57 protein-coding genes and 1 riboswitch (1 of these 58 cut by a window edge) are annotated in these 57,671 nt (G+C 44.5%); of the genes, 50 read left to right on the top strand and 7 right to left on the bottom strand.

Annotation, left to right across the window (positions count from 1 at the left end; translation table 11 throughout):
* Positions 1–149 precede the first annotated feature (149 nt).
* The 9 genes from QF049_RS09485 (at position 150) to QF049_RS09445 (ending at position 9,715) form a co-directional block, all read left to right on the top strand.
* Positions 150–716 (top strand): TetR/AcrR family transcriptional regulator, encoded by a 567-nt coding sequence (locus QF049_RS09485; protein ID WP_091016541.1) that lies wholly within the window; start codon positions 150–152, stop codon positions 714–716.
* Positions 717–962: 246 nt separating this feature from the next.
* A complete protein-coding gene (locus QF049_RS09480) occupies positions 963–1,481 on the top strand; it encodes an RNA polymerase sigma factor (RefSeq protein ID WP_307536870.1) in 519 nt (172 codons plus the stop codon).
* Positions 1,465–3,078, top strand: a complete 1,614-nt coding sequence (locus tag QF049_RS09475; RefSeq protein WP_307536869.1) for a DUF4179 domain-containing protein — start codon at positions 1,465–1,467, stop codon at positions 3,076–3,078. Before QF049_RS09480 ends, QF049_RS09475 begins: the two co-directional genes overlap by 17 nt.
* 368 nt (positions 3,079–3,446) lie before the next feature.
* The gene (locus QF049_RS09470; protein ID WP_150367354.1) at positions 3,447–4,601 is read left to right on the top strand and encodes a glycosyltransferase family 2 protein; all 1,155 of its coding nucleotides are present in this window, start codon (positions 3,447–3,449) and stop codon (positions 4,599–4,601) included.
* 37 nt (positions 4,602–4,638) lie between these two features.
* Positions 4,639–5,946, top strand: a complete 1,308-nt coding sequence (locus tag QF049_RS09465; protein WP_307536863.1) for an aminotransferase class III-fold pyridoxal phosphate-dependent enzyme — start codon at positions 4,639–4,641, stop codon at positions 5,944–5,946.
* Between the two features lie 42 nt (positions 5,947–5,988).
* Entirely contained in the window at positions 5,989–7,020 is a 1,032-nt protein-coding gene (locus QF049_RS09460) for a zinc-dependent alcohol dehydrogenase (protein WP_307536860.1), read from the top strand.
* Positions 7,021–7,100: 80 nt separating this feature from the next.
* Positions 7,101–8,345, top strand: a complete 1,245-nt coding sequence (locus QF049_RS09455; RefSeq protein ID WP_091030860.1) for an MFS transporter — start codon at positions 7,101–7,103, stop codon at positions 8,343–8,345.
* A gap of 95 nt (positions 8,346–8,440) precedes the next feature.
* Complete coding sequence (locus tag QF049_RS09450; protein ID WP_150367352.1) at positions 8,441–9,034, top strand: DUF1349 domain-containing protein; 594 nt, start codon at positions 8,441–8,443, stop codon at positions 9,032–9,034.
* A 39-nt stretch (positions 9,035–9,073) separates the two neighbouring features.
* Entirely contained in the window at positions 9,074–9,715 is a 642-nt protein-coding gene (locus tag QF049_RS09445) for an HAD family hydrolase (protein WP_127548321.1), read from the top strand.
* Here QF049_RS09445 and QF049_RS09440 read toward each other — a convergent pair.
* Positions 9,712–10,527 carry an AraC family transcriptional regulator gene (locus tag QF049_RS09440; protein ID WP_307536854.1) on the bottom strand — a complete coding sequence of 272 codons (816 nt, stop codon included), beginning with the start codon at positions 10,525–10,527 and terminating at the stop codon, positions 9,712–9,714. The genes QF049_RS09445 and QF049_RS09440 overlap by 4 nt on opposite strands.
* Positions 10,528–10,821: 294 nt before the next feature.
* Between QF049_RS09440 and QF049_RS09435 the strand changes: the two genes are divergently transcribed.
* From QF049_RS09435 to QF049_RS09425, 3 genes are all read left to right on the top strand, one after another.
* Positions 10,822–11,964 carry an NAD(P)/FAD-dependent oxidoreductase gene (locus tag QF049_RS09435; RefSeq protein ID WP_307536851.1) on the top strand — a complete coding sequence of 381 codons (1,143 nt, stop codon included), beginning with the start codon at positions 10,822–10,824 and terminating at the stop codon, positions 11,962–11,964.
* Complete coding sequence (locus tag QF049_RS09430) at positions 11,961–12,248, top strand: hypothetical protein (RefSeq protein WP_307536849.1); 288 nt, start codon at positions 11,961–11,963, stop codon at positions 12,246–12,248. The genes QF049_RS09435 and QF049_RS09430 overlap by 4 nt, the downstream gene beginning before the upstream one ends.
* 215 nt (positions 12,249–12,463) lie before the next feature.
* Positions 12,464–13,699: a cytochrome P450 gene (locus QF049_RS09425; protein WP_307536847.1), complete on the top strand. Its 1,236-nt coding sequence runs from the start codon at positions 12,464–12,466 to the stop codon at positions 13,697–13,699.
* A gap of 97 nt (positions 13,700–13,796) precedes the next feature.
* Here QF049_RS09425 and QF049_RS09420 read toward each other — a convergent pair whose 3' ends face one another.
* Positions 13,797–15,236 (bottom strand): DHA2 family efflux MFS transporter permease subunit, encoded by a 1,440-nt coding sequence (locus tag QF049_RS09420; RefSeq protein ID WP_307543154.1) that lies wholly within the window; start codon positions 15,234–15,236, stop codon positions 13,797–13,799.
* 282 nt (positions 15,237–15,518) lie between these two features.
* On the opposite strand from QF049_RS09420, the gene QF049_RS09415 reads away from it, so the two are divergent.
* From QF049_RS09415 to QF049_RS09360, 12 genes are all read left to right on the top strand, one after another.
* Positions 15,519–16,124 (top strand): TetR/AcrR family transcriptional regulator, encoded by a 606-nt coding sequence (locus QF049_RS09415; RefSeq protein WP_062834267.1) that lies wholly within the window; start codon positions 15,519–15,521, stop codon positions 16,122–16,124.
* A gap of 38 nt (positions 16,125–16,162) precedes the next feature.
* Positions 16,163–16,696, top strand: coding sequence for a GNAT family N-acetyltransferase (locus tag QF049_RS09410; RefSeq protein WP_307536844.1), 534 nt, complete (start codon positions 16,163–16,165; stop codon positions 16,694–16,696).
* Between the two features lie 70 nt (positions 16,697–16,766).
* Entirely contained in the window at positions 16,767–17,441 is a 675-nt protein-coding gene (locus QF049_RS09405) for a response regulator transcription factor (protein ID WP_124114570.1), read from the top strand.
* Positions 17,438–18,808, top strand: coding sequence for a sensor histidine kinase (locus tag QF049_RS09400; RefSeq protein WP_307536841.1), 1,371 nt, complete (start codon positions 17,438–17,440; stop codon positions 18,806–18,808). Before QF049_RS09405 ends, QF049_RS09400 begins: the two co-directional genes overlap by 4 nt.
* 217 nt (positions 18,809–19,025) lie before the next feature.
* Positions 19,026–20,030, top strand: a complete 1,005-nt coding sequence (locus QF049_RS09395) for an alpha/beta hydrolase (protein WP_373428226.1) — start codon at positions 19,026–19,028, stop codon at positions 20,028–20,030.
* Positions 20,031–20,223: 193 nt separating this feature from the next.
* Complete coding sequence (locus QF049_RS09390; protein ID WP_307536837.1) at positions 20,224–21,144, top strand: alpha/beta hydrolase; 921 nt, start codon at positions 20,224–20,226, stop codon at positions 21,142–21,144.
* Positions 21,145–21,272: 128 nt separating this feature from the next.
* Positions 21,273–22,727 (top strand): alpha/beta hydrolase family protein, encoded by a 1,455-nt coding sequence (locus tag QF049_RS09385; protein WP_307536835.1) that lies wholly within the window; start codon positions 21,273–21,275, stop codon positions 22,725–22,727.
* Positions 22,728–22,762: 35 nt separating this feature from the next.
* Entirely contained in the window at positions 22,763–24,853 is a 2,091-nt protein-coding gene (locus tag QF049_RS09380; protein WP_307536833.1) for a serine hydrolase domain-containing protein, read from the top strand.
* Between the two features lie 226 nt (positions 24,854–25,079).
* Positions 25,080–25,460, top strand: a complete 381-nt coding sequence (locus tag QF049_RS09375) for a hypothetical protein (RefSeq protein WP_307536831.1) — start codon at positions 25,080–25,082, stop codon at positions 25,458–25,460.
* Positions 25,457–27,175: an ABC transporter ATP-binding protein gene (locus QF049_RS09370; RefSeq protein ID WP_307536829.1), complete on the top strand. Its 1,719-nt coding sequence runs from the start codon at positions 25,457–25,459 to the stop codon at positions 27,173–27,175. The genes QF049_RS09375 and QF049_RS09370 overlap by 4 nt, the downstream gene beginning before the upstream one ends.
* 307 nt (positions 27,176–27,482) lie before the next feature.
* Positions 27,483–27,905 carry a MarR family winged helix-turn-helix transcriptional regulator gene (locus QF049_RS09365; RefSeq protein ID WP_124114576.1) on the top strand — a complete coding sequence of 141 codons (423 nt, stop codon included), beginning with the start codon at positions 27,483–27,485 and terminating at the stop codon, positions 27,903–27,905.
* Positions 27,902–28,981: a threonine aldolase family protein gene (locus QF049_RS09360; protein ID WP_307536827.1), complete on the top strand. Its 1,080-nt coding sequence runs from the start codon at positions 27,902–27,904 to the stop codon at positions 28,979–28,981. Before QF049_RS09365 ends, QF049_RS09360 begins: the two co-directional genes overlap by 4 nt.
* Before the next feature lie 167 nt (positions 28,982–29,148).
* On the opposite strand, the gene QF049_RS09355 is transcribed toward QF049_RS09360, so the two are convergent.
* Positions 29,149–30,066 carry an AraC family transcriptional regulator gene (locus tag QF049_RS09355; protein ID WP_307536825.1) on the bottom strand — a complete coding sequence of 306 codons (918 nt, stop codon included), beginning with the start codon at positions 30,064–30,066 and terminating at the stop codon, positions 29,149–29,151.
* Between the two features lie 371 nt (positions 30,067–30,437).
* Here QF049_RS09355 and QF049_RS09350 point away from each other — a divergent pair, with 371 nt between their 5' ends.
* The 13 genes from QF049_RS09350 to QF049_RS09290 all read left to right on the top strand — a co-directional run bounded on the left by QF049_RS09350 (position 30,438) and on the right by QF049_RS09290 (position 42,337).
* Complete coding sequence (locus tag QF049_RS09350; RefSeq protein ID WP_307536823.1) at positions 30,438–31,424, top strand: aldo/keto reductase; 987 nt, start codon at positions 30,438–30,440, stop codon at positions 31,422–31,424.
* Positions 31,425–31,557: 133 nt separating this feature from the next.
* The gene (locus QF049_RS09345; protein ID WP_307536821.1) at positions 31,558–32,337 is read left to right on the top strand and encodes a class I SAM-dependent methyltransferase; all 780 of its coding nucleotides are present in this window, start codon (positions 31,558–31,560) and stop codon (positions 32,335–32,337) included.
* Positions 32,334–32,963, top strand: a complete 630-nt coding sequence (locus QF049_RS09340; RefSeq protein ID WP_307536819.1) for a pentapeptide repeat-containing protein — start codon at positions 32,334–32,336, stop codon at positions 32,961–32,963. The genes QF049_RS09345 and QF049_RS09340 overlap by 4 nt, the downstream gene beginning before the upstream one ends.
* 70 nt (positions 32,964–33,033) lie before the next feature.
* Positions 33,034–33,134: riboswitch (guanidine-I (ykkC/yxkD leader) on the top strand.
* A gap of 102 nt (positions 33,135–33,236) precedes the next feature.
* The gene (locus QF049_RS09335; RefSeq protein ID WP_150367338.1) at positions 33,237–33,575 is read left to right on the top strand and encodes a DMT family transporter; all 339 of its coding nucleotides are present in this window, start codon (positions 33,237–33,239) and stop codon (positions 33,573–33,575) included.
* Positions 33,575–33,889, top strand: coding sequence for a DMT family transporter (locus tag QF049_RS09330; protein WP_307536816.1), 315 nt, complete (start codon positions 33,575–33,577; stop codon positions 33,887–33,889). Before QF049_RS09335 ends, QF049_RS09330 begins: the two co-directional genes overlap by 1 nt.
* A gap of 117 nt (positions 33,890–34,006) precedes the next feature.
* Positions 34,007–35,413, top strand: a complete 1,407-nt coding sequence (locus QF049_RS09325) for a DEAD/DEAH box helicase (RefSeq protein ID WP_307536814.1) — start codon at positions 34,007–34,009, stop codon at positions 35,411–35,413.
* A 142-nt stretch (positions 35,414–35,555) separates the two neighbouring features.
* Positions 35,556–35,915, top strand: coding sequence for an MmcQ/YjbR family DNA-binding protein (locus QF049_RS09320; protein ID WP_307536811.1), 360 nt, complete (start codon positions 35,556–35,558; stop codon positions 35,913–35,915).
* Between the two features lie 62 nt (positions 35,916–35,977).
* Positions 35,978–36,670: a hypothetical protein gene (locus tag QF049_RS09315; protein WP_307536809.1), complete on the top strand. Its 693-nt coding sequence runs from the start codon at positions 35,978–35,980 to the stop codon at positions 36,668–36,670.
* Between the two features lie 164 nt (positions 36,671–36,834).
* Positions 36,835–37,719, top strand: coding sequence for an alpha/beta hydrolase (locus tag QF049_RS09310; protein WP_307536807.1), 885 nt, complete (start codon positions 36,835–36,837; stop codon positions 37,717–37,719).
* Between the two features lie 229 nt (positions 37,720–37,948).
* Positions 37,949–39,106: a type III polyketide synthase gene (locus QF049_RS09305; RefSeq protein ID WP_307536805.1), complete on the top strand. Its 1,158-nt coding sequence runs from the start codon at positions 37,949–37,951 to the stop codon at positions 39,104–39,106.
* A complete protein-coding gene (locus tag QF049_RS09300) occupies positions 39,093–39,812 on the top strand; it encodes a methyltransferase domain-containing protein (RefSeq protein ID WP_307536802.1) in 720 nt (239 codons plus the stop codon). The genes QF049_RS09305 and QF049_RS09300 overlap by 14 nt, the downstream gene beginning before the upstream one ends.
* A gap of 6 nt (positions 39,813–39,818) precedes the next feature.
* Positions 39,819–40,967 (top strand): NAD(P)/FAD-dependent oxidoreductase, encoded by a 1,149-nt coding sequence (locus tag QF049_RS09295; protein ID WP_307536800.1) that lies wholly within the window; start codon positions 39,819–39,821, stop codon positions 40,965–40,967.
* Positions 40,968–41,146: 179 nt separating this feature from the next.
* A complete protein-coding gene (locus QF049_RS09290) occupies positions 41,147–42,337 on the top strand; it encodes an aminotransferase-like domain-containing protein (RefSeq protein ID WP_307536798.1) in 1,191 nt (396 codons plus the stop codon).
* Between the two features lie 67 nt (positions 42,338–42,404).
* Here QF049_RS09290 and QF049_RS09285 read toward each other — a convergent pair whose 3' ends face one another.
* On the bottom strand, positions 42,405–42,830 hold the full coding sequence (locus QF049_RS09285; protein WP_124114590.1) for a MaoC family dehydratase: 426 nt from the start codon (positions 42,828–42,830) through the stop codon (positions 42,405–42,407).
* Positions 42,831–42,994: 164 nt separating this feature from the next.
* On the opposite strand from QF049_RS09285, the gene QF049_RS09280 reads away from it, so the two are divergent.
* From QF049_RS09280 to QF049_RS09235, 10 genes are all read left to right on the top strand, one after another.
* The gene (locus QF049_RS09280; protein WP_307536795.1) at positions 42,995–43,990 is read left to right on the top strand and encodes a LacI family DNA-binding transcriptional regulator; all 996 of its coding nucleotides are present in this window, start codon (positions 42,995–42,997) and stop codon (positions 43,988–43,990) included.
* A gap of 116 nt (positions 43,991–44,106) precedes the next feature.
* Positions 44,107–44,991 (top strand): AraC family transcriptional regulator, encoded by an 885-nt coding sequence (locus tag QF049_RS09275; protein ID WP_190945632.1) that lies wholly within the window; start codon positions 44,107–44,109, stop codon positions 44,989–44,991.
* Between the two features lie 85 nt (positions 44,992–45,076).
* On the top strand, positions 45,077–46,342 hold the full coding sequence (locus tag QF049_RS09270; RefSeq protein ID WP_307536792.1) for an ABC transporter substrate-binding protein: 1,266 nt from the start codon (positions 45,077–45,079) through the stop codon (positions 46,340–46,342).
* A gap of 54 nt (positions 46,343–46,396) precedes the next feature.
* Complete coding sequence (locus QF049_RS09265; RefSeq protein ID WP_091016465.1) at positions 46,397–47,287, top strand: carbohydrate ABC transporter permease; 891 nt, start codon at positions 46,397–46,399, stop codon at positions 47,285–47,287.
* Between the two features lie 14 nt (positions 47,288–47,301).
* The gene (locus QF049_RS09260) at positions 47,302–48,183 is read left to right on the top strand and encodes a carbohydrate ABC transporter permease (protein ID WP_124114594.1); all 882 of its coding nucleotides are present in this window, start codon (positions 47,302–47,304) and stop codon (positions 48,181–48,183) included.
* 199 nt (positions 48,184–48,382) lie between these two features.
* Complete coding sequence (locus QF049_RS09255) at positions 48,383–49,405, top strand: spore germination protein (RefSeq protein WP_307536789.1); 1,023 nt, start codon at positions 48,383–48,385, stop codon at positions 49,403–49,405.
* The gene (locus tag QF049_RS09250; protein ID WP_307536788.1) at positions 49,389–49,793 is read left to right on the top strand and encodes a spore germination protein; all 405 of its coding nucleotides are present in this window, start codon (positions 49,389–49,391) and stop codon (positions 49,791–49,793) included. Before QF049_RS09255 ends, QF049_RS09250 begins: the two co-directional genes overlap by 17 nt.
* Before the next feature lie 41 nt (positions 49,794–49,834).
* Positions 49,835–50,950, top strand: coding sequence for a GerAB/ArcD/ProY family transporter (locus QF049_RS09245; RefSeq protein WP_167483557.1), 1,116 nt, complete (start codon positions 49,835–49,837; stop codon positions 50,948–50,950).
* Between the two features lie 18 nt (positions 50,951–50,968).
* On the top strand, positions 50,969–52,144 hold the full coding sequence (locus tag QF049_RS09240; RefSeq protein ID WP_307536784.1) for a Ger(x)C family spore germination protein: 1,176 nt from the start codon (positions 50,969–50,971) through the stop codon (positions 52,142–52,144).
* Positions 52,128–52,406 carry a hypothetical protein gene (locus QF049_RS09235; RefSeq protein ID WP_124114598.1) on the top strand — a complete coding sequence of 93 codons (279 nt, stop codon included), beginning with the start codon at positions 52,128–52,130 and terminating at the stop codon, positions 52,404–52,406. The genes QF049_RS09240 and QF049_RS09235 overlap by 17 nt, the downstream gene beginning before the upstream one ends.
* Before the next feature lie 87 nt (positions 52,407–52,493).
* On the opposite strand, the gene QF049_RS09230 is transcribed toward QF049_RS09235, so the two are convergent.
* Positions 52,494–53,768: a stalk domain-containing protein gene (locus QF049_RS09230; RefSeq protein ID WP_307536781.1), complete on the bottom strand. Its 1,275-nt coding sequence runs from the start codon at positions 53,766–53,768 to the stop codon at positions 52,494–52,496.
* Between the two features lie 181 nt (positions 53,769–53,949).
* On the opposite strand from QF049_RS09230, the gene QF049_RS09225 reads away from it, so the two are divergent.
* On the top strand, positions 53,950–54,318 hold the full coding sequence (locus QF049_RS09225; protein WP_307536779.1) for a hypothetical protein: 369 nt from the start codon (positions 53,950–53,952) through the stop codon (positions 54,316–54,318).
* Positions 54,319–54,336: 18 nt separating this feature from the next.
* The gene (locus tag QF049_RS09220; protein WP_307536776.1) at positions 54,337–55,569 is read left to right on the top strand and encodes a sialidase family protein; all 1,233 of its coding nucleotides are present in this window, start codon (positions 54,337–54,339) and stop codon (positions 55,567–55,569) included.
* Positions 55,570–55,647: 78 nt separating this feature from the next.
* Here the strand turns inward: QF049_RS09220 and QF049_RS09215 are convergent, their stop codons facing one another.
* Positions 55,648–56,073: a hypothetical protein gene (locus QF049_RS09215; RefSeq protein ID WP_124114602.1), complete on the bottom strand. Its 426-nt coding sequence runs from the start codon at positions 56,071–56,073 to the stop codon at positions 55,648–55,650.
* A gap of 42 nt (positions 56,074–56,115) precedes the next feature.
* A complete protein-coding gene (locus QF049_RS09210; protein ID WP_307536771.1) occupies positions 56,116–57,351 on the bottom strand; it encodes a GAF domain-containing hybrid sensor histidine kinase/response regulator in 1,236 nt (411 codons plus the stop codon).
* A 162-nt stretch (positions 57,352–57,513) separates the two neighbouring features.
* On the opposite strand from QF049_RS09210, the gene QF049_RS09205 reads away from it, so the two are divergent.
* Positions 57,514–57,671, top strand: the 5' portion of a protein-coding gene (locus QF049_RS09205) for a hypothetical protein (protein ID WP_307543152.1). It continues 151 nt past the right edge of the window; 158 of the gene's 309 nt are visible here — the first part of the coding sequence; its start codon is at positions 57,514–57,516; the stop codon falls past the right edge of the window.

The raw sequence follows: 57,671 nt of genomic DNA, 5'->3' as shown, positions 1-57,671 counted from the left end.
CATATCTCGATCAACCATATAAAAGTTGTTTGTTACACGCACACATTGGTATGGTGAGGAAGTATGCTATAATTTTATAGTCTAATCCAATCATATGATGGATGAACAGATCAATTGTTGAACTATACTCGCTAAGAGGTGTAATACCAATGAAAAAGGAAATGACTACAATCAAACAAACCAGGCTCAATTCCATTTTGGACGAGGCCACCAAATTATTGATTGAAAAACCGAATGCTTCCATGAATGAAATTGCAGAATCTGCAAAAATCGGGATCGCTACGTTACATCGCTACGTGGAAAGCCGTGAACAGCTCATGGTTCATCTGGGATTACGCGCAATCGAGGTGGTCAGTGAGACTATGCAACAAGTTCAACTGGATGAAGAGCACTGTGAAAAGTACATACCTGAGCTGATTGAGGCGCTGATTCCATTAGGCGACAAAATATATTTTCTGGCTCATGACACCACCATTAACTATAATCCAGAGATTGAGGGAGCAGATCTGAAACTGAGACAACCGGTACTGCATGCGGTCGGTCTGTTACAACAGAAAGGTTATTTCCGCTCCGATCTTGATAAAACCTGGATTGTCGATGTGCTGTATTCCATCATGTTCCTGACGTGGCAGCAGGTTGTAAGTGGTCATATCGCGAGAAAAGCAGCCCCTGCGCTTGTAGTAGACACGTTTTATCATGGATTTAAGCAGAAGTGAAAATTAGGAGTGAGAATAAACCCAACAGCATTAGCTCGATAATCGATGACCAAATGATTTCATAAAGTCGCTATTTTAGCGGCTTTTTTTGCTTGTTTACATGTATAAAATACCTGTTCAAGCAGAGACATTGAACTAATCTATTCTAGGTATCCGAGAATTTAGCAAAACCAACTATAAACAAAATGAACGATTACATAACATTATTTGTCTTATTAATGAAAACACGGCAAAGGGGGGGATAGAATGACTGACAGAGAAATTTTTGAATTGTACAAAGAGCAAGTTTATTATTTCTGTTATTATCTGATGAAAAATCAAGCTGATGCTGAGGACATTTGCCAAGAAGTATTTGTCAAAGTTATTTTGGCTGACAGAGCTAAGGTAAGGAAAATGAAATCATGGATATTGCGAATTGCTTCAAATGAGTGTCATAGCGTTATGAGAAGACGGAAATCTGGATGGTTGAAAGAAATGCGGCATTATTTGTTGTCCAAATCCCAGAGTTATAACCCTGTGGAAGAGGGTGTGTACCGTCGGGAAACAAAAGAAGAGCTACGAGGATTATATAGTGGGCTTCCTGACAAGATTAGGACGGTTGTTGTCCTTCGATTTATCAATGATTTGACTGTACCTGAGATATCTAAAGTTATGAACATACCTGAAGGGACTGCAAAATCCAGATTAAACAAAGGATTAAAACTTCTCAATAAAATGGTTGAACCTCAACTAAAGGAGCTGAGTAATAATGAATCAGTATTCTAATAAGGAAAAAAATATATCTCATCCGGATTATGATTTGATGTGGACAACCATTGAAAAAGAAGCATATAAACGACGAGTCAATCTGAAATCTTCACAAAAGCCTACTGGATATCGAGCTAAAGCAATTCCTATAAGCATCCTTTTTACTTTTTTCTTACTTGTTGCTATTCCTGTATTCGCCAGTATGACGATTGATTGGGATCGAATCGGGGGCCGGGGCGTCGCAAGCGCAATAAATAATGGTATCGGTCAGCAATATGATCTTCAGTCCGCTAGTTCAGGTGTGACAATGAATCTAAGCGGTGTTGTAACAGATGGAGAAAAAATGAAGATGCTCATATCTCTGGACACATCAATCGATCTTTCAAAGTATACGGGGTTTGCTACGGAGAAAAATATCTTAAAAGATGAGTCCGATTCGAAGGCGAAAGTATATGGTTCCTTAGGATACGATCCTGAGAGCCAAAAACTCATTGGGGTCTATGAAACACCTGATACATTAAAGGATGGTACGAAAGAATATACATTCGAAGCGCAAAATCTTGTTTTTTACCGGGATAGGGATGTTTCCTTAAAGTCATCTCTTACTGTTGGAGATACGATAGTCACTGGAGTTACGCAATATCCAACGATCCATATTGAATCCGTTAACCATTCGGCAAATCAAACCGTTATTCGTTATAAAATTGCTTCATCCCCATCTGATATGGGACGAGGTAATCCTCACTTGGTAGTACATGAAGGCTCTCAAGTGTTAGAGGCAATTCCAACCTTGTTGTCCAGCGAAGGTACAGATTTGTTGATTGAACAGGTTTTCGATATAACCGAAAAAGAATGGACAAATGCGAATCTTCATCTCGGTTATATTGAAGAAGCAGAGCGTATATTGGCGACTTGGAAGTTTGATTTTGTAGCAGATGGAAAAAAAGCAAGTGAGTCTATTTACACTAAAAAATTGTATACCAATCCTGAATTCCGAGAAAAAACAGGTGTCACTTTAGATCAACTCAAAATAACGCCCTTGGATCTCCAGATTCTAATCGATGAAGAGGGTTCGCTTAATAAAGGTATTATTCATTACAATACAGCCCAGTTAGTTATAGACGATAATACAATAACTGGGGGAAAAACTTTGATAGGAAACGATCGCGGCGGTTATCAGCATTTATTCCAATTTGAATCCCCTGAGTGGTATCAAAACTGGTCTGATGTTCCAATGAAACTCATCTTAAAAGATGCCGTTGTTGAGAAACGAGATACCACTAAAAACTGGATTCATTTAAATGAACCCAAGAAACAAAAGCAGTACACCAAACTCACTGTCGATGGACTTGAAATACAATTCTCTTATTATAGGGATGGGGAGAAATTAATTGTAGAGTCATATTCCAAAACGCCTAGTTTCAGAGGTGTTAACCAAACTACGTTACGTATTAACGGCAAAGAAGTGGTACCTGAAGTTACACCTAAGGGCATGGTATCTTCAGGAATTTACATTGATACCTACAAAGGTATTCCACTTGACGGAAGGATTGAACTAAATCCTGGTATATATAAATATAGCGATCCACACCGGAACGTAGAAGTTAAACTATAAGGTGAATTTATCTAACGAGTTAGGCTAGAACGTTCAATTGAATACGGATATAATTGCGAACACCCCTAAACAGTCAATCGTATCATTTGATACGCAGACTCTTTGGGGGTGTTTTTTTGCGTTCAAAGTAGCGCGGTGCATGGCGAAACGATAACAGACTTGATTTTCTCATATATTCAAATATTAACAGAGTTCAGAATTTAAGATTTCCAGTTTACAAAAAATGATATAAATTTCTAGTAGATTCAAATCATTACCAAATAAAGACAAAATATTCAAACAAGGGGGACCGGACAGAAATACCAGCAATTGTGCAGTTCGAATCAGCTTATGTACTCATTCCATCAACCCAAATCAGGAGGGATTCCATGCTTTACACCATTATTGTGCCAGTCAACCAGGACTATAACATTTTGAACTTGTTCACAGATTCGCTGCTCCGGACGGTAAGTCCATCCACCCAGATTATTTTCATCAACGACGGTTCCGGCTCAGCAGTCTTTCAACATCTGGATAAACTGAAGCAAGAAGTAAGAGAAGGTGTGACCATCGAGATTCTTCAGCATGATTTTCCACTCGGTTGCGCCGTGTCGATTAATAGCGCACTGAGTCTAGCCAAGGGAGAGTACATTTTCTTCCTGGATTCTGACACCATTCTTCAACCGAACTGGCAACCGATGATGAAAGAGACACTGGATAGCGATATTACGATTGGCATGATTGGAGGGGTTCTGTTGTATCCGCAAACAGGAGGCGTGCAGCATTGCGGCATTGCTTTTGCGGACACTATCGGCCGACACCTGTTCCTGAACGCATCTCCTGATGATATCCCAAAAGAAACCTTCTCTGTTCAACTGGTGGTGTTCGCCATGTTTGGCATGAAGCGGGAGGTGTATGAGACCATCGGCAACCTCGATGAGAAGTTCTTTAACGGATACGAGGACTTTGATTATCAGATGCGGGCACGAGCTGCCGGATACGATACGGTCATTAACCCGAATATTCAGGCGTATCACTGGGAACGCAGCAGCGGTATTCACCGCAACTTCAACCGCAAGAACAATCTGGCACGCTTCTGGAAAAAGTGGGGCGGTCAAATCGAGGCTGATGTGTGGCCATTCGTTTTCAGTCATCTGAAAGCACAGCTGGAAAGCCAAGGGGAATACCAGCATCTGCCGATTGTCGGGATTGACCTTGCCGAGGTTCGAAGTGATGCCGATACATTCTGGACTAAGCTGGAGGAAGCCGAGTTTGCAAATGTAGCCGAAGTACGTGACTATTCAAACCGCTTTAATTCCAATGGGGCCATCTGGCTGCCACAGGTACTGGGCAAGGAACTGATTCATAGTGAGAACCGATTACTGTTTTTGGTGGACAATTTCGCCCGTTTGCTGGAGAACCGCTACTGGATTGAGATGAGACATGCTCATCGAGCCAAGGATCTGATCATTGACCTGTATGGCAATGTGATCACAATGGATCGCATCTACGATGGATGCTGGCCTGGAACCAAAGTTCGGTAATTCACTCACAACGAAAATAAACAGGGAGGTACTTAAGGTGAAAGAAAAAGAGAGCACGCTCGATCGTGCCGTAAGATTTACCCGTAATCTGGAGTGGTTGGAACAAGTCGAAAAGGTAATTCCGAGCGGATGCAGCACTTTAGCCAAAGCACCTGAACGTTTATTTCCGGGGCATACCCCCGTATGTTGTGCAGAGGCTTATAATTCCCGATTTACAGATATCGACGGGAATGAATGGCTGGATTGTGAAATGGCCATGGGTACGGCGCCATGGGGCCATGCCAGACATGAAGTTCAATTAACTGTCATTCACCAGTTGAAAAAAGGGACAAGCTTTTCTTTGCCTGCCGACATTGAGCTTGAATGCGCCGAGTTGATTCTGGAGCGGTTCGAGGGTCGTTATCCGTCGCTGCGCTTCACCAAGAGTGGTGCCGATGCAGTGAGTGGGGCCGTACGACTTGCTCGTGCCGCAAGTGGCAAAAGCAAGGTTATTGCGACGGCTTATCATGGGTGGCACGATTGGTCCGCATACGGATATTATGGTGGCCAAACGAAAGAACGGGGCATTCCAGTAGATATCGAGCGTTCAACGATCTGGGTCAACAAACCTACTGTGGAGCGAATTGAGGCTCAGATTACCTCATCTCCCGAGGATATCGCATGTATTGTTCTATGCCCCAACGAGTGGAAAAGGGACGCGCTGGAGGAAGCCGTGAATCTATGCCGGTCTCTGGATATTATTATTATATTCGATGAGGTAACTTCCGGTATTCGAATGGGTAAGCAGGCTACTGCAGGAGAATATGACATCTGGCCTGATCTGCTCTGTATCTCTAAAGGTATGGCCAACGGTTTACCACTCGCAGCGGTTATGGGGCCTGAGCACTTGATGTCTTTGTCAGGACAAGTCAGATTCAGTAATGCCCATTCCAGCGAAACGACAGCGCTCGCGGCAGCCATTGCCTGTGAACGATTAATGAAAAATGCGAAAGTGTGGCCGACTTGGCGTGATCCGGCAACCCGGATCATGGATCGTCTGGAATCTGAACTTGTGTTACTCGGATTGACGGATCAATTGGAAGTGAGAGGGACGTATGCAAGCTTCTGCATTCAATCCTTGGCTGAAGATAACTTTCAAACAGATCCTTTCCGCGAGTTCATGGTGAAGAGAATGGCTCACTTCGGCATTTTCACCAAAGGATACTTTATTTTCTCTGATGCCCATACACGGGAAGAATTGCTGTGGGTCGAGGAAGCGCTGTTGCAGATCCTGTCAGACTGGAAAGAGATTCAGAAGCAGGAACATCTTCATGCGATGCAACTTTCGAAAACGTTTGAAGCTTAATCCATAGATCATAATCGACAATCGACTAGGAGGAATTATTCAATGAAAGCACTCGTATATCAGGATCTCAAACAGGTGACTTACCAGGAGATTGAGGAGCCAACCATTCAAAAACCAAACCAGGTAAAAATTAAAATCTATGGTTCAGGCATCTGCGGTACAGATCTGAATATTGTCAAAGGCAAAGTGCCAGCAAATAAAGGCACGATCATTGGTCATGAAGGCGTAGGCACAGTGATTGAGGTGGGCGACGAAGTTCGTGGTTTCAAGATCGGTGATCGGGTATTGGTTGATCCCACGCAATCTTGCGGTACCTGCTCATACTGCCGTGAGGGTCTGTTCATCTACTGCGAGAATTTTGATGACTATCAAGTAGGGATGACGACACACGGAACCTTTGCTGAATATTTTGTTGGGGACGAAAAGTATATCTATGCTATCCCGGATTCCATGAGTTGGGAAACGGCCATGATGATCGAACCACTGGGATGTGTACTTCAGACGTTCATGAAAGCAGGGACTAAGCCAAGTGACTCTGTACTGGTCCTCGGTTCTGGTGCAATCGGTTCCCTGTGTCAGCTTGTGAGCAAACGATTAGCAAGGCTTACTGTAGGCACGGAAGTTGATCCATACCGCAAAGAGTTCGCTTCAGGGATCGCGGATCATGTGTTCTATCCTCAGGATCTGACTCTCGATAAAGTATACGAGATCAATAATAACAAAAAGTTTGATATTGTAGTGGACGCGGTTGGTAACCAGCTTCATGTAGGGTTTGAGCTGATTGCCAAAGGCGGCAAGATTATTCCTATGGGATATGACGACAGCTATGAGGTGACATTCAAATCAACAGCCGTGATTAATGATGGCATTAGTATCATCGGTGCAGTTGCTAATCACTCGATGATCAGTACGGCACTGAAATTTGCCCAAAGCATCCCGGAACTGGAACAGATGGTGACAGCCAAGGAACTGCTGAGTGATTATGAACAGGCCTTTAACGGAACGATTGGTTATGACATGCATACTGGAGAGAAATTGCCGATGAATTCGGTCAAAACAGCTCTTATCCTATAAGCATGTAGACATTAGCGGGTTTGCCGCTGCGAGAAGTTGGGATTCGCAGCGGTGAAAACCGCAGAAGGAAGGGATATCGATTGAAATTGCTTCAAGATTTGCCGAAGAATCCACGCTACTCCATTTTACTCGAACCGGTATGGGCCATTCCGGGCACGATCGTTCTATTCTACGCTCCTTTATATATGAAGGAAGCCGGACTTTCGGACATAGAAATCGGTTTAATCAATTCGGTGAATCTTTATTTTGCCTTTATCTTTCAATTGTTTGCAGGTTCCATTACGAATAAGCTGGGCCGGAAACGAACAACACTGATCTTTGATCTGCTTGCCTGGAGTGTTCCCATGTTCATCTGGGCCTTCTCCCAGAACTTCTGGCTGTTCCTGATCGCTTATTTACTAAACGCAACATCCAAGTTTGTAACGGTCGCCTTTAACTGTCTGATCATAGAGGATGTGGAGGAACACAAACGATCCAAGGTGTTTGCCATTCTCAACATGATTATTACAGGGGCTGGGGTACTCACGCCGATTGCCGGAGTTGTCATTGCTGATTTTGGTATCGTGCCTACATTGGCCAGCATTTACTTTGTCGGGGGCATCCTCATGACCGCCATGTTTTTCATTCGTAACCGATATACGGATGAGACCGAGGTCGGCAAGGAACTTATGGGATTGCATAGTAAAACCCGTGTGCTTCAGAGCTTGGGTTCCAGTCTGCGCCTGTTCGGCAAATCGTTCTACAAACGGAGACTTTTTCCGATTATTCTGATCACGGTGTTGTCCAATCTAATCTTGCAGCTGAATTTCTTTCAGGTCATTTTCTTCAAGGAACAGTTGAAATTTGATGACCGTGTCATTTCGTTTATCCCAGTAGTGACTGCGGTAACCGTCATGCTGCTTTATCTGGTCATCATTCCGCGACTGAAACGGCGTTCGGAGGAAAAGTATGTTGGTTTTTCCATTGTGCTTAGCACGGCCGGAGCCATTCTGTTTCTATTGATCCCTGTGGGGAATATAGGAATGTTGTTTCTCACGCTAATCGTGCTCGCTGCGGGTAACTTCATTTTGCAGACGTACCGGGATTCCCTGCTGATGAACCGATTGGGTACGCATGAGAAAGCCGATATGTTCTCGGCCGTGCAGACCGTCATGACACTTACAGCCATTCCATCCGGTTACCTGACGGGCCTGCTCTACCATCACAATCCAACACTATTGTTCAGTGTGATTCTTGGTCTATATATCGTACTCATGGTCATTATGTTCTTCCTGCCAGATCCGCAAAAGCACTCCCAAGTGCTGGAACCTTACAAAAATATGTAGAAAAAGGGGTTTACTGTATTTGAGGCGAATATGTAGTACAGAAAAAAACTAGAACTACCTCTAGAACATATTTTAACTTGGGAGGCTACTAACAAATGACTAACGTAATGACAACAGAAGCACGGAAGCAATGGAGCTGGATGAACGAACCCGAAACCTGGTCCTACACGGATCAGGGAGGTGTGCTGGTGGAAGCGAAGGCGGACACCGACTTTTTCCAAGATCCAGCGGGGAAACACATTCGTGCAACTGCTCCTTTCTTGTCCATGCCTGTGCCTGGCGATTTCGAAATTACAACCCAATTAACCGTTGATATGAAAAATCAATATGATTCCGGATGCCTGATGGTGATGGCAGATGATCTTAACTGGTGCAAAATTTGTTTTGAATATGATGGAAAAGTGCCTACCATCGTGTCAGTGGTCACACGTGATGGTTCATCCGATGATTGCAATTCGGTGGAAGTCTCCGTACCTAATCCTTATCTGCGTATACGCAAAGTAGAGGACTGCATATCATTCTTTTATTCACCCGATGGTGAAGAGTGGAAACTAATTCGATATTTCGGCATGCCGATTCAAGGGGAACTTCGAGCTGGATTAGTTGTACAATCGCCGACTGGAACGGGCTGTACGTGTCACTTTTTATCCGTGAATGTTACTCATCCGGACTTGACCGCACGTTTCTAATCCGCTCCCCTGGCCGATCATTGGAGGGAGAACAGGTTCATGGTAAAAGCATTTATATTTGATTTTGATGGACTCATTGTGGATACAGAGACGCCCTGGTATTATGCATTTCGCGATATTTATGAAGAGCACGGAGTAGAACTTGGTCTGGAGCTGTGGTCGAAAAATGTGGGGACATCCTTTGAGGAGTTTCATCCATTTCTGTATCTGGAGCAGGCGCTCCAAAAAAAGATAGATCATGATCATATCAAACTTCTCTCTGAACAGAAATACGAAGTCTATTTGGGACAGGCCGCCATTCTTCCAGGGGTGTATGAATTGCTTCAGTCTGCGAGGGAGAAGGGGATTCAACTTGCGGTTGCTTCCAGCTCCACACGGGACTGGGTGCATGGTTACTTGCAGAAATTAGGCATTTTCGATTATTTCACAGTCGTTCATACATCCGAGGATGTGAAGCGAGTGAAACCGGACCCTGAACTGTACCTTCTTGCTCTCCAGAGTCTTGGGATCGAGGCTTCCGAAGCAATTGTGTTCGAAGACTCACCTAATGGCTTGAAGGCAGCCAATGCTGCTGGTATTCGTTGCATCATCGTGCCTAACGAGGTAACACGTGGTCTGGAATTCGCCATGCATGAACTGCGGTTATCCTCGCTGGCCGAGATTGATATGGAGGCGCTTTAATCCAGATACTGCTTGCGTAGCTCGATAGGGGAAATCCCTTCGTATTTTTTAAACACTGATCCAAAGTAACTGGCACTATTGAAACCAACGGCTTTGGCTATTTCATGAGCGGTAGTAGCGTTATTTTCGATGAGCATTTCCTTGGCTTTCAACAGCCGATATCGCATCAGATACTCCAATGGAGTCATTTGAAATTCTTTTTTGAATATCCGATTGAGGTGCTGCTCGGTAACATCCATCTGCTCAGCCAACATGGGGAGAGAAATATCCTGATGATAATTTTGTTTGATAAAAGTAATGAGTTCATCCAATTTTAATCGGGCATCAGAACGTTCGTAAGCACTATAGCGTTCACCTTCAATGGTTAATCTGACCAAAAGCATGTACAGTAATGCGGAGACGTGCCAGATCTGATCCTTGTGCCGGGACTGTAGCGCCAACGTAATTTCACGCAACAGGATATGAAGCATTCCATCCGGCTTGAAGGCGCGCAGCTCCCCGATCTGCAAGGAATGCAAGAACCGTGGCAACAAATAGCCATTGAAAGACAGACAATCAAATCGTAATGAATCACTCAGATTGTGGTAACGGTAGGTTACCTCCGGGAACAAAATGAGAGCGGTCCCTTTTTTGATCGAAAATTCATGATTCTTTGCTGCGATTCGCCCTGTTCCTCCGATGCACTGTACAATGCTGTAATCCCGTGAATGGTCGCTCCAATTCATCAATTCATCAACGGTCAACTGGTTTTGCCCTGTAATCATGAGCGGCATATCGGTATCCAGCGGATTCCCCATGCTAGGTTTCGGCATCGTTGTGTTATTCCTCTTTTCGTTAAAGGATCATGTGCGTAAGTGGCGTGGTTACAGAGTTAAAAGAAACCTAGAAAGAATTATATTACATAAATGGAATAATTTTAATTGAATGACGGGCAATATATAAAACGTTTTCATATAAATGCTTCAACAATTATTTATTGATGAATGAGTATGAACTGTAGTCTGATCAGCCTCTATTTGTGGATCTAAAAGTATGCCTGCCTTGCCAACAGAATGCGAAACGGTATACGCTATAACGAATGAGTGATTAAAGAAAGGAATGCAAACATGAAGAAAGTCATCGTAGTTGGATCGGGTATTCTGGGGGCATCAACAGCCTATCAATTAGCCAAACATGGCGCAGAGGTCATCATCATAGATCGAAAAGATATAGGACAGGCGACGGATGCAGCTGCTGGGATCATCTGTCCATGGCTGTCACAGCGACGTAATCAGGACTGGTATCAGCTCGCCAAGGCTGGTGCGCGGTTCTATCCGGGCATCATAGCGGAGCTTAAAGCCGAAGGAGAAACGGAAACCGGTTATGCTCAAGTGGGCGCGCTTAGTATTCATACGGATGTGGACAAAATCAACAAGATGGAAGAGCGGGCCCATCTTCGCAAAGCAGATGCGCCGGAGATTGGCGACATTACACCTCTTGATGCCAAAGAAACCCGTGATCGTTTTCCTCTACTGGATGAACGTTATCAATCGGTACATATCAGCGGTGCTGCACGTATAGATGGAAGGGCGCTGCGCGATGCCTTGATCCGGTCTGCACAGCGAAATGGAGCGGAAGTGATCCATGGAGACGCCACGCTTCAATTCAAAGCGGATCGGGTCATTGGTGTGAATGTTAATGATCAGAGTTTCTTGGCAGATGAAGTCGTTGTCTGTGCAGGTGCATGGGCCAACGAACTGCTGAAGCCGCTCGGCATACACTTTAAAGTGCATTATCAAAAGGCACAAATTATGCATCTACATGTCGCGGATGGGGAGGATACAGGCCGCTGGCCTGTGATCATGCCACCTTCTGATCAATATCTGCTGGCCTTTGATCAACAGAAGATCGTGATTGGTGCCACTCATGAAAATGATGTGGAGGGTTATGATACAAGAGTAACTGCAGGGGGCATGCAGGAAGTTTTGAATAAAGGTCTGGAACTGGCGCCTGGGCTAGCCAATAGCACATTCCAGGAAGTAAGAGTTGGGTTCCGTCCGTTTACACCTAGCTTTCTACCAGTAATGGGGGCTGTCCCAGGCTGGCAAGGTCTGATTACCGCGAATGGACTTGGTGCCTCTGGATTGACCATGGGTCCTTTTATCGGGAGTCAACTGGCGAAACTAGCTCTCGGCATGGAGCTGGATATCAATATTGAGCCCTATACTGTTGGCAAAGCAATGGATGATATTAAAAGAGGTGAGTCATGACATATTCACAACGTTTATCCGATGGAGCGAACTTGTCCGACATCATATATCTGGAGCATCAGATCGGTACGACGAAAGAAAAACTGCGCATAGCTTTGGAGAAACAAGAAACATACAAACGCGAATTGTCGGAATTGAAGTCATCATCAATCAGAAATGCATCCGAAGACAGTTCTGAAGAGCAAATTTTAATGGAGAAGGTAAGCCAAACGAAGAACTTGATTGAAACCCTGTCTGAACAACTGGAGCAACTACAGGAAACATTGGCGAAACTAGGCGATTGATCGGTTAGTATGGCTTATTTCTATGAAACGCCGACAGAAATAATATACGATACGTATAAAACAAAAACCCCTTATATAAAGGGGTTTTTCTGATTTAGTTCAAATGGTTTATATCAATAAATGAACGTATGGTATAAAATGGAATCAGGTGCTGAACTGTCAATTCAGGTACCCATGTAACCAATCACGAAACTATGCTGAGAGGTGGATTCCAAATGTATAAAGAAGTGATACGTGTTGAGGACATCACGGGGTTTCAGTCCAGGTCTGAAGAGTTTTTCCCACTGCACTGGTTTCGAAAAATGCTGTCCGAGCATCCTGTGTACTATCACGAAGATACAAACACCTGGAATGTGTTCAGATACGATGATGTGAAGCAGGTTCTGAGTAATCATGAATATTTTTCGGCCGAAGGAACCCGGACGACCATTGCCGTTGGAGCGAAGAACAATGAAGGCACACCTCCAGACAAATTAAACATATCAAGTATCGATCCCCCCCGTCATCAAAAAAGTCGTTCGTTGTTATCTGCTGCTTTTACACCGCGTAGTCTGAAAAACTGGGAGCCACGCATTCGCAACATTGCAGAGCAGCTGGTAGCAGATATTGAGCCGAATACAACCATTGATATTGTTCAAGCGTTGGCTGCTCCGCTGCCTTCGATGGTTATGGCTGATCTGCTCGGCATCCCTCTCACAGACAGTCATCGCTTCAAGAACTGGGTAGATATTCTGTTTCAACCTACCAATCCGAAGACTGCTGAAGAGAGTGAACTGAAAAAACAAATTGCAGCGCAAGAGTACTATCAATTCCTGTATCCTATTGTGGTTCATAAACGGACTCATCCTGGTGAGGATATCATTACCGATCTGTTGAACGTTGATGTTGAGGGGGAGAAGTTCACGGAGGATGAGGTTGTTCGCACGACCATGCTTCTGCTTGGAGCCGGTATAGAGACAACGAGTCATATGGTTTCAAATACGTTCTATTCCTTCCTGTACGATGACCCAAGTCTGTATGATCAACTAAGACAGAATCCCGAATGGGTTCCGCTCGCAGTAGAAGAAATGCTTCGTTATCGGTTCCATAATGCCAAGCGGCATCGGACAGTGAAGCAGGAGAACCAACTGCTCGGAGTGGATTTAAAAAAAGGAGACGTCGTCATCTCTTGGATGAGTGCAGCCAATATGGATGAGCAGATGTTTGAAGACCCGTTTGAGCTGAATATTCATCGTCGTAATAACAAAAAACATCTTACCTTTGGTAATGGCCCACACTTTTGTCTAGGTGCCCCGCTGGCAAGAATGGAACTAAGCATTGCCTTGACAGCATTTGTGGAGAAGATCGCTCGGATTGAACCGGTGGAGTCCTTTGATCTGGAGAATAATCTGGCCACTTCAGCTCCGGGGCAGTCGTTGACCCATCTGCCAGTGAAGATCGTTGCCGAGTGAGAAGGAATCATACGGGATACAACCTAAAAAGCGGCAGATCAGACGTAACGTCTTGATCTGCCGCTTTGTTATGCAAGCAAGTATGAGGCTGGAGACCTTAATTTGAATTCATAGAAACTTTTTGTCTTACAACCTGTTTGATTTCTTCCTCTTTGGCTTGTTTGGTACGTTTGATAAAGAAGGAAAGAACCAATCCCACAACAGCGATGCCGATGATAACAACATACGCATCATTGATACCCTGGATCATGGATTCTGTAGCAAGCTGTTTTTGACTGAGACCATTGGCTGCTCCAGTCGCCATCATATCTTGTACGTGTGCCGTTGTACGGGAGGTCATGACACTTACGAGCAATGAAGTACCTACAGCGCCAGCTACTTGTCTGACGGTGTTGGAGATAGCTGTACCGTGTGCACCAAGTCTTGGTGGCAGTTGGTTAAGCCCCGCAGTCTGAATCGGCATCATGAGCAAAGCCATACCAATTCGGCGGCCGGTTGACATTAACACCAGGTAACCATAACTGGTTGAGTCCGTTAAGTCGATGAAACCAATTGTCGTCACGATGGTGATCACCATCCCGATAACAGCAAGCCATTTCGCTCCAAATCGGTCAAATAATTTTCCGGCTACTGGCATCAGGAAGCCCATGACAAGCGCACCCGGCAGAAGCAATAATCCGGACTCCAGTGCAGTGTAACCACGTGCGTTCTGGAGATACAAGGGAAGCAACATCATGTCAGCATACATGATCATTGTAATCGCGATACTGATAACCGTGGTCAGGGAGAACATATTGTACTTGAAAGCCCGCAGATCAAGCAGCGGAGTTTCGGAAACGAGCTGACGCCATGTAAACAGGGCAAGAGAAACAATTCCAGCCGCAATGCAGATAAGAACTTCTGCACTTGACCATCCCAGACTTCCTGCTCTGCTGAAACCATAGAGCAATGCGCCAAATCCGATCGTGGAGAGCACCACACTGATTGTGTCGAACTTTGTGTTGACCCGTTCGGATACATTCTTCAGGTATACAAACGCAAAAGCAATGACAATAAGAGTTAATGGAATCATGCCGTAGAACATCGTTTGCCAAGAGTAGTTCTCTAGGATATAACCGGCAAGGGTAGGCCCGATTGCAGGGGCAAAAATGATGGCAAAACCAACCATACCCATCGCAGATCCTCGTTTTTCAGGGGCAAACAAGGTCAAAATAACGTGCATCAAGAGCGGCATGATAATGCCGGCGCCCGCTGCCTGAATCATACGTCCTGTCAGCAATGTACCAAAGTTGGTTGCAAGAGCGGATACGATGGTACCAATCAGGAAAATAAACATGGAAGCTTGGAATAATTGCTTGGTTGAAAAGCGTTGCATGAAGTAGGCAGTAATGGGGATAAGCACCCCGTTCACCAGCATGTAACCTGTCGTTAACCATTGTGCTGTTGCGGCGGAGATGTTAAAATCACCCATCAGTTCCGGTGTAGCGACACTCATGATCGTTTGGTTCAACGTTGCAAGGAAGGCTCCCAAAATCATGATAAACAGGATGGGGCCTTTCTTTACGGATAATTCTTCTTGTACTCTAGCCTGACTCAATCCTTTTCATCCTTTCAATCCACGCGTGACTAAATTTACAACGTGTTGTATAGTTTACATTGTATTTATTGAATTATATACATATTCGGACAGATTACAATTTACGTTATGACGTGTTTTCGTCGTTTATTTTACAAATAAAATGAATTTGTTGTGTAAATCAAAAATAAACGACTGATTGTTTAAAATTGTAATGTTTAAAATTTGATAGGAGGTATACACGTGAAAGACGAGAAGAAATCAGCTGTGGACCCAAGAATATTGCGAACGCGTCAGTTAATTCGAGGTGCATTTGTTGAATTGCTGCAGGAAATGGATATTGAGAAGTTGTCAGTCAACAAAATTGCCGAACGAGCGACGATCAATCGGGTAACCTTCTACCTGCACTATCGTGATATTACGGATATGATGGAGAAGATGGCCGATGAGATGATCGAGCATATTGAACGGATCGTGGATGAATATGCTCCTCATTTTGAGAAGCAAAGGACGGAAGAGGCTTGGCCTGTTCTGGTCAAGTTACTGGAGCATTTTGCAGAGAACGCCTCGTTCTATCAGGTGGTACTTGCTACAAAGCGCACACCGATTTTTACCGAAAGATTGCTCAAATTGTTGAGTACGCTGGTGAAAGCCAAAATTGATCGGGTAGAAATGGAAGATGAACTCGAAGAATCCGGCATTCATAAGGAGATTGCAATCTGGTACGGTTCTTCCGCTCTGATTGGTACCATCGTTGCCTGGTTGCGTAATGATATGCCTTATTCACCACATTTCCTGGCGAAACAATTCTCGTTGATTCGCTCGTACTCTTATAATGACCTGATATAATCAATTGCAGCTAACGTTAACAGAGGAGGACTAATGTAATGAAATATAGTGCAGAACGTATCTATGTACGATTTTGGAAGGTGGAAGATGCCTCACTGCTTCTGGATCTACAGGTTCGCAATCGTGCGGAAATCGAGAAAATCTCAGCGAGTAATCGGGATGAGTCTTTCTACAGATTGGAAGGGCAAAGGTCACTCATTGAGAGCTGGGACAAGAAGAAAGAAGAAGGAAATCGCTATTCTTTTGGTATTTTTCTACATACAGCGGATGAACTCGTCGGTGAAATTTCTTTGTTCGAGATCATACTGGATTCTACCCCAAAATGGATCGTTGGTTATGTGACGGATACTCTGCATCAAGGAAAAGGATATATGAGCGAAGCCCTGCAATGTGTGCTTGAATTTGCCAAACATGAAACTGAAATTACACGCATCGAGGCTGGCGCGGTACCTGATAATACAGGGTCCATCCGTGTACTTCAAAAGGCAGGATTCTCAGCGTGCGGGTCACAGTCTGTCCCGATCCAGGGAACGTTAAAGGAACATACGATGTTTGCTGTGGATATACAATGAGCAGGATGTATCAGGATTAACTATAATTTGAACCATATATTCATACGTATTGGAGAGGACAGAAAAACCTATGGCTACTATACTCGTTGCTGACGACGATCCGAACATTCGCGAACTCGTCTGTCTCTTTCTCAAAAACGATGGATTCACGACGGTGGAAGCTGCGGACGGTAAGGAAGCTCTCACCGTGTACGGCGAGACGCCAGTGGATCTGGTCGTGCTTGATATTATGATGCCTGTTATGGACGGCTGGGCATTATGCAAGGAACTCCGCAGAGCCAATCCCGATCTCCCGTTACTCATGCTGACGGCGAGAGGTGAGACGTGGGAGAAGGTGAAGGGATTCGAACTGGGTACGGATGATTATTTGACGAAACCGTTTGATCCATTGGAACTGACCGCCCGTGTCCGAGCATTACTGAAGCGTTACAAAATTGGCTCCACACATACAATCCAGTTTGGCAACGTTATTCTGGACCGTCAGACTTATAAGGTGATGAGAGGCACAGAGTCGCTTACGTTACCGCTTAAGGAGTTCGAATTGCTGTATAAGCTTGCTGGAACACCTGGGCAAGTCTACACACGTGAACAGTTAATTGATCAGATATGGGGTATTGATTACGCCGGAGATGATCGAACGATAGACGTACATATCAAGCGCCTGCGCGAACGATTCGCCACGACACCTGATTTTCGGATTGAAACGGTGCGTGGGCTAGGATACAGACTTGAGGTCCATGAATGATCAGATCATTATACATTCGTGTGGTGCTCACCTTTCTGATTTCTGTCATCGCTGGTACAGTTATTTCTTTTTTTATGTCAACCTGGATATTCGAAGATAAATTGAACGAAAATGCCCGAATTAACATACGCAACTTTGGCCAAGACGTAGTGCAGATATATAAGACGATGCCTCTGGATGAAGCAGAATTATTCGTTAGCAATATGAAACAGCTTGATTCATATCATATTCGAATTTATGATGCAACGGGCAAACTCCAGACATATGGGAAGCTTAATGGACATAAATCAGCTGCTGTATCGATGGAGCAACTCAAAAAAGTTTTAAATGGAGGGGTTGTTCAAGACACACCCAAGGGGATCGCTACCGTTCTTTTGGGGCTACCGATTAAGACGGAAATGGGCACAAAAGCGATGTTTTTGGAAACTCTCGCACCGCCCTCCGCCTCTTTTGTAGTCCAGTTTGGCTTAATCTTTGCAAGCTGTTCGTTGATTGCAGGAAGTCTGTTGATTCTGATTGCTTCTGTATACCTGGTGAGACCGATCAAGAAATTGACCAAAGCGACCAAACGGATTGCAGCTGGAGATTTCAATGTCAAGCTGAACATCAAGCAAACGACTGAAATAGGTACGTTGGCTCGCAGCTTTGAAGAAATGATGCATGATCTGCAGCAGTTGGAGCAGATGCGCAGGGAATTCGTTACAAATGTTTCGCATGAGGTTCAGTCTCCGCTCACCTCGATATCCGGTTACGCTTCGGCACTGAAGCAAGTAAATCTCTCCGAACAAGAACGAAACCGTTACCTGGATATTATCATCTCTGAAGCAAAACGAATGTCCAAAATGAGCGATAGCCTGCTCAAGCTGAGTTTGCTTGAATCGCAGTCACAGCAACTACGGCTTAACACCTTAAGCCTTGATGAACAGATCAGGAGGGTCATTGTGGCGCTTCAGCCGCAATGGTCTGGGCGCAACATTCATTTCGAGCTTGATTTGGAGAACGTGAAGGTAACGGCTGATCACGATCAGTTAAATCAGGTATGGACCAATATCATCGGAAATAGCATCAAGTTTTCCAAGGATGGCGGTATGATTAAAGTCAGTATCGAAGAGGATTTCAACCATGTAAGTGTCCGAATATCCGACACGGGCATTGGAATTCCCCTGGAAGACCAGAAGCGTATATTCGACCGTTTTTTCAAGGCAGATCGTTCCCACAGTCGTAAATACGACGGGAGTGGTATGGGATTAGCAATCGTTAAACAGATCGTGTCCCTTCATCAGGGTGACATCCGAGTGGAAAGCGAACCTGGTCAAGGCACGATCTTTATTATCACGTTGCCCATCCATCCACCAACGGATAGTTAGGCAAACAGGATAGGGCCAATGAATAGAATATCCATCGGATTATCTAAACCGAATGTTCATGTCCTATGTAACATGCAAGCTTCTTTGTATGTTACATAGGACATTTTTTTTGCTTGTTCATACTCTGTTCATATTCCGGTCATGGGGAGTACATCTTTCTTGATTAGGATTTCTTAAGCAGCCTGCCAGGCTAATATACAGATGAGGATAGGAGCAGATGAACGTGAAACATCAAGGAGACAAAGGAGTACAGAGTCAGAGTCAAAGTAAAAGTAAAAGCAAAATAAAGAAAGTGTTAGGCATTTTGCTTAAAGTGCTTGCCGCAATCCTTATAGCAATCTTACTTTTTGTAGCTACCGTTTATACCGTCAACAAAATCAGCAGTTATTCGGAGCAAAAAAGAATGGAGCCGTACGGACAACATGTATCCGTAGATGGGAAAAATATGAATGTGTTCATTCAAGGCGAAGGCGAGGAAACGATTGTGCTTCTGCCGGGTTTTGGAACAGCGTCACCTGCACTTGATTTTAAGCCGCTCATTTCTGAATTATCTCCCGATTATAAAGTCGTCGTGGTTGAACCTTTTGGTTATGGATTGAGTGATCAGACCGAAAAGGAACGCAGTACAGCAAATATCGTCAGTGAAATTCATGAAGCGTTAAAGAGTCTACATATTGATCGTTATATCTTGATGGGTCATTCCATCTCGGGGATCTATAGTCTGGATTATGTGAACAAATATGCAGATGAAATAAGTGCATATGTTGGGTTGGATACCAGTGTTCCAGCGATTAGTGAACAGAAGGTTGAATCATCAGATACACAACCGATTAAATGGTTCCGCAACTTGGGTTTCGCCCGAGTGCAACTGAAACTGAGTGCTGACCCTTATGATGGACTGCCTTATGATGAGCAAACGAAAGAACAATTGAACATTCTGATACGCAAAAATATGTATAATACCACGCAATTAAATGAGGCAGAAAGTATGTATTCCAACTTTAAAGCATCTGAACAACTAACTTTCCCTGTTAATCTTCCGGTTCTTTTCTTTGTTCAAAAGAATCATCCGGCAGCAGATAATTGGGTTCCGGAACACGAGAAGTTAATAGAGAACTCTGTGCGTGGTGAAGTGGTGCTGCTGGAAGCAAATCATTATTTGTATCGTTCCCACGCCAAAGAAATTGCTGAAAAATTCAGGGGATTTATGACGCAGCAGTAAATATAAATGAATTAGCTTGTTCATATTCAGTTCATATTGACGTCACGGGGAGTACATTTTCATTGGATAAGATTTCATTAGCAGCAAAAAAGACAAGCGAACTACCAGTTCAAGACAGGAGAAGATAACACTGACGACGCAGCCAGCGGAAAAGAAAACAAAGAATAGATCAAGGGCCAAAAAAGTGAGAAACATGATACTGAAAATAGTAGGAGCAATCGTAATCGCCATTATTCTATTTCTAAGTATTGTTTATATCACAAATGTGGTCAGTAGTAATTCAGAGGCCAAGAAAATAGACTTCTATGGTCAGCATGTATCTGTAGACGGGAAAAATATGAATGTGCTCATTCAAGGCGAAGGTAAGGAAACGATTGTACTTCTGCCTGGTTTTGGAACAGCTGCACCAGCGCTTGATTTTAAACTGCTCATCGATGAACTATCACCATATTACAAAGTTGTTGCAGTTGAACCTTTCGGTTATGGATTGAGTGATGAGACTGAAAAAGAACGAACCACAGAGAATATCGTAAGTGAAGTTCATGAAGCTCTGCAGCAACTCGATATTCATCAGTACATGCTCATGGGTCACTCCATTGCAGGCATTTATGGCATTGATTATGTGAACAAATATCCGGATGAGGTGACAGCATTTGTCGGAATTGATAGCAGTGTTTCAACCCAACCGGGTATGGATGCCAAATTACCTACAAAAATGTTCGCATTTCTTAAAAAATCAGGTCTCCAAAGATTGGTGGTCAAATTTAGTAGTGACCCCTATGCTGGACTCGCATTTGATGAACATACCGTAGAAGAGATGAAAATGCTGTCGAGTAAAAACTCAAATAGTCCCACGATGTTAAATGAGATGGGTCATATCTCTTCCAATTTTAAAGGAGTTCAAGGTTTAACCTTCCCTAAAGACCTTCCACTTCTTCTCTTTGTACAAGCCAATAATGAAGGTGTAGAAGGATGGATACCGCTGCATGAAGGGCAGATCAAAGATTCAGTACATGGGAAAGTAATCACAATGGATGGCGAACATTACTTGCACCATACGTTATTTAAAGAAATAGCTGAAGATGTAAGAGCATTCATGAACGAAGCGAAGTAAAGATCCTTTAAAAGTACACTCGTGATTTAAGAGATGTGTGTGAATGAATTTGGAAAACAGTCCTGAGAGGCTGTTTTTCCATAATACGATTAATTTGGCCGTTGCCGTGATGAGAGAGAGGAATTCAAATGAGATTATTTGAGATACTGTTAGTTCTATCCTGTTTCGCTTTACTCGTAGACCTACTATTTATTAAAAGAAGTGCAAAGAAAACAGGCTGGGGTTTGGGAATAGGAAGTAGCGTTATACTCGTAGTTCAATTGTTGGTTGAGGGATACAGATGGCAGTTGCTTGTGGTATATATCATGACGGCTTTATTCATAATCATCGTTTTATTCAGACACTCCGAAAAGATGATGAATCTAAAAATAGGGAAGTTCTTGAAATATAGTTTATCTTCCCTGATTGTCATTCTGCTGGTTGGTTCTACTGCCTTGTCTGTATACTTACCTGTCTTTAATTTGCCGAAGCCGGATGGTCCAAAGAAAGTGGGTACTCAAACCTTTCATTTTACAGATCGGAACAGAGATGAGGTCTTCACTGAAGATCAAAGCGATAAGAGAGAACTAATGGTTCAAGTTTGGTACCCTACTGAAAATAGGAATAATATCAAGCGTGACACGCTGTTTCCAAAAGATAAAGAAATGTTCAAAACGTATATTCAGAGCTTCTCTGCTTCTTTAAAACTGCCCGAATTTGTGCTCGACTACTGGAAGTATAGCCAAACCAACTCTTATGAAAATGTAGAAATATTACCTTCTACAAGTCCTTATCCCTTGGTACTGCTATCTCATGGTATGGGAACCAGTAGAGTTCTACATGCATCACAGGCCGAGAATCTGGCCAGTCATGGGTTTATCGTGGTCACCATCGATCATACGTATAGCACCTTTGCTACCCTTTTTCCAGATGGCCGTGTAACGGATTATAAAAAAAGTACGACTACACTAGATGAACGTACAAAAACAGGGAATATATGGACGAAAGACGTGGAGTTTGTAATTGATCAAATCAAAAAGCTGAATTCAGGTGCAATCGAAAGTCAATTTAAAGGGAAGATCGATTTAAATAACATAGGCGTGATGGGGCATTCTTTTGGGGGTGCAACCGCGTTTAATGCAACGTATTTAGATCAGAGAATCAAGGCCGGGGTTAATATGGATGGCTCACTATATGAAGTGGAAAATAGAGATGATATAAACAAGCCGTTTATGTTCATCCGATCGGGAAATTTTGAAGACTGGTTAGCCAATTTTGAAGCGGATAGAAATTCGGATGATGAAGTAACTAAATTTCTTTCAGATGAGCTGCACATTATGAAAAATGTTATCAATCATGGGGGAAATGTGATTTATGTAGAAGGAACCCAACACTTCAATTTCACGGACCTTCAATTCTATTCGGAGCTGGTTAAACTGTCCGGGATCACAGGAGACATCAATGGTAAAAGAGGATCAAACATCGTAAATCAATATGTACTCGATTTCTTTAACAAGCAATTGAAAGGAACGGGCGGAACTCTGATTCAGGGGCCGAGCGACAAGTATCCAGAGGTGAAATTTGTAGATCCAGAGGAACTCTAATAACCAAAACACTTAAAATTCAGGAGATGATGTGAATGGGACGACAAAAGGGAAAACGAAATTCAACTGCCGTGTTAACTCTGGTATTAACGATGTTAGCTCCAATGTCTGCAATGGCCGCGCCTGCTACAAGTAGCAGCAGTTTTACGTATGAACCAACCAAGAAAACAGTGATGGAGAAAGCCAAGTTACTCACCGAGAAACATGGAATTACAAGCCTGCAATATGCCCTTATCGATGGTGGCGAGATTGTGGTGTCCGGTCAGACGGGTAAAAACGATAAAAACAACAAGGTGCCTCTTACGTCGGATACGATCTATGGCATAGGGTCAACGAGTAAAATGTTCCTCACAGCTTCTGTTATGAAGTTAGTTGACGAAGGCAAGGTGGATTTGGATCTGCCTGTTGTGAACTATATACCTGAATTTCAGATGAAAGATCATCGCTACAAACAAATCACACCACGCATGCTGTTGAATCATTCTTCCGGTCTGCTGGGCAGCACTGGCAGCAATGCCACATTGTACGGAGATAATGATACGTACTCACATGATACGTTTCTCGAGCAATTGGCGAGTCAAAACCTGAAGGCAGATCCCGGCGCATTCTCGGTGTATAGTAACGATGGGTTTACGTTATCTGAGATTATGGTTGAACGTGTTAGCGGCATGAGTTTTACAGCTTTTATACACCGATATTTTACGGAACCTCTGGACATGAAACATACCAAAACACCACAGGATGTGGTTGACACGGCAGCAATGGCGGGAATCTATTCTCCTATGTATGAGGGTCAGCTTCCACAAGAGAATTATAATGTTATCGCTACTGGAGGCATTTATTCCACCGCTGAAGATCTTGCGAAGTTTTCACAAATCTTCACGGGAGAGGTCCAAGGCATTCTTACCCATAAGTCTGTAGAAGCCATGGCGCAAGAAGAATACAAAAGAGGCATGTGGCCAGAGGATGGCGATACGTCTATAGCTTACGGTTTAGGGTGGGATAGTGTAAATCTGTACCCATTCAGTGAATACGGTATCAAGGCAGTAACAAAAGGTGGAGATACCATATCGTATCACTCATCATTAGTCGTACTGTCGGAATATAATCTGGCTGCAGCCGTTACCTCATCAGGTGGGACAAGTGCCAAAGATCAGTTCATTGCGAGTGAATTATTACTCAGCGCCCTTGAGGAAAAGGGCATTATTACAGAACGGAAGCCAGAAAAATCGTTTGGTGTGCCAGTGAAGGCAGATATACCTAAAGAAATAGCCACGAATGCAGGTATATATGGCGGCAATAATTCGGTTAAGAAGATCGAAATGAATACTGCTGGACAAATGACTGTATCCACACCCGCAGCTCCAAGTGATCCGGCTCAAAAATACACCTATACAGCGGATGGTACTTTTGTTAATGATGAAGGCACGGAAAAGTTGAAATTTGTTAAGGAAAAGAATGGAAGGACTTATCTGTGGTATCGATCTTATATATCCTTGCCAGGACTTGGACAATTGGCTTTCTCCGAATATAAAATGGAGAAGCTGGAAGCCAATGAGTTATCCCAGGATATTACGGCCTCATGGGAGCAGCGTGAAGGTAAAAAATATTACCTGGTGAATGAGAAATATACATCAACGGTTTATCTCAATTCGGCACCAATCCTCCCTATTCATTTGGACAAGGAGACCCCAGGGTATATATCCAATACTAAGATTATTGGAGCAAACGAAGCAGTCACGGAGCTGCAAATCCCTGGCCTGGCTGGACGTGATACAAAGGAGAGTTATTTTGCTAAAAAGAACGGGGTAGAGTACATTACAGCCGTTGGTAGCATATACGCCAGTGAGGAAATGGTACAACCACTCTATTCGGGTAAACAATCTCTAGCAACGATTCAAGCAGATGGATATGCCAGATGGTTTTCGATACCAGCAACGGTGAAAGGAAAAGTGATGACGGTTAAAATGCCTGCAACTGGCGCCTTTGCCGTATATGATCAGAAGGGTATTTGTATTAATCACACCGTAGTCAGCGGTCAGAATGAGGTTGTATTACCAGAAAACGGCCGCATTGTATTTGCAGGTGACGTGGATTCCACATTTGAAATTTCATTGAAAAAGTAACAATAGATTTGGTGCAGTGAAGGATGATGATTTTCGGAGAAGATTAAATAGTGTCGCTAACAAAAGAAGTCGCGAAATCGCGGCTTTTTTCTGTTGAGGAGAGGGTGAACATACATACTTCGTTATCTATTGGAAAATTTAGGTTGACACTTCTTTTTGTCGCGTATACAATCGTATACATGAATGCGCTGTATACATATGTATACACGTAATGGGGGTGGCACAAATGAGAGATCGTCCTATCGAAGAGATGGATGGAAGTGTACGTCAAGGTGAGCGTCCGAGACGTGATATGAGTGATAGCGAGCAACGTGGAGAACGTTCCAAACGTGGCAGAGGGCATGGTGAACATCAGGGAAAACGGGGCCATGGTGCGCAAACATTCCGTCGCGGCCGGATTCTTGTATTTCTGGAACAAATGCAGAATCGAAGAACAACGCTTGTCCGACAACTTGGACAGGAGGAGTACGAACATATTCGCCCGATGATCAGTGGAGAGTTGAAAGCTATTGATCAGGTCATCGACGAGTATATCCATCTTTTCGAGCTGCAAAATGAAGATGTAAGTCCCAATAAGGATCTGGAGAGTGAGAGTGAACAAGTATGATTCGTCGTTTTTTTTCGTATTATCGTCCCTATAAAAAACTGTTTTTGATTGATTTTGGATGCGCTGTACTCGCAGGGCTTCTGGAGTTGGCTTTCCCCCTTGCCGTCAGCAAATTCATTAATGAATTGTTGCCAGGTCAGGATTGGCCTCTTATTTTGCTTGCCTGCGTTGTGCTGTTATCCATCTATGCACTTAATACGGTATTGAACTATGTCGTTACATACTGGGGACATATGCTTGGCATTAATATTGAGACCAACATGCGTGAGAAGATGTTCGCTCACTTGCAGAAGCTGTCCTTCCGTTTCTTTGATAATCGTAAAACAGGCCACTTAATTGGTCATCTTACGAATGATCTGAACGATATCGGCGAGGTTGCTCACCATGGACCTGAAGATGTGTTTATTGCAGTGATGACATTAATCGGATCATTCTGGCTGATGGCTAACATTAATCTTGAGCTTGCGCTGCTTACCTTTATCATTATCCCAATTATGGCTTGGGTTATTATCGTATTTGGTGGCCGTATGACAAAGACCTATCGGCGACTTTTCGGAGACGTCGGCAATTTCAATGCGCGCATTGAAGATAACGTTGGTGGCATGCGTGTTGTGCAATCGTTCGCCAACGAAGAGCATGAGAAAGAACTTTTTGCGGTGGATAATCAGAATTTCCGTAAAACCAAACTGCTTGCCTACAAAACGATGGCAAAAAGTATCTCGGTCAGTTATATGATGATGCGACTGGTTACGGTGTTTGTCATGATCAGCGGGGCTTGGTTTTATATCGATGGCAGAATCAATATGGGTGACTTTATGGCCTTCCTGCTGCTGTCGAATATCTTCTTCCGTCCTATCGAGAAGATTAACGCAGTCATCGAAAGTTATCCGAAGGGCATCGCTGGTTTCAAGCGTTATCTGGAGATCATTGATACAGAACCTGAAATTGCGGATAACAAAAACGCCTTGGAATTCGAAAGTGTGAAGGGCGATATTCGTTTCGAGAACGTCTCGTTCGGATATGAATCCAGTCGGCGTATCTTAAATGATATCAGTCTGTCTGTTCGACCAGGGGAAACCGTTGCTTTTGTTGGACCGTCAGGCGCAGGTAAGACAACGATTTGCAGCTTGCTTCCGCGATTCTATGAGGTAGAAGAGGGGCGAATCACTGTAGATGGTGTGGATATTCGGGATGTTAAGCTTCAATCGTTGCGTAAGCATATCGGAATCGTTCAACAGGATGTATTTTTGTTCTCGGGTACCATTAAGGAGAATATTGCTTATGGTGACCTGAGTGCAACGGACGAACAGATCTGGGATGCCGCTCGCCGTGCCTCATTGGAGGAATTGATTCTTACGTTGCCGGACGGCATGGATACTGTCATTGGTGAGCGTGGAGTCAAGCTATCCGGAGGACAGAAGCAACGGTTATCCATTGCTCGTATGTTCTTGAAAAATCCACCCATTCTTATTCTGGATGAGGCAACCTCTGCACTGGACACGGAAACGGAAGCACTGATCCAGCAATCACTGGCTGAATTGTCGGTGGGTAGAACGACACTTGTGATTGCGCACCGATTGACAACGATCAAGAATGCAGATCGAATCATTGTAGTGAACACAGATGGTATTGCTGAACAGGGTAACCATGAGGAATTGGTCGCCGCTGGAGGCATATACAGCCGTCTTCATCAGGTACAATATAGTCACTCTTAATCCATATAAATCAAATTTACACTGGCCACTCCGATGACAGAACAACCTTCCGATCGCTGTTATCCCCAGATTTTTTGATTCCTTCTAGAAAGGGGAAATTCGGGGATAAAGTATCTAAATCAAGTAAACCTTGCCGCGCATATGCGTGGCTTTTTTCTGTTTGGATGTTAAAAATGAGGTTAAATGCTAAGCAAAAGATAATGTTGACAACGTCCACTAACGTGATTATTATAATGTTGACAATGTCCACTAAAAAGGAGGGTTTGACATCAACTCTCAGTACATAAATCCAGATATACTGGCTGACATGCGACGTTTTAACCGTTTTTATACCAACATACTTGGTGTACTCGACAAGCATATTCTCGGAACTGGGTATTCGTTTGCAGAAGTACGAGTCATTATTGAGATTGGAATTCGGGGGGAGAGCATTGCGAACAATCTGGTAGATACATTGACCATTGATCGCAGTTACATGAGCCGAATTGTGAACAAGCTGTCCAAGGAAGGACTGCTGGTGAAAGTGAATTCTGCTGCCGATAGCCGGGTCAGTCTGATTCGTCTGACAGCCAAGGGTGAGGAACTGTATGCCCAATTGAATGATCGATCCGATCAACAGATCCTGAAGCTGATGCAAGAATTGAATGAAGAAGAGATTCAAGAGGTATACACCTCCATGATGAACATACAAGAGAAGTTGAACAAGAAGGCAGGAGAGACAACACGATGATACGATTTGAATGTGATTATAACGAAGGTGCGCATGAACGAATTTTACAAAGACTGATGGAAACCAATATGGAACAGACGAGCGGGTATGGCACGGATGAGCATTGCGAACGGGCGAGAATGCTTATTCGTCAGGCATGTGACAATGAGCAAGCTGATGTTCATTTTTTGGTTGGCGGTACACAGACAAATACAACGGTGATTGCATCTATTTTGCGTCCTTATCAAGGTGTAATTGCAGCGAGCTCAGGACATATTGCGGTTCATGAGACGGGGGCTATTGAAGCAACGGGTCATAAGGTACTCACGGTTCCAAGCGAGGACGGAAAGATCACGCCTGAGCAGGTTAGAGCAGTCTACGATGCGCACATGAATGAGTCGTCACCGGAACACTGTGTTCAACCAGGAATGGTCTACATTTCCCAACCAACGGAGAATGGAACGATGTACAGCAAGGCAGAACTGCAAGCATTGCATACAGTGAGCAGAGCATGTGGTCTTCCGTTTTTCGTGGATGGAGCACGTCTTGGATATGCACTCGCTTCACGCAATTGCGATATGACACTTGCTGACCTTGCACGCTTGTGTGATGTATTTTACATCGGGGGAACCAAGATTGGCGCATTGATGGGAGAGGCGGTTGTCATCCTGAAAGATGCACTGAAACCGGATTTTCGTTATATGATCAAACAAAAAGGTGGCCTGCTTGCCAAAGGCAGATTGCTGGGAATCCAATTTGTAACGTTGTTCGAAGATGGTCTGTACCTCGATATTTCTCGCCATGCCGTAGATATGGCCTTGAGAATTCATGACTCACTTGAACAGCAGGGGGTGCGCTTCCTGTACGATTCACCAACCAACCAGCAGTTTCCGATTCTGCCTGATCGTTTGCTTGAGAAATTACGCAGCGGTTATACGTTCACCTTCTGGGAAAAGGTTGACGATACACACAGTGCGGTACGGTTCTGCACCAGCTGGGCAACTCGTCAAGAGAATGTGGATGCACTGACTCGTGATATCGCTCAATTATTGCACGAAGAGATCAAGGTTCCTGAACGGGTCGAAGTATTGGTCTAATCTTGTTCAAAAATTAAGGGAACAGTTCCGATTTCCTTCTCATAAATACGAGTATTTTGAAAAATTCCAAAAGCAATTACGCAGAATTCTGATACTGAAAAAAGGACAACCCATTGTGGTTGTCCTTTTTGGTTTGCCTTTTTGTGAGATAGAGAGTGCATACTCGGTTACTCACTCAAGGCCATATCATATTTCTCTTTCAGCCGTCGGATATCGGCTCTTGGAGGCGCACCGAACATGCGTGCATATTCGCGGCTGAACTGAGACGCACTCTCGTAACCAACCCGAAATGCTACATCTGCCGCATCAGCAGATTCGGCCATCAGAAGTCGCCGGGCTTCCTGTAATCTTAATTGTTTCTGGAATTGTAATGGGCTCATAGCTGTAATCTCTTTGAAGTGACGATGGAATGAAGAGACGCTCATGCTGGCGGTCTCAGCCAGATCTTCAATGCGAAATGGCTGTTCCCAATGATGAACGATGTACTCAATCGCTTCTCTGATCCGATAAGTGCTGCTACCTTCAACCGCAATCTGCGCGAGTTCTCCTCCGTAAGGCCCTTGAAGGAGGCGGAACAGGATTTCTTTAACGTACAACGGAGTCAGAAACGGAATCTCTCCCGGCGTATCCAACAATCGAACAAGTCGGAGTACAGCGTCCTGAATGGACGATTCCATCTGACCTACAAACATGGCTCGTCTGGCGTTTTCGTTGAATGTTACCTTGATATTGCATTCGTTAAGTACTTCGAGAATTTGGTTCGGTGTGAATTCGAGTTTGAGACTTAAGTAGGGTGCATCAGTGGATGCCTTGATAATCTGGCCGATGACCGGAAGATTCATGGAAGCAATCAGGTAATTGGAAGGTCCGTATTCATAACGCTCCTGTGCGAGCAATACTTCTTTCAACCCTTGAACAATCACACAAAATGAAGGTTTATATACTCTGTATGCCGGTTCACTAATCTTGGAATGGTGATAGACAAACAGGGAAGGAATCGCCGTTTCCATTGCACCGTTATGGTGGGAATGGCGTTCGATTAGGTCACTCAATTCCTGTTTTGATTGAAATAATTCTTCGGTCATACGTATCCTCCTCACGGATTTAACTTGCTTACATTATAAAGCTTACCGTACAGAACCAAAAGGGGGCCTGAGAGGATCAGGCAATCAATTAAGACGATTGATATACCGCTTGCAGCCCATGACTCGGCATACTAAGAGTATGTTAACAGAGCCAAGCGATTAAAGTTTATTCGAAAAGTTGGGTGAACAAGGTGATGAAGTGGTTATCAAACCATGTGAGGCAAATTTTGATTGACAGGCTCGAATCACAAATTAAGTATGAAGAAAATTCCGTACATCGAGAGATATACTTCACATGCTGGTTAGAGCTAGTTACCGAAGAGGTCGAGACAATATCAGTTTACAGAACAAATTCAAGGAGAGTGTGAAATATGGAATATGTGAAATTAGGACGTACCGGTCTGGATGTCTCCAGATTATGTCTAGGTTGCATGAGTTACGGTGTACCGGAACGCGGAATGGCTCCATGGTCCCTGAATGAAGAGCAGAGTCGACCGTTCATCCAGAAAGCATTGGATGCTGGTATTAATTTCTTCGATACGGCCAATATCTATTCGGATGGAACCAGTGAGGAAATTGTTGGACGTGCGTTGAAGGACTTTGCCCGTCGGGATGAGATTGTGCTGGCGACCAAATTGTTTTTCCGCATGAATGAAGGACCCAACGGGGCGGGGCTGTCCAGAAAAGCCATTATGAACGAAATCGACAACAGTCTCATGCGTTTGGGCACAGATTACGTAGACCTGTATCAGATCCATCGATGGGATAATACAACTCCTATTGAGGAAACCATGGAAGCTCTTCATGATGTAGTTAAGGCCGGAAAAGTCAGATACATTGGAGCTTCTTCGATGTACGCCTGGCAGTTCATGAAAGCCCAATATACAGCTGAGCGTCATGGGTGGACGAAGTTTATCTCCATGCAGAACCATTATAACCTGTTGTATCGCGAAGAAGAGCGTGAAATGCTGCCATTATGTCAGGAAGAAGGCGTCGGCGTTATTCCGTGGAGTCCTCTTGCCAAAGGACGTCTGACAAGGGATTGGAATGAACAGACTGCGCGTTCAGGAATCGACCCTGCCGGGAAGGCATTCTATGAGAATGCAATGGTCGATGCTGATCGTCAAGTGGTGGAGCGAGTCTTGAAAGTAGCTGAGCAACGGGAGATTCCTCGTGCTCAGGTCGCTCTGGCCTGGTTGTTGCACCAAGAGGCAGTAACCGCACCAATTATAGGCGCGACCAAAATTCATCATCTGGAGGATGCAATAGCAGCCCTTACGGTGAAGCTGACTGCGGAAGAGATCGGTTTCCTCGAAGAGGCGTATGTACCGCATCCGGTAACTGGAAATCTCAGTTGATCCGAATTCTTAATGTTAAAGTCGCCATTCGGCGGCTTTTTTTATAGTTATCTATTGAGTGAATTGACACTTCTCTTATATTAAAGTTATTATAGATACATTAGATCCTTAATTGAGAAGGAGATTATATTCTATGAATAACGGACATTCATCCGGTCAAACGAACGAATCATGGAGTGGTCAGTCCGCTCCTTTTACAGCGTTACAGGAAACACCTATCCTATCCTTGCTCCAGCCATCCCAAGGTGAACGTATTCTTGATGTGGGTTGTGGCAATGGGGATTTGACAGCCAAAATTGCAGTCGCAGGAGCGCTGCCAACAGGTATAGATTTTTCAGAAGAGACGATTAGGCAAGCTAAACAGAAATACCCTGATATGAATATTCAAGTAGCAAATGCTTGTCATTATCGGACAGAAGAACCGTTTGATGCTGTCTTCTCTCATGCCGTTCTGCATTGGATAAAGGATGCTCCAGCTGTAGTACAATCAATACAGTCAGCGCTCAAGACGGGCGGGCGATTCGTGGCTGAGTTTGCTGCAAATGGCAACACGGCTATATTAATTACAGCGGTACAGGAAGAACTGGATGCCCGTGGATACCAATGGGAAGGTCGGAATCCGTGGTATCACCCGACCATTGGCGAATATGCTAATCTTCTGGAGCAACACGGATTTCGAGTTAGTCTGGCCCAGCACGTTGATCAATTTACCCCGTTCAAGCCAGGTGCCAGAAAGTGGTTGACCAATTTCGCGGAGTATTTATTCAGTGGTATCACACCTGCGGAACAGGATGTTATTATGGAAGCTGTCGAGAAAAGGGTACAGCCACAACTGATGCGGGATGGACAGTGGTATCTGGACAGAAGCCGACTGCGAGTCGTAGCTATGAAGGAATCGGGGAATACGATATGAAAATGGACAAACCCAAGATTCAGGAGCAGTTGCTCGAACCGGAAACGATTGCATTCCTGGAATCCAAAGTTGAGTACAAACACAAACTGATCGAGAATATCATGCTGGATCAACAGGAAGCGAGTAAGGTTTCCTTTGAAAATGTTGTATTTAGATATGTGACAATCTCGGAGTCTACCTTGGAACAATTTGAATTCACCGATGTCCGGTTCGAACACTGCGACTTCTCCAATGTCAATCTCTCTGGTGCCTTCATGCATCGGATCGAATGGCATAACTGCAAGTTTGTCGGAACTGATTTTTCCAATAGTCGATTGCAAAATGTCAGTTTCCTTCATGGTCTAGGTGACTACAGCAATTTCCGTTTTGCCCATTTGAAACAGGTCTCCTTCTCGGAATGTACCTTGATTGGTGCGGACTTTGCCTATCTGGCACTGCAAAAAATGGAGTTCAGTCAATGTAACATCGACCAAGCTTCCTTAACGGGGACCAAAATGAAGGATTTGGATCTTAGCGATTGCGAATTTGACTCCTTGGTACTGACCATGGAAGATCTCAACGGTTGTGTGATTTCACCACATCAAGCCGCCACATTTGTAGGATTAATGGGTTTGATTATCAAATAAAGGGCATGATCACATTTACGGGGTTGCCAAGATAGTGGAAGTGTGTATAATTGGAGTCACATTAGAATAAAAACAGGTTTTCTAGGGTTCCGCGATGGATGTGTCGGTCTGGTCCGAGAGAAAACCCGCAACCTGTTGGTTGTGCCACGGAGGGATAAAAGCCTGGGAGATGAACTGCTACATGCAGTTTGTTTCCCGGGCTTTTTTTGTTTTTACGCTAATGTACCCATACTGGGTGTAAAAAAAATGAATTAGAGAAAGGGAGTTACAGGAATGAATAAAACGTGGATGTCGGTTGTGATTGCTGCATTGTTTGAAGTGGGTTGGGTCATTGGATTGAAACATGCCAGTAGTCTGCTGGAATGGGGGTTTACGTTGGTTGCAATTATCATTAGCTTCTCCTTGATGATTGCAGCTTCGCGGACACTGCCTGTGGGAACCGTGTATGCAGTATTTGTTGGCCTGGGTACCGCAGGTACAGTGCTTGCAGAGATTGTTCTGTTTAATGCACCTGTCCAAACCGGAAAAATGGTACTCATTGGTGTACTTTTACTCGGCGTAATCGGGCTTAAAATGCTGAGCAAAGAGAAGAATAAGGAGGTGCAGCTATAATGAACTGGGTATTTCTTATCTTGGCAGGGGTATTTGAGATGGTCGGAGTGCTTATGATAAACAAGTTGCACAAAGACCGTAATCTCATTTCACTGGTTCTATTGGTAGTCGGGTTTGGTTTAAGCTTCCTGTTCCTGTCCATTGCAATGGAAACCCTTCCGATGGGGACAGCATATGCCGTATGGACGGGAATCGGGGCCTCCGGTGGTGCTATTCTGGGCATGGTGTTTTATGGAGAACCTCGAAATGCCCTAAGAATTCTGTTTATCGCTATGGTGCTCGGATCGGCAGTCGGTCTTAAATTGGTCAGTTAAACAAAGTGATATTAAAAAGATAATGTACAGATTACGTTTTTAATGGTATCCTTATACGTTACGTGTGAAATAAAAGATGCGTCTTATTGATAGATGTGCGTAAATGAAGGAGACAACATGACATTTAAGGACTTAAATATTATTCCCTCTATTATGGAAGGGTTAAGCAAAGCGAATTATACTAATCCTACCCCTATACAGGAACAGGCCATACCAGCTGTATTAGCTGGCAGAGATCTGCTGGGATGTGCACAGACAGGAACAGGCAAGACAGCAGCATTCTCGGTGCCGATCATTCAATTATTAAGCGAAAGATCCAAAGGACAAGGATCAAAGTCCGCACGACATATTCGCTCATTAATTTTGACACCAACACGAGAACTGGCTATTCAGATCGCGGATAACATCAAGGTATATAGCCGGTATACGGACATTCGTTGTACGGCAATCGTTGGCGGCGTTTCGCAAAAAGTACAAGAGCGTGCGCTGAATCAAGGTGCAGATATTATTATCGCGACACCTGGCAGATTGAACGATCTGATTAACCAGAAACGTATTGATCTGAAGATGGTTGAGATTCTCGTTCTGGATGAAGCAGACCGGATGTTGGATATGGGTTTCATTCATGATGTGAAAAGAATTATTGCCAAAATGCCGAACAAAAAGCAGACGCTGTTCTTCTCAGCTACGATGCCTCCTGAAATTACCAAAATGGTTAAAACCCTGTTGGTTGATCCAGTCAAAGTAGAAATCACACCGGTATCTTCAACGGTAGACCGCATTGAGCAATCTATATATTTGCTGGAGAACGGCAAGAAGCAACATATGTTGAATCAAATTTTGGAGGATAAATCCATCGTCACGGCATTGGTGTTCACACGCACGAAGCGCGGCGCTGACCGGGTTACACGTGATTTGGCCAAAGTGAATGTTACAGCACAGGCTATTCATGGCAACAAGTCTCAGAACGAGAGACAACGGGCACTGAACAACTTCAAGAGTGGTGCAACACGTGTATTAGTTGCGACGGATATCGCGGCAAGAGGAATTGACGTGGAGGAACTGTCACATGTCATTAACTTTAACCTGCCTAACATTCCGGAAACGTATGTTCACCGTATTGGCCGTACAGGTCGAGCAGGCAAAAGCGGGATGGCCATCTCGTTCTGTGAGAAGGATGAACTTCCATTCCTGAAGGATATCGAGAAAGTAATCAAAAAGACGATTCCTGAAGTGAAAGGTCATCCGTATCCAATGACAGGTGTACCTGTGTTTGATAAAACCAGCAAAGCATCAGGCAGTAAACCTTCGTTCAACAAATCGGCTGCAGGCAAACCGGCGAAGTCCAAAGCTAACCCGGCACGCAAGCCCAAATCCGAATGGTTTGCCAAGAGTGGTAAATCAAACAGTAGCCGTTCAAACGACGGTAGACCCAATAGCAATAGATCAAACAGCAGTAGCAGTAAATCAAACCATGGCTCATTCAGCCGCAGCAGCAAAACTAGGAATGATAGAGCCAATTAAGAGTTAAATAAATCCAGATAAAACCTTCTCCATTCATTTGGAGGAGGTTTTATTATGTGCTTTTATGTGCAATGAGCTTATTTACATACGAACTTACATTCGGTATCATTATATCGTCCACTGGTGAAAGGGAGGTACTGACTTGAAGGATACGATGATTGAATACAGTTTGAACAAGAAAGGTGCGATCAAGGATTATCCATTTGGGCCTGATCCAGTCGCGATCAAGGTTGCGGGTAAGATGTTCGCCCTTATTTTTGACAACAAAGAAAAGCACTGTCGTTTAAACTTAAAATGTGATCCCATTATTGCAGAGAACCTGAGAGAGCAACATGAAGCAGTTCAACCGGGATATCATATGAACAAAAAACACTGGAATACCATTACGCTGGATGGTTCATTGTCCGATGAGGATGTCTACGTCATGATCGATCACTCTTACGATATGGTTGTCCAATCCCTTCCGAAAAGGATTCGGGATTCTCTGAACGGTAAGAGATAAGAAGAAATATATGAGGTAGGTAAAAGGCTAATGGTCTGCTTCTCTAACAGAATGAATATCCTATGAAAATGAAGACATATTTGAAGTCCATTTGGTTCCATTACCTTGGAAATAAACAAGATCGAACAGCCTTGTTTAATGTGGCTTCCCTTGTTATCAATGCTGTAACAGGGATAGGCAAGTTAATCCTGGGCATATATCTGCTTTCGGGATGGTTCATTACAAATGCTGTATATTATCTGATTCTGTGTGTGGCAAAAGGCCAAGTGCTCCATAAATATACAGTTACCAAGAGGATGGGCTCTCCCGAAGAAAGATATAGATTAGAGCTTACGGTATATAAGCGCGGAGGTCTGTTCCTGTGTTTACTGGGCGCGTCCTATTCAATGGTCTGCCTGCGAATGTATCTAATCGGCGATGCCTTCATATATGAGGGTATCATCGTGTATATCGTATCTACAGTCGCTTTTACGAAGCTGGTTTTTGCCGTGTATGGTACCTGGGCGAACCGTCATCTCCATAACCCAATCATATCTACATTGAAAATGATTAACTTCACCGATGCGATGGTATCCATCGTGGTGACCCAAGCGACATTACTTACCATGCAGGGCTCACCTCTTGCATTAAAAACAAGTAGCTTGTTTGGCATGGGGTGCAGCGTTTTATTTTGTTTGATGGGTGTCTGGATGATGTTCCACAAAAAAAAGGAAACAAGCACGGATCCAAACCGATCTCCTGGCACTGAATGCTAACATTGAAGCATTAAGAGCAGGGGTGGGTAATTTTGGTCCACGTTTGAGCATGTTGATCAATACATATCGAATGAATTGCACATGACGGAATAGACGAGTGTCATCTATACTTAAAGTGACAACGGAAGAAGGCGTATTGGCAATCCACTAAAGGAGTGATATCTATGGATCAACAACAACAACTGGCAATGGTACAACGTATGCGTCAAAATGTCGTCGGTACAGGTGCAGCTCTTCAACCCGGTTCCACGTATGCTGTCACAGTAAAAGAAGTCATGATTCCTACGACTAAAGGTGATACACGTGTACTTGTGTATACACCGGATAGGGACCATTCCGCTCCTCTGCCGGTCTTCTTCAATATGCACGGGGGTGGTTTCATCTTGGGACAAGCAGAGATGGATGATCCATGGTGTCGCCTGATCGCTGATCGATCTGATTGTGTGGTCGTTAATATCGATTACAGTCTTGCACCAGAGCACAAGTTCCCAATAGCGGTCCATGAATGTTACGACGTTGTACAGTGGGTCCACGCCAATCCGCAATCTTTCTCGGTTAACCCGTCTCTATTCGCTATTGGGGGGCATAGTGCTGGTGGTAATCTTGCTGCAGCAGTATGTTTGTTAAACCAGCAACGTGGAAGCGAGCTGCCTATTGTACTTCAGGTTATCGATTATGCCGTATTGGATGTGGCTACAGATCCGGCCGAGAAACCGAGTTTTGAAGAAGCCATTCCAGCCGATATCGCGAGAACGTTCAATGCCATGTACCTTGAAACGCCAGAAGATGCGCAAGACCCGTTGGCTTCACCTGTGCTTGCAACTTCATTAGAGGGACTTCCAGAAGCATTGATTATTACCGCGGAGAAAGATTCACTGGCCCAAGAAGCAAGAACATATGCAGCAAGGCTGGAAGCAAGCGGTGTGAAGGTGACTCTTAAGGAGTACGAGGGAGCTGCTCATGGATTTACGCATTCTGGGGATCTCCAGATGGCTGAGGATGCCTGGTACCGGATGAGTGACAAGATCAGAGAAGCATTTTCCAAATAACGTGTATCAGAATGAACCTTAGAAGGAATATGGTTACCTTGAAGTCGCCTAATGGCGGCTTTTTTCGTTCATTGGTGTGATTGCTTCAATGGCTTGGTTAAACCAAGCTTCTGAGCTTGCGGATGTGTTAATAAACTAGATTAGGAGCCTTCTTGAGATTATAACGATATCGTTAAGGGTAAGAGTTGTTAAATTAGAGGAAATAATGACCAATATCAGGAGGTTTATTATGAACCAATATAACAGTCCATCCGATATCGCGATTCTTGGCATGGGAACGGCTCTACCTGCTCACCCCGTAGCACAGTCAGATATTGCAGAACTAATCGCTTCTTCACTTAAGGATCGGCCAGATTTGGCCCGTTTTGCCAAGCGAATATTCAAGTCCTGTGGTGTTGAAACACGATATACCGTGGAACCGAGCTATCTCGGTTCACTGGAAGAATGCCGATATCTGCCCTCTGGTGAGCGATCAGACATCCCGACAACGGAAGAACGAATGAATACATACAAGCGGGAGGCGCTTCCGCTCGGGATTGAGGCGGCAGAAAAAGCCCTGGAGGATTCAGGCGTATCTCCAAAGAGCATCACGCATATCATCACGGTCAGCTGCACCGGTCAATATCTTCCGGGTCTTGATGTTATGCTCATCCGTCATTTGGGTATGTCTGCCCGAGTTAATCGACTGCCGCTGATCTTTCAGGGGTGTGCCGCAGGGTTGAAAGCCATTCAGATGGCACGAGATGTCGTGCAGGGAGCTCCCGGATCACAGGTCCTTGTGGTCTGTGTAGAGTTGTGCACCATTCATTTTCAGCCCGTACAAGATCGGGAAGCGCTGTTTGCAGCTTCATTCTTCGGAGACGCTGCTTCTTCCTGTGTAGTGGGTACACCAGAACCTCAGCACAAGAATGTTCTGAGTCTGGGCACGGGTTATTCTGTGCTTCTTCCGGATTCGACTGAAGATATGACCTGGGAGGTGGGGAATCTGGGGTATGACCTGTATCTATCCCCTCGTATTCCAAAGCTGTTAGGTGTTCACCTGGAAGAGGAACTGCGTCTCTTATTGCAAAGTGAACAGCTTCCTGAACTATGGGCCATTCATCCGGGAGGACGTGGGATTGTGGACTCTGTGCAGAATGTAATGAAACTGCGAGACGAGCAAACAAAGTATAGCAGGGATGTCCTCAGAACGTATGGTAACTTATCTTCCAATACCATTCTGTTTGTACTGAATGCGATGCGTGAGGACATGAAGGTACAGGGTCAATCCTCTACAGATGGTGTAGCCATGGCATTTGGACCGGGACTCACCGCAGAGTTGATGAAATTCACTTATGTACCCTCATTAACTTCAGTGATGGAGGAGCACGATCATGTCCTTTTTTAGAACATTGTCCATTCGAGCCAAGGAAGATGAGCTGATGGATGACTTCACTCTGGGAGGGGAGGAGCTGCGTGAAGCGCTTAGACATCTGAGACGTCTTAACAAAATATTTGCAGCACCTGGCCCAACTCTGGCTGGTGTAGAGAAGTTGTGGAACACTGTCGGCAGGCCGGATAAGCTGACTCTGCTGGATGTGGGGGCAGGTTCAGGAGATGTGAACCAGAAACTACTGCAATGGGCAGATCGTCAGGGTGTTCAACTGGAAATTACGCTGGTTGATCTGACGGAAGAAGCGTGTGAGGAAGCGAGACAACTATTCCGTGACGAACCCCGAGTCCGGGTACAACGTGCCGATCTTACACAACTGCCGGATGCTTCAGCAGATATCGTGACAGGTTCCCAGTTTGTACATCATTTTGACGGAGATCAGCTGGTTGATATGGTTTCTCATATGCTGCGAGCATCCAGATACGGTGTCGTCATTAATGATATTCACCGCCACCCCGTATCTTATAAGGCGGTCTGGATTACTACACGGATGATCTCGCGCAATCGGTACATTCGTCATGATGGGCCTCTTTCCGTAGCCAAAGGTTTTACAGGGAGGGATTGGAAGGAACTTAAACAACGTCTCAATCATGATACGATGACCTATGAATGGAAGCCCTTATTCCGTTACTCTGTTGTTATTCCCACGAAAGGCAGGTGAGCTTACGTGTCGAAATCGATAGATGTGATTGTCATCGGAGCCGGAATTGCCGGCAGTACATGTGCAATGCAACTGGCAGGGAAAGGCCATCGGACCCTTTTGCTGGATCGCCAGGAGTTCCCGCGGCACAAAACCTGCGGTGAGTTCATGTCACCCGAAACCAAGGAGATGTTAGAAGTTCTGGACATTCACCTTCTGGACCAGTCGAAGAAACCCAGCACCATGGATCATGCCAAAATCGTTATGCCACAAGGCGGAGTGATTGAAGCACCGCTGCCGGGATTTGCATATGGCATAAGTCGATATGAGCTGGACCAGATTTTGCATCAGAAGGCTCTGGAGGCCGGAGCCCAGATTGTGACCAAAGCGACCATAACGAGCATCGAGCAGCTTGAGGATGCCAGTTATGAGGTTCAGGTGAAACAGGGAGATGAGCGGATCAGTTACAGAGCCAAAGCCGTTATCGGGGCACATGGGACCAAAAAACCGCGCGGGATGGCTTCCGCACCTGATCTGCGGGACCAAACCATATACGTTGGCGTTAAGTCCCACTTCAGCGGGATAGAGATTCCCGCACGGGTAGAGTTATATTTTTGCGAGGGTGGTTACGTGGGCATTTCCCCGATTGAGGATGGCATTGTGAATGTCGCCGCATTGTTGACACTGGATACCGTTCAGGGAAGTGGCAAGTCTGTAAACGATATTTTACAGGCGGCATCCCTGACAAACGTGAGTTTGGCAGCCCGTTTAGCCGAAGGAAAGCCTGTAGATGGAACGCAAGTGTCGATTGCACCGCTGCATCTGTCCAATGTTCCTGAGCCGTGGTTTCAATATCCGCATATTGGGGATGCCATGCTGATGATACCACCCTTATGTGGAGACGGAATGTCCATTGCCCTTCGCTCCTCACTCCTGTGTGCAAGGTGGACTGACAAATACCTGCAAGGCGACATTGAACATGCCGATTGGCAGAGTAATTACACGCTGGAAGCAAGCCGTGAATTCACTCAATTGCTCAGACGTGCAAGAAGAATTCAAAAGCTGGCTTTTGCCAAGACCAATAAATTCTATCCTGGTCTGGCCCGGATGATCCCCGGTCTAGCCGCTTATGTTGTGAAGGCCACACGGTTATCCGAGATGAACGCAGCGCGCTAATAGGCTGAAATTTTGCTCAATACTTATGCGAAAGAGGTTGCTGACGGCGGCCTCTTTTTTGGCGTACAAACATTAATTTTGTGGAGACAGTTTGGAAATTCGGGAAATGCTCGTATAATAGAGTCTAATGTAATGATAGAGAGTTAAGTCAGATGAAATGTCGGGAGGCACTATTTAAGATGAACTATTCATTTTCCAATCGTATCGCTGCACTGCAACCATCCATTATTCGCGAGATTCTGAAGGCTTCTTCGGGACAAAATGTGATTCCATTCTCCGCGGGAAATCCTGCTCCGGAAACCTTTCCTATTGAAGCAATTCGCACGTTCACCCAAACCATTCTGGAGCAAGACCCGGTCACGGCTCTGCAATATGGAATTACAGAAGGGTATGTTCCCCTCAGGGAAGCCTTGACTCAACATCTGAAGACAGGTTTTGATACGGGTAAGCCATCCGATCAATTGTTCATTGTATCTGGAGCGCAGCAGGGGATTGAACTGGCCTGTAAAGTGTTCTGTAATGAAGGGGACACGATTATCTGTGAGAGTCCGAGCTTTATCGGCTCCCTGAACTCCTTCCGGGCATCCGGTGCAAAGCTTGCCGGTGTTCCGATGGAGATGGACGGCATGGATATCGAGAAGCTGGAGCAGGCGCTGCAGACGGAGCCCAATGTGAAACTGATCTATGTGATCCCAAGTTTTCAGAACCCTACCGGTGTAACGACGAGTCTTGCGAAACGTAAGGCCATATACGAGTTGGCTAAGAAGTATGGCGTTATGATTTTGGAAGATAACCCGTACGGAGAGCTTCGATTCAATGGAGATGATGTGCCAACCATCAAGTCTATGGATGATGAGGGTCTGGTCATCTATGTTGGATCATTCTCCAAAATTTTGTCGGCGGGACTGCGTGTTGGTTTTGTACAAGCGCCACATGAAGTGGTGGAGAAGATGGTTGTTGCCAAACAGGGAGAAGACGTACATACGGCTATGCTTCCACAGATTCTGGCATACAAGTTCATGACAGAGTATGACTACGCGGGGCACATTAACAGTATTCGTGAGGTCTATCGGAGAAAAGCAACATTGATGATGGACAAGCTGCAAGAGTATATGGGTGAGTCCATTACCTATACTCAACCGGATGGTGGACTGTTCCTCTGGTGTGACCTGCCAGCACATGTGCCCATGCTTGATTATGCCAAGACAGCGGCAGCTCAAGGGGTTGCGGTTGTACCGGGAAATGCATTCCTGGTGAACGAGCAAGACCCTTGTAATGCCATCAGACTTAATTTCTCAACCCCGTCAGACGAACAGATTATCAAGGGTGTAGAGATTTTGGGGCAGGTATTGAAGGGCTACAACGCCTAATATGACAAAACGCAATATATCCATGAGAAGTCGCCCATTGGCGGCTTCTTTTGGCCTTTCGCAGCCCTTAATTATCGATTAATGCACTTAATTCTGCCTGAAAAACCTTTTGATTCTTCTGATTGAATGTACTCAGCAGCACGGTAACAATCCCATTTCCTTTTCGTCTGGGTGTCAATCCAATGACTTCTGCAATGACATGAAGTTCATCATCCGGATAGACAGGCTTCAGGAATTGAATGTTATTCATTCCGGTGCCCGCCACGACATGCTCTCCATAGACCCCGACCTCAATCCATAATTTAAAGGAGATATTCATCGTTTGCATGCCGGAAGCAATTAAACTGCCAAAGCGGCCTTGCTTGGCCTTTTCCTCATCCAAATGCATGTACTGTGGATCATAGATTGTGGCAAACTCAATAATATCACTCTTGGATAATGCCAAGGATGTGGTTTCGTAGCGCTGACCTATTACATATTCACTAAATCTCATGAAGGCACCTCGGTTTCTTTAATATGTTTTTTCGTAGTTGATGTTTTGCTAAGAGACATGACTGGACTGACGTGTTAAAATGCTAGTGAACTATCCCGTGTGTATTGCTGTGTTACTGCCATAATGGACTAAACAGATGAAACTGTCTTTGAGGAGTATATAGGATGATAACAATTAAAGATGTAGCCAAGATGGCTGGTGTAGCCAGTTCGACCGTATCTTGCGTACTCAACGATAAAGGGAATGTAAGTGAGCCGACAAGACTCCGAGTACTTGAGGCAGCGACTCAACTCAATTACGTTAGGCATGGTCCTGCATCGGAATTAAAACGAAATAGTACACAAACCATTGGTGTTATTGTCCATGACATGTCCAGTCCATATTTCTCGGATTTGGTGAACGGAATAGAAACGGTCGTCATGAGTCATGGATACGATATGATTGTATGTAGTTCGTTGGGTGGAGAGAAATCAACAGCCCATCGATACATCCGAGAAAGAAGAATTGATGGAGCTATTGTTATCGCTCAGAACATTCAAGATCAATTGCTTATTGAAGCATCTGAAGCAGGATTTCCGATTGTTGTCATGGATCGGGATCTGGATGCTCAACATATTGTAAAGGTTTTGATGAGTGATACGCAAGGCGGTTACTTGGCTACCCGTTATCTGATCGATAAAGGTCACCGGACAATAGCTTATATCAGTGGTCCGTCACAATCGGAATGTAATTTCCATCGTTATCAGGGTTATTTGAAAGCCTTAAAGGAGGCAGGCATCGAAGAGAACCCCGAATGGAAAATTGGCGGACAATACATGAAGCAAGATGGCTACATTGCAGCCAAGAAACTGCTTGAAGGAGAGTTGCCCTCCGCTGTTTTCTTTGCTAATGATGAAATGGCAATCGGCGGCTTGGAAGCCTTCAGGGAGCATGATATTTCAATTCCTGAGCAGTTATCCGTAATTGGTTTTGACAATATACCTGCATCTCAGTATATGAATCCACCACTAACCACATTTCGTCAGCCGAAGAGGGATGCAGGCCAGCTTGCAGGTCATGTTCTCTTCCAAATGCTGAATGGAGAGATCGTAGAGACGTTATATACACTGGACATCCAATGCGTGGAACGTGATTCTGTTCGGCTCCTCAACCTGAGTTGAGGAGTTTTTTCCATTCTATAGAATTTTAAATACTTAAAAAGAAAGGAGAGTAGCCATTTGTGCATAATATAAAGACGAGGAGTTTTTTTCTTTGGAAATAAATGGAGGGTGATACGATGGGCGTACCCACTTTTTTGGAGACAGGTCATATGCAAGAAGGTTTTCCCATTCGGGTAATTCACACAGGAAATCAGTTCAATTATGCCGCGCACTGGCATGATGAGGTTGAACTGATTCTTGTCAATGGTAAGAGCGCCAGAATTGGCGTGAACGACCACGTTTGTGAGTTGGAAAAAGGGGATGTGCTGCTGATCAAACCAGGGGATGTGCACTGTTTTTTTCCGGGGACTGAACAGCTAACCATTATCTTGTTCCGACTCGAATTGTTAACGGGAAGTTTCACGACCGAAGCCGAAATTCAGGATCTCGGACAACTTTTCAACAAAACAACAGTTATTCCCTCGAATACGGGAAGTCAGAGCAATCTGGCTCATTATATAGATGTCATCATTACCGAGAAGAAAAATCAGAAGCCGGGATATCGGTGGTTAATGGTATCCAGATTATATGATCTCATCATACTTTTACTACGTACAATCGTACCGGTTCCCACCGATGAATCAACATCTTCAGGATGGCCCTGTACTTCCTCCAAAAAATTTGAATTCCTTGAATCGGTATGTGAATACCTGGAGGAGCACTATGCTGAACCGATCAAGCTGGAACAGGTGGCGGAACATATTAAATTCAGCAAGTTCCATGTCTGCAAACTGTTCAAAGAGATCAAGGGCGTAACACTGATGGAATACTTGAATCATTTTCGAATTATCAAATCCGAGTGGGCCTTATTGTTCCGTCAGGATACGATTCTGGAGATTGCGATCGGACATGGATTTAACAATGTTAACTCCTATAACCGTCTTTTCAAAAAATATAATGACTGCACACCCTCCGAATTTCGTAAAAAACATCGTACGAATATCACAAAATATGGAGGGTAATGCACAATATTTGTGGAGAAAGGCCTCTCCAAAATCAATATACTCTAATAAATTGTAAGCGTTTCCTTTTTGAAGGAGGGGGCCTATGAAGAATTGGTTTAAGCCAACTATTGTATTTGTATGTGCAGCGATGTTGTTAGCTGGTTGTCAGTTCAGTCCATCGAGTCAAACCAAGCAACAGGAGATTACTGTGTGGAGTTTTACGGATGAAGCAGGGTACGCCATCGAGAAATTCGAACAGCAATATCCTGACATCAAAGTGAACTTTGTCAACATCCCTGGTAATTTCTATATCACCAAGCTGAAATCTGCGCTACAGACAACCTCGAAGGCTCCAGATGTATTTATGATTGAAAATGCGAATATTCGAGAACTGATTGACGTTCCTTATCTGGAGAATCTATCAGCTTCTCCGTACAACGCCAATGAACTTATCCAGGAACAATATGCTTTTGTACAGGCCAATGAAAAGGACAGTGAAGGAAATGTCAGAGCGATAGGTTATCAGGGAACACCAGGGGGCATCTATTATCGTCGGGATTTGGCGAAGAAATATCTGGGCACCGATGATCCTGAGCAGGTGGGTTCACAGATCGATACATGGGAGAAAATCTTCGAGATTGGAGAGAAGGTACAGCAACTTAGCGGGAATAAAGTGCATGCATTGGCGAATTGGAACGCTATATCGAATTCATATGATGGTATACCTTGGGTGAAGGAAGGCAAACTCGTCATCGATCCAACCTACTTGGAAGTGCTCGATCTTGTACGTGAAGCACGTGAGCGGAAAGTACTTGCCGAGTATGATGATGGAAGTGCCGGTTATGCTGCATCTATGCAAAAAGGAGAGGTCATGTTCTATCCCGGGGCAACCTGGGCCCTGCAATTTACGTTCAAGGCAAATGCCCCGGATACCGAAGGCTTGTGGGGATTGGCACAGGGACCTTCAGCGTTTAGTGCAGGCGGAACTTATATAGCGATGTATAGTAAAAGTGACAAAAAAGATCTTGCCTGGAAGTTTATCGAGTTCTATAACTTTAACCACGACTTTCTGTCGGAGTTAGCGAAAGAGCAGGATTATTTCACAAGCAATATGGTTGTGAATGATGAACTTGCCCCGTCTCTCTCATCGTCTTATTTGGGAGGACAGAAGCATTTCGAGTTTTTCTCGGAGGCTGCAAAACGGGTACCTGTATACGAACGCACCAAATATGATGCCACGATTAACAATGATATCTACAAGATTGTACTCCAGTTATATCTCAATAAGGACATTCAGACCAAAGAAGAAGTCGTAAAGCGAATCAAACGTGATGTCACCTTGAGATTTCCGGAGCTGGAAGTGGATTAGCTTAGAAGTAAGCGAATGAATATACACATCCGATGATAACTGGGGGGATAGAACATGTTTGCCAAAACGATTCGCAAGGACCATTACGGCTACTACTTCATTGCTCCGTTTTTTATTATTTTCACCATTTTTGGGCTTTATCCCATTTTATATTCGCTTTATATCAGTTTTACCAACTTTGATGGCATCACGACGCCTGACTTTGTAGGGATCGGTAACTACGTCGCCGTACTACAAGACCCGTTGTTCTACAAAACCTTGTTTAATACGTTGTTCATCTGGGGCGTATCTGTCGTTCCGCAGCTGACGATCTCCCTGGTGTTGGCCTTTATTTTGAATGATAAGCTGCTCAAAGGACGGGACTTTTTCAGGGCCGTATACTTTTTTCCGAATATCGTAACGGCTGCATCCCTTGGGTTGCTTGTCAGCTTGATTTTTGACTGGCAGTCTGGCGGACTGAATCATTTTTTGGTGCAGACCGGAATCATACAAGATCCAATTAACTGGAAAAATGATCCGTGGTTTATGCGTCTGATTGTGTCCTCGATTCTCTTTTTCCAATACTTTGGCTATTCCATGGTCATCTACCTCGCAGGTCTTCAGGGGATAGACCCGTCGCTACTGGAAGCTGCCCAGATGGATGGAGCGAAAAAGAAACATATTTTCATTCATATCATCGTGCCAATGCTCCGTCCAATTATTCTGTTTCAGATGATCACATCCATAATTGGTGGCATTCAGATTTTTGATCAGCCATTTACATTAACCAATGGTAATGGTGGTCCTGACAGGGCAGCCATGACAAGCATTATGTATCTCTATAATGTCGCATTTCAGAGTACTCGTTTTGGTTACGGCGCTGCAATCGCATTTTGTCTGTTTATTATCATCATACTGTTGTCCGTTGCATCCTTCATCATGACCAAGCGGAAGAGCCGTTCATAGGGAGGGGAGTTCTCATGCAAACTGCAAAATCAGTTGAACAACCAAATGCAGCGATTCAGCAATATGCCACCACAAGGCGACTGACGGCAGGCAAGATCATCATCTATCTTTTATTGATTGGTCTTGCCGTGCTGTGCATTATTCCATTTTATCTGATGCTCATCTATTCAACACATAACAATGCAACGATTGCTTCAACATTCACCTTTCTTCCCGGATCGTTCTTAGTGGATAATTATATGAACATGGTATCGAAAATTAACATTTGGCGTGGATTTGCAAACAGTATTTTCATTGCTGGATCATCAACCGTGTTGTCTCTGTACATTGGTGCTTTGACCGCATACGGTTTTGCCAAATTTAAATTCAAAGGGCGGAACTGGTTGTTTCTGTTTCTGTTAGCGACCATGATGGTGCCGGGTCAACTGGCCTTGATTGGGGTATATCGCCTATTCAGTATGTTGGGGCTTCTGGACAGTTATGCCGCAATTATTTTGCCTGCTGCGGCTAACGCGTTTAATGTATTCTTTATCAAACAGTTCATGGAGAGCAGTATCCCGGATGAGATTATTGAATCTGCGCGGGTGGACAGTGCCGGTGAGTTCCGGACGTTCAATCAGATTGTACTGCCTATTCTGGGGCCGGCGATCGCCGCCCTTGGCATATTCACGTTTATCGGATCATGGAATAATTTCCTGACACCGCTGGTACTATTTTTCTCCCTGGATAAATATCCGCTTCCGGTATTGGTTGCACTAGTGCAGGGGTACTATGGAATGGATTATGGGCTCTTGTATTTGGGTGTAGCGATCTCAATCCTGCCTATTATTATTGTATTCTCTGTATTTTCCAAACAGATTATTGGGAGTGTTGCTTTGGGTGCTGTGAAAGGATAGCGATCAATAGAAAATAGGGAATTGCAAAGAGCAAGATCAACGGATTCATAGGAATGAATAGCGTTCTATATCATCAGAGTCGCTCATGAGGGCGGCTTTTTTGGCATTCTATATTTTGCGTATATATCCCATCTGATAAGTAAAGGATACCTTTAACTGAGAATATCTGGACGGAGCGTTTACGGAAAGGGGAGGCGTCATGGACACATCAGCGATAACACAACAGGACCTGCCATTAACCGGATATCTTGCTGTTGATCAAGAAATGTTAAGCTCCGTTTTTGCAGGTTGCTCGGATGTTGTGTTTCATACATTTCAAACCGCATGCCTTACTTCAGCGCTATGCGTATATTGTGTTGGTGTATGCGATACGGAGCGGCTGGAACGACAGGTACTAACGCCCATTCAGGAAATGGGGATCGAAGCTGCGCAAGTTCCCCTAGCTTCTGTTAAGCATGTTGAAACGACCACTCAAGCAGTACAGGCCATATTAGAGGGGGAGGCTCTGTTACTGCTGGACGGTTCAATAGGCGGAACTACATACCCTCTATACCAAGCTGCAAATCGTTCAACGGAAGAACCGTTAGCTGAATCGACCGTGCGTGGTGCACGGGATGGGTTCACAGAATCGTTGACCATGAATATGTCTCTTTTGCGTAAACGTCTCAAGACACCTGCATTGAAGCTTCATACACGTAACATGGGAGGTCGTACAAACACCAGTATTTCACTTGTATACATGGAGGGGATTATTGACCCCAAACTTGTTAAAGAAGTGGAGACACGACTTGCCGATTTAAAGCTCCAAGACGTACTGGAGAGTCAATACATTGAAGAAGGCATTATCGATGAACGATATTCACCATTTCCACAGATGATTGCGACGGAGCGTCCGGATGTCGTTGCTTCCAACTTGCTGGAAGGTCGGTTTGCTATTCTCGTTGACGGAACGCCGTTTACCCTTATCGCGCCAGTAACCATTTTTTCCATGTTACAATCTCCCGAAGATTATTATCAAAATGTGTTCATGAGTGTTTTTGTACGCTGGCTGCGATACATTTTTTTTGTTTTATCTATGCTGCTTCCATCGGCTTATGTAGCGATTACGACGTTTCATCAGGAGATGATTCCTACCGTATTACTTCTCAGTATTGCTCGGGCGAGAGAAGAGATCCCTTTTTCCTGCACTGGTGGAAGCGCTCATTATGGAAATCGCCTTTGAAGCATTGCGTGAGGCTGGCGTCCGATTGCCCAAGCAGGTCGGATCAGCGGTCAGTATCGTGGGAGCCTTAATTATTGGGCAAGCGGCGACGAGTGCCGGAATTGTCTCAGCCCCCATGATTATCATTGTCGCGATTACCGGTATCGCTTCTTTCATGATACCCCGCTATGCTGCCAGCATCGCGACTCGTCTACTACGTTTTCCCATGATGTTTCTTGCGGGAACGCTGGGACTCACGGGTGTCATGTTGGGAGTCATCTTGGTTGTCATTCATCTAAGCAGTCTTCGTTCATTTGGAACACCTTATCTCTCACCGGTAGCACCTACGATGGCTAAGGAACTTAAGGATGTATGGTGGCGTCCATCCCCAAGGAACAAACCACACTAGAACAATCTACATTTCGAGCAAACAAGGGAGCGGGATTACATATGTTGACTGACAAAGGGAAAATATCGGTGACTCAATTGGCATTTATGGTCTTTCCCGCCATTCTCGCGACGGCTATCTTATCTGTGCCTGGAATTACAATGCACTATGCAGGACATGACATGTGGATGACTCCAATTATAGGTTCTATCGTTGGATTGGCTGCTATTGGTATTTCCGTTGGACTTGATCGTCTGTACCCTGGAAAAACGCTCATTCAATCCAGTGTATTGATTATTGGTCGGATTCCGGGCAAGTTATTCGGCCTGATATATATCGCTTTCTTGCCCCACCTGACCGGCTTGATTATTCGGGAATACGGTGAATTCATTGTCAATAATGCACTTCCGCGTACACCTTTGTTTGTTGTGATGGGTACGATGGTTGTTGTATGTGCGATTAATGTCAGACTCGGGATCGAAGTTGTCGGACGAACCTCTCAGGTGTTTGTTACCCTGCTGATCGTGCTACTGGCTTTGATCTTTATATTATTGATTGGTGAACTGAATCCTGCCGAGCTGTTTCCTTTTATGGAGAAGGGTCCAATTCCCATTATTACGGGGGCTGCTGCACCTGCTGCATGGTTTAGTGAATATATCGTGTTGGCTTTTCTGCTACCTTATGTGAATGAAAAAAAACGAATAACCCGGGTCATGCTGGGTTCCCTTGTGTTTACAACAACTGCAATGACAGTTACCAATCTGTTTTGCCTGTTTTTAATTGGTGATTTGACGGATACATTTGTATTTCCGGTCATGATCGCAGCTAGATACATAACCATTGCGGACTTTCTGCAACATATCGAATCCCTTATTATTGCTATCTGGATTTTCGGTATTTTCGTTAAAATTTCCGTTTTTCTATATATCTTTGCTACATCAACCGCGGAATGGTTTGGTTTGCGAGACTACAAACCTGTGGTTGGTCCACTTTCGTTCCTGTGCATAGTATTTGCTTACTGGGTTGTGTCCGGTGGATCCGGTATTTCCAGTTTGGTTAGCGCTTCAGCTAACTTGTATACGATCAGCATCTTATTAATCCTTCCGGCTATGATCTACGGTGTCGCCTGGCTGAAGAAAGGGTGGACACATTTTCGGAAGAATCGAGCGAACACCTGATTGATGGGGGAGGAGCACTTGCGATTATATAGAGTACTACTAATGCCAATATTGTGTTGTGTGCTTTTAAGTGGATGCTGGGATCGCATCGAGATTAACGATTTGGCTATCGTGCTGGCTACAGGGATAGATTATGAAGATGGCAAAGTACAATTGACTTCACAGATTTTCATTCCGCGAAAGGCGAGTGCAGGAGATAGCAGTGGGAGTGGAGGGAGTCCAAGCGGGGTTACAATGATTCGAACAGCGGAAGGACGCACAATTGCCGAGGCATTGAATCGGTTACAACGTAAAGTTCCCCGGAATATGTTCTGGGGCCACTGCGAAGTCATAATCATTAGTGAGCAAGCCGGCAAACGCGGTATCCGCGAGTACATCGATTTTTTCCTGCGTTACCCTCAGTTCAGGGAGCATGCATATGTCTTTTCCAGCGATAAGGCTGCGAAAGATATCCTTGCGTTACTTGATCCACTGGAGCGAAGTTCTGCTGAATCGTTGCGTGAGATGGCCAATCTGAAGTTAGGTACACGTGTTACTGCGCTTGAACTGGCTAAATCTATTGAAGGTCCGAGCAGTTCCGCCATTTTGTCTCGCATGTTAATCTTACCCCCGGAGCCCGATCAGGATAAACTGACGACTACGCCATATGTGAAAGGTCTGAGCTTGTATAAGAAGGACCGCTATGTCAAGACGGTCAAAGAACCACTAAGCGTAGGTGTATTACTACTTGCAAAAGAACTGAACAGCATTATCATGCCTGTTGAGTTTGAGCCGTTAGAGGGTTCTTTCTCGATAAGACTCATTGAAAATAAAACTTCCTTGAAACCGCGAATTGTAAACAAACAGTGGAGTATGAAGGTCGACATCCAAACCAGGGGAGAAGTGGTGTTAAATACGACGGATGCCAATCTGACTGATCCCGCTGTATTAACTAAACTGGAAAAGGAATGGTCGGCTAAGCTCACATCTTTGGCTCATGATGCTTTAGACATGTCCCAGAAAGAGCTGCGCTCCGATTTCTTCAAATTCGCAGTTGAATTCCGCAGATATTATCCGAATCAATGGAAAGCGCAGGAGAAGAACTGGGAAACCATCTATCCTGATATGGACGTGGAAGTCAAAGTAGATGCACATGTAGTACGTACCGGAAAATCAACAGGACCACAGGGGATACCTAATGAGGACGAAAGTTGAACAGAACGGCTCCGGTTACAAGCCTGAGAAGAGAGGTGATTGCATGAAACTAGGCTCAATCCTTGGAATATTGATGCTGGCGACTGCGATAGTGTATGGAGAGTGGAAGAGCAGCAAAGAAAAGCGAGCCAGAATATTGAGCGCGGGATTTACTGCTGTGGCGGCAGTAATTGGGATCATTCTTCTCTTTCAGCCCCGTTTGCCTGGTCCTACCCAGTTTGTGAAGCTTATATTTGGAAGTGTGGATCAATTTATAAAGTAAGATGATGGGAAAAAGAAGGACCTAGTCTCTGCGTACCAGAGGCGCGGTCCTTCTTTTAGTTAAGTGAGCTCTATCCAGTCAGAATGTTTACTCTTTAATCACAGAAGCGTTCACGGCATCTTCCATCTTTGTATTGTAGGAACGGAACAGACCCAGACGCCAGAACGCGGCTCCTTTGAGGTCATAACGTTTGGCAAGACCGAGCTTATCATCTACAGAGGAGGGCGTTTCACTGCTTAGACTGATACCGAGCAGAAGCTTGCTCTTCGGGACACCGGCCTGTATGGCTAATTGAATCGCCTGATCTACAAGACTATTTGGCTCAGGTACCTGAGATTTGGTGCCAACCGGATTATACTGATAGGCCATAATAATAAGATCATCTGCAATAGAGGCAAGAGTTTTGTAATCATAACCTTTATAAGCACTATTTAGCGGGGGTACCGCCAGAGATAAAGCTGTGTCCTGGGGCAAGGAACTCTTTAGTTGTTTCACGTAAGCATTGAGCAGCTTCTGTTGTTCTACTGCATCCAGTTTAAAGCCCAGTCCTTCAAAATCCAGAACAACTCCGCCAAAACCATGCTCTGCGACAGCAGCAGTTATGCCTTCGATCGATTTCTGACGCAGGTTGGTGTCACTCAACACTTTGGTCAGTTCGCCGTTTCCGTCCAATGCATATACCATTAGTTGCGGTTGGATACGCTGATCTGCTGCGTCAGCAACAATGGACTGCGGCGTAATATCACCCGCAGCAGCAGGAAGACGGTACTCTTCCCCCTGGAGTGTAAACTGACCTTCGCGATCAATGCGGCTCCAGCCAAATGCTACAGAATTCATGGAAGTAATGAGATCCTTTTCTTGAAAGGATTGCAATGCATAGAAGGCTCTCAGGTGCATCTCGCGTTGTGGGGAGACGAGGGAGACCGTCTTGGTTGCCTGATTCCAGCTTACTTGTACACCGAATTGGTTACTGAATGAACTTAATGGAATAAGTACTCGTCCTTCCCGCTGAACTGGTGGCGCAGGAAGTTTTACGTTCTTTCCGTTTACGGTTGCTGTAGTGCTGCCTACCGTTAATACTACCTCGGTGGTTTGACCTTTTACAGCATTCGTTGCTTTTACAGTCTGCGTTTTGCTGTTCCACGTTATATCGATACCAAGAGCCTCTCCAACCGTCCGAAACGGAACATAAGTGACACCCTTATCCATGCGTGGAGCTGCATCAAACGTTAAGGGGACATCGTCCAGTTGAACGGTAATGGCCGGAGCAGCATAGGCTCCACCGATATTTGGGGTGTTTCCAAGGACAGAGAGAGTAATCACTGTAACCGCAGCAATTTTTCCTACACGCTTAATGAACATCGTCTGTTTCCTCCAACTTGGTACATAATAGTAGATTCTTGCTTTAAAAGTAATCTAGTAATCTAGCATATGTAGCATAACAAATTTTTCATATCGTTCCAATATAAGAGTCGAAGTTTAGTCATATTGGTGGCAAGAATCGTAATATACTTTACTATATATTGCGGAAGGAGTGTGCTTTTTGCCAAACTCTACGGGTTTTATATACAATCCGACCACCGGTGTAACTCAGTCCACGCAGCTCATCGTGACTTGCATTAACGATTCTCTTAATGCTCCTGTTAATATTGAGCTTGAGGTTTTCAGGTGGGATACTACTCAAACTGCACGTATTGCGATTGGTCATGATCTGTTTGAATTACTGCCCCAAACGACAAGAACATTGATCTATCCACTAATCAATGCAGCTTTTTTCGAGGTGCAAAGTGATTATTTTAGCGCTACAAGCACTATCATTCATGTATATGGTGTTGATTCTACAGGCCAGATTATCCAGCGTGTGCTTCAATCGGAGATGACATTAATTGACCGATTCACAAATATCCCTTAAAGGAAGAGAGGTGAGCAGATGGCAGTTGTGAATATTACTGGAGCATTAGCAGGCAGCCAATTCGAACCTTCAATTGCAGTTAATACGTTGAACCCGAATATTATGTGCGTAGTAGCTGTGGATACCAGTACCGGACCAACATTGACTGGATTCTATCGTTCCATTGATGGAGGGAGTACCTGGTCTACAACGACACTTCCTCAACCAGCAGGATATGCAGGAGCAGAAGCACCAACAATAGACTATACGTTTCCCAATACCTTTATCGTTACCGTTCACTTGTTTAACGGGATTAATGATGGGACGATTGCAAGTTACACCTCATTTGACGATGGGTTAACGTGGCAGCCACCGGTTATCGTGCAGGCAGGTTTCGGTACCATTGTTCATAATGATGAGCCTTACATAGCCGTAGACCGTTCTCCTGGTAGCCCCTATCGAGGCAATGCATATGTCGGATATACCCCACTTGCCACGACTTCTTCCGCCATATTTACACAACGGTCGGTCTCACAGGGGTTAACCTGGGAGCCACCTGACCGACAGTCGAATCCGCGAGGAATTCATGACCGGGCAGCGCTGGCTGTTGGATTCTCGGGTGAGGTCTATGCAGGCTACATCATAACAGGGCCTGCCAGCCCTTCTGCACTTTTGCGTATTTCCTACGATGGGGGCATTACCTATCAACCTCCTCTGGATAGACAGGCGACATTCATCTCATCCGTTGTGCCAGCTCCTTCGCCTTTACCTGTACCGAATTACGCTTTTCGGGTACAGACCAATCTAAGTCTGGGAGCAGATATTTCCGTTGGACCTAACAGTGGAACCGTATATGCCGTATGGAATGATGCACGAGCTGGCTATACTGATGTATTACTCTGCGAATCTCCGGATGGTCTCCTGTGGTCAGACCCGATCAGTATTACAGGCGCTCCTCCAGGCACGCAGAATTTCTTTCCTTCCATAACCGTATCTCCGTTTGCCGGGACGATCAGGGTCATTTATTACAGCAACCGAATTGACGGGTTCCTTCTGGATGTTTTTGTGGCAGAATCGTTCGATGGCGGGGCGAGCTTCACCAACCGTCGAATCACAACCACATCTTTCAATCCCAATGGTAACTCTCCGATGCCAACGGTACTGATTGGGGACTACATCACTGCTGCAACGTATGCTCCAGATAATTTAGCAGCCGTGTGGATGGCCACAACACCACCCACGGGTAAGCTGGATGTTTACTTTGGAAACTAATTTATTTTAAATGAAACACCCCCATACCTTAGCCCTGTGTAAAAACAGGTTAAAAGTATGGGGGTGGACGTAGTCATTCTAATCCGAAACGATAAATCCGTCGAAACTCTCAGGACCGACCCGAACCGTTCCGAGCAGGTTGGTACTGATAAATGCAGTGTACGTTAGTTGTGGCTGGATCGGTGGATTATAGTCGTTGGCAGAGAAAACAATAACTTCGGGGTTGAGGAGACCGCTTAAACCATAAGTGAAGTTAGCAGAGTAAACAATCGGATCCGTAGCAACGGTGCCTCTAACAATGGTAATTCTGACTTGAAAGAGTGCAAGCGGTAGTCGCACCGTAATGGTTCCTTTTAATGAAACTCGTGGATTGGCTCCAGCTCCAACCGTTTGCAGACCAATCTGTGCAAATAGTTGAGGCGTATTAATCACTGGAATCGGTATAGAAATGGAATTAAACAACGCAGCATTTTGCGAAGATCTTGCATCCAGAAATTGTGTCAACGTATATACCTCCTATCTGTTTCAGATAGAATAATATATTCCTCATTCAGAGATTTGCATGGACGTTGGTGACGCGCTGGAAATATTAAAGGCAAACCGACTGCCCAAGTGACTTGTTTCTTTAAGCCATACAATCCCACCCATCAATTCAGCGAGTTGTTTACAGATGGATAGGCCTAGCCCCGCTCCACCATACTTTCCGGAGTTGCCGTGAATTTGCGAATAGGATTTGAACAATAAATCTTGGCGATCCTGGGGGATGCCGATGCCCGTATCTATTATCTCATAAGATGCATGGAGTGTACCTTCTGGATCAGCAGATACCTGCGTAGAGATGCATACTTCACCTTGCTCCGTGAATTTCAACGCATTGCCAACAAGATTGATTAGGATCTGACGGACTTTTTGCTGATCGCCTATAAGCATCAAATGATCATTTATATCGTATTCTGCGTATAATCGGATACCTTTTTTCTGTGCTTCAGATGAGAATAACTGGAGTACATGGTCGACGGTTTTAGTGACACTGTAGGGGTTAATCTCCAGAGAGATCGCACCCGCTTCTGCTTTGGAATAGTCGAGAATTTGATCCATCATGGATAGCAGACTGGTTCCACTAGACTCTATGACATTAACATATAACGATTGATCCTCATTCAGCTTGGTAGATTGCAATAGATTTGCCATTGCAAGAACACCATTCATCGGGGTACGGATTTCGTGGCTAAGGACGGCTAAGAGATTTTTCTTCTCTTCCAGCACTTTTGCAGCGGTTTCTTCCGCCTGTTTTAACTGTTGCAGAGTTGTTTCCATCTCAAGAAGACTCGTGAAAAATGAAGACAAGGAGAGAAGCAGATCCACGTCCTTTTGTTGATAGGAATAGAAATCCTGATCAAATGAGCAAAGGGAGCCGTAGATTTCTCCGTTCTCATTATGTATAGGCACACCGACAAATGAACAACCACCTACGAATTCGGTAGCGTCCATATGTTTGGTTAACGGATGAGTCAGATTATTATTGATTACCAATGGACCTTGGGTATGTTCAGTCACAAGTGCACAATATGACTCGGCGTTTTCAACGACAAGTCCCTCACCTAAAATTAGTTTGTCACGATTATATACGTTCAGAACTTTGGTGGATAAGTGATCCAACTGGGCGATACAAAACGTATTTGCAGGAATTAACCTGCTTGCCGTGTCCATAACATTAGCAGCCGAATCATATAATTTATGTGAGACTATAGATAGTACATCAATGAATTCTGTTTTCAACATATTGATTTGACTCCTCCTGATTGTAGAAATTCGTTGTGCACTGTATTAAGTATATATGAATTCAAAGGATAGAGCATGTATGGTTTTGACAGTGGAAGACGGAAATGAGAAAATATGATGCTGTGGAACATGAAAAATATATTAAGTGGTGGAGGCAAATCAATGAATCAGCGTTTTCGAATTACCCGGTCCGTACAAGATAGCAATGCGGAACAATCCATCTCCCTGGAAGAATGCAAACTCTACTTCGAGTCCAAGCCCGAATTCACCTACTCATCGGTTCTTCACATTGTTGGAGCAGAGAGCACCATGTCCATCGA

Origin of the sequence: Paenibacillus sp. W4I10 (genome assembly GCF_030816325.1) — a bacterium.
Classification (GTDB): Bacteria; Bacillota; Bacilli; order Paenibacillales; family Paenibacillaceae; genus Paenibacillus; species Paenibacillus amylolyticus_B.
The sequence above is the reverse complement of the archived record's forward strand: the minus strand, read 5'-3'. Positions and strand labels throughout refer to the sequence as shown.

What these genes read in the sequence shown, in the direction of transcription:
- QF049_RS09275 (WP_190945632.1), top strand. Translation starts at nt 44,107, where the DNA reads ATGGGCGTACCCACTTTTTTGGAGACAGGTCATATGCAAGAAGGTTTT.
- QF049_RS09340 (WP_307536819.1), top strand. Translation starts at nt 32,334, where the DNA reads ATGAAAATGGACAAACCCAAGATTCAGGAGCAGTTGCTCGAACCGGAA.
- QF049_RS09280 (WP_307536795.1), top strand. Translation starts at nt 42,995, where the DNA reads ATGATAACAATTAAAGATGTAGCCAAGATGGCTGGTGTAGCCAGTTCG.
- QF049_RS09365 (WP_124114576.1), top strand. Translation starts at nt 27,483, where the DNA reads ATGCGACGTTTTAACCGTTTTTATACCAACATACTTGGTGTACTCGAC.
- QF049_RS09210 (WP_307536771.1), bottom strand. Translation starts at nt 57,351, where the DNA reads ATGTTGAAAACAGAATTCATTGATGTACTATCTATAGTCTCACATAAA.
- QF049_RS09300 (WP_307536802.1), top strand. Translation starts at nt 39,093, where the DNA reads ATGTCCTTTTTTAGAACATTGTCCATTCGAGCCAAGGAAGATGAGCTG.
- QF049_RS09470 (WP_150367354.1), top strand. Translation starts at nt 3,447, where the DNA reads ATGCTTTACACCATTATTGTGCCAGTCAACCAGGACTATAACATTTTG.
- QF049_RS09260 (WP_124114594.1), top strand. Translation starts at nt 47,302, where the DNA reads ATGCAAACTGCAAAATCAGTTGAACAACCAAATGCAGCGATTCAGCAA.
- QF049_RS09390 (WP_307536837.1), top strand. Translation starts at nt 20,224, where the DNA reads ATGATACTGAAAATAGTAGGAGCAATCGTAATCGCCATTATTCTATTT.
- QF049_RS09460 (WP_307536860.1), top strand. Translation starts at nt 5,989, where the DNA reads ATGAAAGCACTCGTATATCAGGATCTCAAACAGGTGACTTACCAGGAG.
- QF049_RS09355 (WP_307536825.1), bottom strand. Translation starts at nt 30,066, where the DNA reads ATGACCGAAGAATTATTTCAATCAAAACAGGAATTGAGTGACCTAATC.
- QF049_RS09305 (WP_307536805.1), top strand. Translation starts at nt 37,949, where the DNA reads ATGAACCAATATAACAGTCCATCCGATATCGCGATTCTTGGCATGGGA.
- QF049_RS09440 (WP_307536854.1), bottom strand. Translation starts at nt 10,527, where the DNA reads ATGCCGAAACCTAGCATGGGGAATCCGCTGGATACCGATATGCCGCTC.
- QF049_RS09485 (WP_091016541.1), top strand. Translation starts at nt 150, where the DNA reads ATGAAAAAGGAAATGACTACAATCAAACAAACCAGGCTCAATTCCATT.
- QF049_RS09420 (WP_307543154.1), bottom strand. Translation starts at nt 15,236, where the DNA reads ATGATTTTGGGAGCCTTCCTTGCAACGTTGAACCAAACGATCATGAGT.
- QF049_RS09350 (WP_307536823.1), top strand. Translation starts at nt 30,438, where the DNA reads ATGGAATATGTGAAATTAGGACGTACCGGTCTGGATGTCTCCAGATTA.
- QF049_RS09445 (WP_127548321.1), top strand. Translation starts at nt 9,074, where the DNA reads ATGGTAAAAGCATTTATATTTGATTTTGATGGACTCATTGTGGATACA.
- QF049_RS09410 (WP_307536844.1), top strand. Translation starts at nt 16,163, where the DNA reads ATGAAATATAGTGCAGAACGTATCTATGTACGATTTTGGAAGGTGGAA.
- QF049_RS09425 (WP_307536847.1), top strand. Translation starts at nt 12,464, where the DNA reads ATGTATAAAGAAGTGATACGTGTTGAGGACATCACGGGGTTTCAGTCC.
- QF049_RS09380 (WP_307536833.1), top strand. Translation starts at nt 22,763, where the DNA reads ATGGGACGACAAAAGGGAAAACGAAATTCAACTGCCGTGTTAACTCTG.
- QF049_RS09230 (WP_307536781.1), bottom strand. Translation starts at nt 53,768, where the DNA reads ATGTTCATTAAGCGTGTAGGAAAAATTGCTGCGGTTACAGTGATTACT.
- QF049_RS09345 (WP_307536821.1), top strand. Translation starts at nt 31,558, where the DNA reads ATGAATAACGGACATTCATCCGGTCAAACGAACGAATCATGGAGTGGT.
- QF049_RS09270 (WP_307536792.1), top strand. Translation starts at nt 45,077, where the DNA reads ATGAAGAATTGGTTTAAGCCAACTATTGTATTTGTATGTGCAGCGATG.
- QF049_RS09405 (WP_124114570.1), top strand. Translation starts at nt 16,767, where the DNA reads ATGGCTACTATACTCGTTGCTGACGACGATCCGAACATTCGCGAACTC.
- QF049_RS09285 (WP_124114590.1), bottom strand. Translation starts at nt 42,830, where the DNA reads ATGAGATTTAGTGAATATGTAATAGGTCAGCGCTACGAAACCACATCC.
- QF049_RS09430 (WP_307536849.1), top strand. Translation starts at nt 11,961, where the DNA reads ATGACATATTCACAACGTTTATCCGATGGAGCGAACTTGTCCGACATC.
- QF049_RS09220 (WP_307536776.1), top strand. Translation starts at nt 54,337, where the DNA reads ATGGCAGTTGTGAATATTACTGGAGCATTAGCAGGCAGCCAATTCGAA.
- QF049_RS09480 (WP_307536870.1), top strand. Translation starts at nt 963, where the DNA reads ATGACTGACAGAGAAATTTTTGAATTGTACAAAGAGCAAGTTTATTAT.
- QF049_RS09250 (WP_307536788.1), top strand. Translation starts at nt 49,389, where the DNA reads ATGGAAATCGCCTTTGAAGCATTGCGTGAGGCTGGCGTCCGATTGCCC.
- QF049_RS09265 (WP_091016465.1), top strand. Translation starts at nt 46,397, where the DNA reads ATGTTTGCCAAAACGATTCGCAAGGACCATTACGGCTACTACTTCATT.
- QF049_RS09315 (WP_307536809.1), top strand. Translation starts at nt 35,978, where the DNA reads ATGAAAATGAAGACATATTTGAAGTCCATTTGGTTCCATTACCTTGGA.
- QF049_RS09385 (WP_307536835.1), top strand. Translation starts at nt 21,273, where the DNA reads ATGAGATTATTTGAGATACTGTTAGTTCTATCCTGTTTCGCTTTACTC.
- QF049_RS09335 (WP_150367338.1), top strand. Translation starts at nt 33,237, where the DNA reads ATGAATAAAACGTGGATGTCGGTTGTGATTGCTGCATTGTTTGAAGTG.
- QF049_RS09370 (WP_307536829.1), top strand. Translation starts at nt 25,457, where the DNA reads ATGATTCGTCGTTTTTTTTCGTATTATCGTCCCTATAAAAAACTGTTT.
- QF049_RS09395 (WP_373428226.1), top strand. Translation starts at nt 19,026, where the DNA reads ATGAACGTGAAACATCAAGGAGACAAAGGAGTACAGAGTCAGAGTCAA.
- QF049_RS09235 (WP_124114598.1), top strand. Translation starts at nt 52,128, where the DNA reads ATGAGGACGAAAGTTGAACAGAACGGCTCCGGTTACAAGCCTGAGAAG.
- QF049_RS09245 (WP_167483557.1), top strand. Translation starts at nt 49,835, where the DNA reads ATGTTGACTGACAAAGGGAAAATATCGGTGACTCAATTGGCATTTATG.
- QF049_RS09290 (WP_307536798.1), top strand. Translation starts at nt 41,147, where the DNA reads ATGAACTATTCATTTTCCAATCGTATCGCTGCACTGCAACCATCCATT.
- QF049_RS09400 (WP_307536841.1), top strand. Translation starts at nt 17,438, where the DNA reads ATGATCAGATCATTATACATTCGTGTGGTGCTCACCTTTCTGATTTCT.
- QF049_RS09330 (WP_307536816.1), top strand. Translation starts at nt 33,575, where the DNA reads ATGAACTGGGTATTTCTTATCTTGGCAGGGGTATTTGAGATGGTCGGA.
- QF049_RS09255 (WP_307536789.1), top strand. Translation starts at nt 48,383, where the DNA reads ATGGACACATCAGCGATAACACAACAGGACCTGCCATTAACCGGATAT.
- QF049_RS09475 (WP_307536869.1), top strand. Translation starts at nt 1,465, where the DNA reads ATGAATCAGTATTCTAATAAGGAAAAAAATATATCTCATCCGGATTAT.
- QF049_RS09310 (WP_307536807.1), top strand. Translation starts at nt 36,835, where the DNA reads ATGGATCAACAACAACAACTGGCAATGGTACAACGTATGCGTCAAAAT.
- QF049_RS09360 (WP_307536827.1), top strand. Translation starts at nt 27,902, where the DNA reads ATGATACGATTTGAATGTGATTATAACGAAGGTGCGCATGAACGAATT.
- QF049_RS09450 (WP_150367352.1), top strand. Translation starts at nt 8,441, where the DNA reads ATGACTAACGTAATGACAACAGAAGCACGGAAGCAATGGAGCTGGATG.
- QF049_RS09375 (WP_307536831.1), top strand. Translation starts at nt 25,080, where the DNA reads ATGAGAGATCGTCCTATCGAAGAGATGGATGGAAGTGTACGTCAAGGT.
- QF049_RS09325 (WP_307536814.1), top strand. Translation starts at nt 34,007, where the DNA reads ATGACATTTAAGGACTTAAATATTATTCCCTCTATTATGGAAGGGTTA.
- QF049_RS09435 (WP_307536851.1), top strand. Translation starts at nt 10,822, where the DNA reads ATGAAGAAAGTCATCGTAGTTGGATCGGGTATTCTGGGGGCATCAACA.